This is a genomic window from Dysgonomonas sp. ZJ279 (assembly GCF_011039205.1).
In the GTDB taxonomy this organism is placed as follows: domain Bacteria; phylum Bacteroidota; class Bacteroidia; order Bacteroidales; family Dysgonomonadaceae; genus Dysgonomonas.
Genome location: NZ_JAAKEL010000022.1, coordinates 1 through 55324, shown reverse-complemented (window position 1 = coordinate 55324; position 55324 = coordinate 1). Strand labels below are relative to the sequence as shown.

Annotated in this window: 51 protein-coding genes and 1 tRNA gene; 22 read left to right on the top strand and 30 right to left on the bottom strand. The window is 37.1% G+C overall.

The genetic code is table 11. The features are described from left to right. Window positions 1-137: 137 nt before the first annotated feature. The gene (locus tag G7Y57_RS15560; RefSeq protein ID WP_165026182.1) at window positions 138-401 is read right to left on the bottom strand and encodes a helix-turn-helix domain-containing protein; all 264 of its coding nucleotides are present in this window, start codon (window positions 399-401) and stop codon (window positions 138-140) included. Between the two features lie 670 nt (window positions 402-1071). On the opposite strand from G7Y57_RS15560, the gene G7Y57_RS15555 reads away from it, so the two are divergent. The 7 genes from G7Y57_RS15555 (at window position 1072) to G7Y57_RS15525 (ending at window position 9179) form a co-directional block, all read left to right on the top strand. After that, window positions 1072-1578, top strand: a complete 507-nt coding sequence (locus G7Y57_RS15555) for a DUF3408 domain-containing protein (protein ID WP_165026180.1) — start codon at window positions 1072-1074, stop codon at window positions 1576-1578. Between the two features lie 225 nt (window positions 1579-1803). Further along, window positions 1804-2193: a plasmid mobilization protein gene (locus G7Y57_RS15550; protein WP_165026177.1), complete on the top strand. Its 390-nt coding sequence runs from the start codon at window positions 1804-1806 to the stop codon at window positions 2191-2193. Then, the gene (locus tag G7Y57_RS15545; RefSeq protein WP_165026175.1) at window positions 2159-3091 is read left to right on the top strand and encodes a relaxase/mobilization nuclease domain-containing protein; all 933 of its coding nucleotides are present in this window, start codon (window positions 2159-2161) and stop codon (window positions 3089-3091) included. Before G7Y57_RS15550 ends, G7Y57_RS15545 begins: the two co-directional genes overlap by 35 nt. A 35-nt stretch (window positions 3092-3126) precedes the next feature. Continuing rightward, window positions 3127-3684 carry a hypothetical protein gene (locus G7Y57_RS15540; RefSeq protein ID WP_165026172.1) on the top strand — a complete coding sequence of 186 codons (558 nt, stop codon included), beginning with the start codon at window positions 3127-3129 and terminating at the stop codon, window positions 3682-3684. Between the two features lie 174 nt (window positions 3685-3858). After that, complete coding sequence (locus G7Y57_RS15535) at window positions 3859-6717, top strand: NERD domain-containing protein/DEAD/DEAH box helicase (RefSeq protein WP_165026168.1); 2859 nt, start codon at window positions 3859-3861, stop codon at window positions 6715-6717. Window position 6718: 1 nt separating this feature from the next. Continuing rightward, complete coding sequence (locus tag G7Y57_RS15530; protein ID WP_165026165.1) at window positions 6719-8155, top strand: tetratricopeptide repeat protein; 1437 nt, start codon at window positions 6719-6721, stop codon at window positions 8153-8155. Next, entirely contained in the window at window positions 8148-9179 is a 1032-nt protein-coding gene (locus tag G7Y57_RS15525; RefSeq protein ID WP_165026162.1) for a virulence RhuM family protein, read from the top strand. The genes G7Y57_RS15530 and G7Y57_RS15525 overlap by 8 nt, the downstream gene beginning before the upstream one ends. 707 nt (window positions 9180-9886) lie before the next feature. On the opposite strand, the gene G7Y57_RS15515 is transcribed toward G7Y57_RS15525, so the two are convergent. Next, complete coding sequence (locus G7Y57_RS15515) at window positions 9887-11947, bottom strand: HelD family protein (protein WP_165026159.1); 2061 nt, start codon at window positions 11945-11947, stop codon at window positions 9887-9889. Between the two features lie 137 nt (window positions 11948-12084). On the opposite strand from G7Y57_RS15515, the gene G7Y57_RS15510 reads away from it, so the two are divergent. Beyond that, window positions 12085-12672, top strand: coding sequence for a phosphoglycerate mutase family protein (locus G7Y57_RS15510; RefSeq protein WP_165026156.1), 588 nt, complete (start codon window positions 12085-12087; stop codon window positions 12670-12672). Here G7Y57_RS15510 and G7Y57_RS15505 read toward each other — a convergent pair. Continuing rightward, window positions 12666-13430, bottom strand: coding sequence for a LuxR C-terminal-related transcriptional regulator (locus G7Y57_RS15505; RefSeq protein ID WP_165026153.1), 765 nt, complete (start codon window positions 13428-13430; stop codon window positions 12666-12668). The two genes, G7Y57_RS15510 and G7Y57_RS15505, sit on opposite strands and share 7 nt — an antisense overlap. A 133-nt stretch (window positions 13431-13563) precedes the next feature. Here G7Y57_RS15505 and G7Y57_RS15500 point away from each other — a divergent pair, with 133 nt between their 5' ends. The 9 genes from G7Y57_RS15500 (at window position 13564) to G7Y57_RS15460 (ending at window position 18716) form a co-directional block, all read left to right on the top strand. Further along, entirely contained in the window at window positions 13564-13809 is a 246-nt protein-coding gene (locus tag G7Y57_RS15500) for a hypothetical protein (RefSeq protein ID WP_255491479.1), read from the top strand. Then, complete coding sequence (locus tag G7Y57_RS15495) at window positions 13790-14191, top strand: hypothetical protein (RefSeq protein ID WP_165026147.1); 402 nt, start codon at window positions 13790-13792, stop codon at window positions 14189-14191. Before G7Y57_RS15500 ends, G7Y57_RS15495 begins: the two co-directional genes overlap by 20 nt. Window positions 14192-14337: 146 nt before the next feature. After that, window positions 14338-14685, top strand: coding sequence for a helix-turn-helix domain-containing protein (locus tag G7Y57_RS15490; RefSeq protein WP_165026144.1), 348 nt, complete (start codon window positions 14338-14340; stop codon window positions 14683-14685). Window positions 14686-14933: 248 nt separating this feature from the next. After that, entirely contained in the window at window positions 14934-15521 is a 588-nt protein-coding gene (locus G7Y57_RS15485; RefSeq protein ID WP_165026141.1) for a BfmA/BtgA family mobilization protein, read from the top strand. Window positions 15522-15524: 3 nt separating this feature from the next. After that, window positions 15525-16463 (top strand): DUF5712 family protein, encoded by a 939-nt coding sequence (locus G7Y57_RS15480; protein ID WP_165026139.1) that lies wholly within the window; start codon window positions 15525-15527, stop codon window positions 16461-16463. Between the two features lie 243 nt (window positions 16464-16706). Next, a complete protein-coding gene (locus G7Y57_RS15475) occupies window positions 16707-16982 on the top strand; it encodes a helix-turn-helix domain-containing protein (protein ID WP_165026136.1) in 276 nt (91 codons plus the stop codon). A 4-nt stretch (window positions 16983-16986) separates the two neighbouring features. After that, complete coding sequence (locus tag G7Y57_RS15470) at window positions 16987-17268, top strand: DUF3876 domain-containing protein (protein ID WP_165026133.1); 282 nt, start codon at window positions 16987-16989, stop codon at window positions 17266-17268. A gap of 2 nt (window positions 17269-17270) precedes the next feature. Continuing rightward, window positions 17271-17558, top strand: coding sequence for a helix-turn-helix domain-containing protein (locus G7Y57_RS15465; protein ID WP_165026130.1), 288 nt, complete (start codon window positions 17271-17273; stop codon window positions 17556-17558). 69 nt (window positions 17559-17627) lie between these two features. Continuing rightward, window positions 17628-18716: a hypothetical protein gene (locus G7Y57_RS15460; protein ID WP_165026127.1), complete on the top strand. Its 1089-nt coding sequence runs from the start codon at window positions 17628-17630 to the stop codon at window positions 18714-18716. 22 nt (window positions 18717-18738) lie between these two features. Here the strand turns inward: G7Y57_RS15460 and G7Y57_RS15455 are convergent, their stop codons facing one another. From G7Y57_RS15455 to G7Y57_RS15435, 5 genes are all read right to left on the bottom strand, one after another. Next, complete coding sequence (locus tag G7Y57_RS15455; RefSeq protein WP_165026124.1) at window positions 18739-20076, bottom strand: hypothetical protein; 1338 nt, start codon at window positions 20074-20076, stop codon at window positions 18739-18741. A 65-nt stretch (window positions 20077-20141) separates the two neighbouring features. Then, window positions 20142-21455: a site-specific integrase gene (locus tag G7Y57_RS15450; protein WP_165026122.1), complete on the bottom strand. Its 1314-nt coding sequence runs from the start codon at window positions 21453-21455 to the stop codon at window positions 20142-20144. Between the two features lie 10 nt (window positions 21456-21465). Continuing rightward, window positions 21466-22725 (bottom strand): site-specific integrase, encoded by a 1260-nt coding sequence (locus tag G7Y57_RS15445; RefSeq protein ID WP_165026119.1) that lies wholly within the window; start codon window positions 22723-22725, stop codon window positions 21466-21468. Window positions 22726-22915: 190 nt separating this feature from the next. Further along, window positions 22916-23776 carry a phage integrase SAM-like domain and Arm DNA-binding domain-containing protein gene (locus tag G7Y57_RS15440; RefSeq protein ID WP_165026116.1) on the bottom strand — a complete coding sequence of 287 codons (861 nt, stop codon included), beginning with the start codon at window positions 23774-23776 and terminating at the stop codon, window positions 22916-22918. A 251-nt stretch (window positions 23777-24027) separates the two neighbouring features. Further along, window positions 24028-24115: transfer RNA gene (locus G7Y57_RS15435), tRNA-Ser, on the bottom strand. Window positions 24116-24374: 259 nt separating this feature from the next. On the opposite strand from G7Y57_RS15435, the gene lepA reads away from it, so the two are divergent. From lepA to G7Y57_RS15415, 4 genes are read left to right on the top strand one after another with little or no spacing between them, the layout of a single operon-like run. Next, window positions 24375-26162, top strand: coding sequence for a translation elongation factor 4 (gene lepA, locus G7Y57_RS15430; protein ID WP_165026113.1), 1788 nt, complete (start codon window positions 24375-24377; stop codon window positions 26160-26162). A 5-nt stretch (window positions 26163-26167) separates the two neighbouring features. Beyond that, window positions 26168-26674, top strand: a complete 507-nt coding sequence (locus G7Y57_RS15425; RefSeq protein ID WP_165026111.1) for a flavin reductase — start codon at window positions 26168-26170, stop codon at window positions 26672-26674. Window positions 26675-26711: 37 nt separating this feature from the next. Next, window positions 26712-28604, top strand: coding sequence for a biosynthetic arginine decarboxylase (gene speA, locus G7Y57_RS15420; RefSeq protein ID WP_165026108.1), 1893 nt, complete (start codon window positions 26712-26714; stop codon window positions 28602-28604). Window positions 28605-28607: 3 nt separating this feature from the next. Then, window positions 28608-29339 (top strand): hypothetical protein, encoded by a 732-nt coding sequence (locus G7Y57_RS15415; RefSeq protein WP_165026106.1) that lies wholly within the window; start codon window positions 28608-28610, stop codon window positions 29337-29339. A 52-nt stretch (window positions 29340-29391) separates the two neighbouring features. On the opposite strand, the gene G7Y57_RS15410 is transcribed toward G7Y57_RS15415, so the two are convergent. From G7Y57_RS15410 to G7Y57_RS15375, 8 genes are all read right to left on the bottom strand, one after another. Beyond that, window positions 29392-30042: a hypothetical protein gene (locus G7Y57_RS15410; protein ID WP_165026104.1), complete on the bottom strand. Its 651-nt coding sequence runs from the start codon at window positions 30040-30042 to the stop codon at window positions 29392-29394. Then, window positions 30017-30820, bottom strand: coding sequence for a metallophosphoesterase family protein (locus G7Y57_RS15405; protein WP_165026102.1), 804 nt, complete (start codon window positions 30818-30820; stop codon window positions 30017-30019). The genes G7Y57_RS15410 and G7Y57_RS15405 overlap by 26 nt, the downstream gene beginning before the upstream one ends. A gap of 151 nt (window positions 30821-30971) precedes the next feature. Continuing rightward, window positions 30972-32258 (bottom strand): bifunctional folylpolyglutamate synthase/dihydrofolate synthase, encoded by a 1287-nt coding sequence (locus G7Y57_RS15400; RefSeq protein WP_165026100.1) that lies wholly within the window; start codon window positions 32256-32258, stop codon window positions 30972-30974. Between the two features lie 16 nt (window positions 32259-32274). Further along, window positions 32275-33450: a PstS family phosphate ABC transporter substrate-binding protein gene (locus G7Y57_RS15395; protein ID WP_165026098.1), complete on the bottom strand. Its 1176-nt coding sequence runs from the start codon at window positions 33448-33450 to the stop codon at window positions 32275-32277. Window positions 33451-33467: 17 nt separating this feature from the next. Beyond that, complete coding sequence (locus tag G7Y57_RS15390; protein WP_165026096.1) at window positions 33468-34100, bottom strand: chloramphenicol acetyltransferase; 633 nt, start codon at window positions 34098-34100, stop codon at window positions 33468-33470. Between the two features lie 14 nt (window positions 34101-34114). Beyond that, window positions 34115-35491, bottom strand: coding sequence for a DNA repair protein RadA (gene radA / locus G7Y57_RS15385; protein ID WP_165026094.1), 1377 nt, complete (start codon window positions 35489-35491; stop codon window positions 34115-34117). Between the two features lie 7 nt (window positions 35492-35498). After that, a complete protein-coding gene (locus tag G7Y57_RS15380) occupies window positions 35499-37142 on the bottom strand; it encodes a trypsin-like peptidase domain-containing protein (RefSeq protein ID WP_165026092.1) in 1644 nt (547 codons plus the stop codon). Next, window positions 37139-37660: a shikimate kinase gene (locus G7Y57_RS15375; RefSeq protein WP_165026090.1), complete on the bottom strand. Its 522-nt coding sequence runs from the start codon at window positions 37658-37660 to the stop codon at window positions 37139-37141. Before G7Y57_RS15375 ends, G7Y57_RS15380 begins: the two co-directional genes overlap by 4 nt. 954 nt (window positions 37661-38614) lie before the next feature. Between G7Y57_RS15375 and G7Y57_RS15370 the strand changes: the two genes are divergently transcribed. Further along, on the top strand, window positions 38615-39970 hold the full coding sequence (locus G7Y57_RS15370) for an FISUMP domain-containing protein (protein WP_165026087.1): 1356 nt from the start codon (window positions 38615-38617) through the stop codon (window positions 39968-39970). A gap of 154 nt (window positions 39971-40124) precedes the next feature. Here G7Y57_RS15370 and G7Y57_RS15365 read toward each other — a convergent pair whose 3' ends face one another. The 14 genes from G7Y57_RS15365 to G7Y57_RS15300 form a co-directional block, all read right to left on the bottom strand. Next, window positions 40125-41585: an MFS transporter gene (locus G7Y57_RS15365; RefSeq protein ID WP_165026085.1), complete on the bottom strand. Its 1461-nt coding sequence runs from the start codon at window positions 41583-41585 to the stop codon at window positions 40125-40127. A 90-nt stretch (window positions 41586-41675) separates the two neighbouring features. Next, entirely contained in the window at window positions 41676-43082 is a 1407-nt protein-coding gene (gene uxaC, locus G7Y57_RS15360; protein WP_165026083.1) for a glucuronate isomerase, read from the bottom strand. 13 nt (window positions 43083-43095) lie between these two features. After that, the gene (gene uxuA / locus G7Y57_RS15355; protein WP_165026078.1) at window positions 43096-44268 is read right to left on the bottom strand and encodes a mannonate dehydratase; all 1173 of its coding nucleotides are present in this window, start codon (window positions 44266-44268) and stop codon (window positions 43096-43098) included. A 17-nt stretch (window positions 44269-44285) separates the two neighbouring features. Then, window positions 44286-45101: an SDR family oxidoreductase gene (locus tag G7Y57_RS15350; protein ID WP_165026075.1), complete on the bottom strand. Its 816-nt coding sequence runs from the start codon at window positions 45099-45101 to the stop codon at window positions 44286-44288. 405 nt (window positions 45102-45506) lie between these two features. Continuing rightward, window positions 45507-47207 (bottom strand): tetratricopeptide repeat protein, encoded by a 1701-nt coding sequence (locus G7Y57_RS15345; RefSeq protein WP_165026072.1) that lies wholly within the window; start codon window positions 47205-47207, stop codon window positions 45507-45509. Window positions 47208-47340: 133 nt separating this feature from the next. Then, window positions 47341-47550, bottom strand: coding sequence for a hypothetical protein (locus G7Y57_RS15340; RefSeq protein ID WP_165026070.1), 210 nt, complete (start codon window positions 47548-47550; stop codon window positions 47341-47343). Window positions 47551-48041: 491 nt separating this feature from the next. Further along, window positions 48042-48296: a hypothetical protein gene (locus tag G7Y57_RS15335; RefSeq protein WP_165026069.1), complete on the bottom strand. Its 255-nt coding sequence runs from the start codon at window positions 48294-48296 to the stop codon at window positions 48042-48044. 335 nt (window positions 48297-48631) lie between these two features. Beyond that, entirely contained in the window at window positions 48632-49243 is a 612-nt protein-coding gene (locus G7Y57_RS15330; protein WP_165026067.1) for a DUF4468 domain-containing protein, read from the bottom strand. A 127-nt stretch (window positions 49244-49370) separates the two neighbouring features. Then, the gene (locus G7Y57_RS15325) at window positions 49371-49895 is read right to left on the bottom strand and encodes an NUDIX hydrolase (RefSeq protein ID WP_165026066.1); all 525 of its coding nucleotides are present in this window, start codon (window positions 49893-49895) and stop codon (window positions 49371-49373) included. Between the two features lie 2 nt (window positions 49896-49897). Further along, complete coding sequence (locus G7Y57_RS15320; protein ID WP_165026064.1) at window positions 49898-50929, bottom strand: rhodanese-related sulfurtransferase; 1032 nt, start codon at window positions 50927-50929, stop codon at window positions 49898-49900. A 108-nt stretch (window positions 50930-51037) separates the two neighbouring features. After that, a complete protein-coding gene (locus tag G7Y57_RS15315) occupies window positions 51038-53113 on the bottom strand; it encodes a DNA topoisomerase 3 (RefSeq protein ID WP_165026062.1) in 2076 nt (691 codons plus the stop codon). Window positions 53114-53129: 16 nt separating this feature from the next. Continuing rightward, window positions 53130-53948 carry a 3-methyl-2-oxobutanoate hydroxymethyltransferase gene (panB, locus tag G7Y57_RS15310; RefSeq protein ID WP_165026061.1) on the bottom strand — a complete coding sequence of 273 codons (819 nt, stop codon included), beginning with the start codon at window positions 53946-53948 and terminating at the stop codon, window positions 53130-53132. Between the two features lie 222 nt (window positions 53949-54170). Then, entirely contained in the window at window positions 54171-54350 is a 180-nt protein-coding gene (locus tag G7Y57_RS15305; RefSeq protein ID WP_410492654.1) for a helix-turn-helix domain-containing protein, read from the bottom strand. Between the two features lie 40 nt (window positions 54351-54390). Beyond that, on the bottom strand, window positions 54391-54870 hold the full coding sequence (locus G7Y57_RS15300) for a DUF2975 domain-containing protein (protein WP_165026057.1): 480 nt from the start codon (window positions 54868-54870) through the stop codon (window positions 54391-54393). Window positions 54871-55324 lie beyond the last annotated feature (454 nt).

Below are 55324 nucleotides of genomic sequence, written 5' to 3'. Positions count from 1 at the left end.
ATTTTACCCTCTGTGTTAGTGTTTCATACACAAAGGAATTTATAATGTTAATATTTGTTAGTAAAATGCAGGGCTTTATTAGAAGCTCTAGCGGATTTTACTTAACCGGTGGTATACTTTTCAATTATTTTAGTGGACTACTTTTCAATTATATTATACACATCTTCGGGTTTGTAATAGGTCTTGTGGTTGATTTGAGAATACGCCAGCGTACCGTTATCCCGAAGCGTTTGCAAGGTTCGAGGCGAGATATTCAACAGCATACATACATCCTGATTATCCAACCATTCACTTTCCCTGCCGCCATACAAATGGCAAAGGTGTTCCATTCGGATAGCGAAACTCTCAAATTTTGAAAGCATCGCTTCAAATGTTTTTGCTTCAATATTTACGATCTCCATTGCACTATATTTTTAAATTATTATTCATATTTGCTCCAAAAGTAAGCCTTTCAATTACCACATTCCAAAGGATAGATTCCTTTGCATTCGCATGTTGTATTTTGCTTATCAATAAGCTATTTCAATCGTTTCAACTTCCTCATTTTGCTGCGAAATAAAAAAGAAAAATTCAGCCGTCAACGAGTTTTTAGACAGGTGGCAGCATATGGCGTCGATTTGGAAGTAAGTGGCGTCAATGCCCTGCTGTCTTGTCCTTAAATTTTCTCTCTTTTGATACGAAGTAAAGCAGAAAAGTTCAACCTTCAATGGCTTGAAAGACGTGTGGATGCTTGTGGCAGGGCTTGTCTAGGGCATGAGCCACACTTTTTCGGTTTGATGATCAATTTTCAGTTAAAAAAGCATTTTTCAGCCCATTGAGATGCTGCACTGGATACCAACAGAGAAAACATCATTTTTACATATCGTATTCAACTTACTCAGTTTAATCAGATATGCAAAACACAGCAGTCTGCACTGCCCATACACTTGATACAGAAGAAAGATATTGCAGAATACTCCATACAAACCAAGTCTGTTAACACTGCTGATTAATAGTTGTTTATTTGCTGTCGATAATCGGCTGTCCAAACAAAAGGAAGCCATAATAATAATTTTCTAAACACAGTATGCTATGAATAGTAAGCAAACAGAAAGCAGAAAAGGCAAAGTTCAAATTCCCGACGATTTTCTACTGACTTCGGGATTTGTCAAAACAAGGGAAACGAATTCCGCCAGCGATGACGCGGAAGCAGAATTTCAAAAGGCGGTTGAAAGAGAAATTGCTGGAAATAGTACCGGTGCTGATGAAACTATCCAACCGAACGAAACGGACGATACTATGGATAGTCTACAAACCGAAGCGGGAGTATCAACCGAAGTAGAACAACCACCTGTCCCAACAGTAGTTTCCAAACAACGGAAAGAATCGCTTGATGAGTATCGTGGAACATTTCTTACTGTTCCCAAGCTCGAAGACCGCAAGCCGGTATTTGTCAGCCGTGAGGTACGGGACAGGATAGACGAGATTGTCCACCGCTTGGGAGGAAGAGGGCGGAGTGTATCGGGTTTCATTGAGAACCTTGCCCGGCATCATCTGGATATATACAACGATGATGTGGAAATGTGGAAGAAGCTGTAATGGTTAGCTTCTGCCAATTTAAGGGTAAGCCTGTGTATAATTTACGGCTTACTTTTCTAAAGGAACATTTCATGTTCGGTTTAGCGGAGCGAGGTTATGTTTTCATTGCATGAAAACCCTCGCTTTGGCTTATCAGCCAAAGGGGAAAACCGCTCCCGATGGTCGCAGTTTTTGGGTCGCAGACCCTTTTATTATTGCTTTTATAAGTTGACAATAAATTAAGAATTGAATCAGGACAATCAAGATAAGCGAAAAGGAGGACGCCCGAAGAAGAGCTCCGTTACTCGGAAAGACAAGACGATTGCAGTCTGCTTTTCCGAGCCGGAACTCTATGCCATCAGGCATCGGGCTGCCAAAGCAAACCTTTCGCTTAGTGTTTACTGCCATGATGCGATTTTGGATGGGGTTATCAAGGAGCCACTGAAAAAAGAAGAACTGGATACTCTTCGAAGTCTCTCGAATATGGGCAATAATCTGAACCAGTTCACAAAAACCGCTAAATTTTTAGGTGTAAAACGGCTCGAACAGGAAGCCGAAAATCTATTCAATCAGATTCAAACTATCATAAATAAGCTCTCCGATGATTGGAAAAATAGTAAAAGGACGAAGTTTTAAAGGATGTATCTCATACGTTTTGGGCAATAAGGATGCAACTGTTTTGGCTAGTGATGGTGTATTGGAAACGGATACCAAATCGATTATCAACAGCTTTTATATGCAAAGTTTGCTCAACCCGAACCTCTCGAAATGTGTCGGTCATATCCCGTTAGCGTTCTCTCCTGATGATAAAGAACGGATGACAGACCAATTTATGGAACGTTTGGCAAAGGAGTATATGAAATTGATGGGAATAGAGAATACGCAATACATTATCGTTCGCCATAGCAACACCAGTCATCCGCATTGTCATATTGTGTTCAACCGAGTAGACAATGACGGCAAGACGATTTCCGATAAGAATGACCGCTATCGGAATGAAAAGGTTTGCAAGCAGCTCAAGGATAAATATAACCTGACTTATGGTAAAGGCAAGGAGAATGTTAACGTTCAGAAACTAAAGGGAGCAGAACAGACTAAATATGAAATCTACCATGCGATTAAAGGCTCTCTTTCTAAAGCAAAGAGTTGGCAGCAGTTTGAAGAAACCCTCAAACAAAAAGGCATATCCATAGAGTACAAGCTAAAAAGGCAAACGGATGAAGTACAGGGTATTTCATTTAAGAAGGGAGACCACTCTTTTAAAGGTTCGGAGGTTGACCGACAATTTAGCTATTTCAAGCTGGATATGATGTTGAATGATAATAACCACAGTCAGGAACAGCAGCAGATAAACATTCCGAAAGAAACAGGAAGTCCCATATTGGAAAATATTGCATTGGGAGTAGCCGATATTGCATCGGGCATAGGCGGTTTATTCGATATTCAACCATCGGACTATGACCCGAACGAATCGGAAACATTAAAGAAAAAAAAGAAAAAGAAGCCCGAAAAACGCAAGGGTATAAGTAGATAAAAAGAAGTAATTAACAACTTAAAAAAAAGAAAAATATGGCACAGTCAGTATCAAACGATGCGTTATGGGAGAAATTATGCGAGTTAGATAAGAAACTGGAAAAGTTTGCGATAACACAAAAGTCACTGACTCCTCAAAAGGATCAGTCAGAAATTAAGATTGATTTTGGAGAAACAAAAGACGAGATAATTGCTAAAATTAAGGGTGATATTCGCATTCTTGGTTTATCGAGCGACTCTCATTTTGAGGCAAATAGTAAGAATATTCAGCAGTTGACCGAGGATGTCAAAAAGACTTTAGGCACAGTTGCTCATATCCGAAAACAGCAAAAGGAGACTGCCGAATCACAAAAAACGGATGACACTCATTTCAATTTTAGGTTCTTTAAAGTCCGAAAGTCTTCTTTAGTGATCGGAATTCTTGGCTTGCTGGTGTTTACTCTGACACTCTTTTGTATGAAGCAGCAGAATGATTATTCGTTGCTAATGAATGAATATTACAGACAGAGTGTTGTTGTTAGAGAAATGCAGACGGAAATGGATAGTCTCAAGAATAACGCAAGACCTGATACAGGAATAAGGAAAAAGCAATGAACTCCACTGTAAGTCAAAGTTTTAAAATATAATAGAGGCTGTTTCTCAAATATTTGCTAAATTTGGAGCGATATAAAAGATTTTTAGTTCATCTTGAACAGTCTGCGTGACAATATATGAGTTGTGCGTCTACTGATTAGCCGACTTCCAAATATTTAAAAAGGAGTAAAAAGTATGCTTGAAATAAGAAAAGGAACAGCTTCAAAGAATTATGAAAATACGTTTTTTAGGGAATTTGCAGAAAACCTTAAAAACGTATTTGACAAGTATTCACTTGATGGCTTACTTATTGCCAATTCTGAATGTGAAGTTGAAAGTCGACTTCAAATAGATGCTTTGCTGGTAACTCAGAAGACTGTTTGTATTATCGACTTCAAGAATTTTGGAGGAAAAATAACTTTACCAAAAAATGCAAAATCAGAATTTGACTTTGGACGATGGACAAATGAAAAAGGAGAAATTATCAAAGGTGGAAGTTCTATAAATCCATTTGTGCAATTAAAAAATCAAAAAGACAGATTTACAAAGGTTGTTGAAAGTCAAATTTTGGATAAATTACCACAAATAGATTGCTTCAATCCTTATCACACAGTAAGAATTGTGTGCTTTCAAAAGCAAATTGAATTAATTGGAAGCATCCCGCCAAAAGAAGAATTGAATTTTTTCATTATTGAGAAAAACAATTACCTCGAAAAGATAAAAGATATTATCGACATTTCAGATAAAGAAGTAAATCTATCAAAAGAGTCCTTCAATGTTTTCAAAGAAATTTTCAGAGCCGATCAGTTTGATATTTTTGAAGATTATGATAATAAGAACTTTACGACTTACGAAACAAATTTAGACTTTGAACATCTTTATCCAGACCAAAAATCGGCTCTTTCAGAGGTACAAAGTTTTATCAAATCGGATAATGAAAAATTTTTCGTTCTTCAAGGAACTTCTTTAAGTGGGAAAACACATTTGATTCCATTTATAAAAGATGTTGCCTTTAATAATCAAATATCGGAAGTTAAACTTTTTGCTTCATCAGGAAGAGTAGCCAATAATCTGCTGAAAAATACAAATCTACCATTTGACAGTATTTATTCTTACATATATGGAGGAAACATAAACACAGAAACAGAGGATTCCAAAGAAGATGAAACTGCCGATGACGTTCTCAACTTAGAAATTGTTCCTCTCAAAAAATCAGATGATACGGAAGAGTCAATATTTATCGTGGATGAGTCACATTTAATATCTGACAATTACCACCAGTCAATAGATTTAAGGTTTGGTTCGGGAAAATTACTTAAAGATTTTATTGAATTCGCAGACTTGAAAAACTCAAAAAGAAAAATAATTTTTATCGGGGATAGCTATCAACTTTCAATCGGAAAGAAAGAAGAATCGGCTTTAAATCCAGAATATTTAGCGAATGAATATGAATTCAGCACAAAAGCATTTCAACTTATAGACAAAGAAGATAAATCCCTGATTGTTAGGGAAGCTCTTAAATCTGTTGATTGTATTCGCCAACAGTCATTCAATAACCTCAGTTTTAACTTTTCAGATTCAACATGTTCAATTACAAAGGAAAATCTAAAATCAGAGATAGAAAATTCTTTAAAATCAAATAAGAATTCTCATATCCTCTGCTTTTCAAATTCTGACGCTCAAAAAGTTAATTTTTGGATAAAAAATTCTATAATTAAAAATGGAAATGATTTAAATAAAGGAGATTTGATAGTTTTTGGCAACAACATTCGTGTTGAAGATGAAAACGACCCATTTGCTGAACCTAAAAAGATATATAATGGTCAATTTGGATCTATAATTGATTTTTCAGACCCAATAATAAAGAGAGAAAAACTACTTACTCCGCTAACTTTTAGAAAAACGACGATTCAATTACAAGAATCAAATCATATACTTACTTTTTTAAGTCTTGAAAATTTTCGTTTGAATGAGAAAGGAGAACTTTCGAAAGAAGAAATAATCTCCTTTAAAATTCTCTTAAATCAACTTGCTGAAGAAGAAATAGAGAATTTCAAAAGTGGTAAATATCACATAGATGAAGAATTAAAAAATTTATTGGATAAATATGATAGTAAAACTCGAAAAGGAATATCTAAGTTAAGAAAATGCATTCAAAAACATTTGCAAACTAGACCTTCTTCTAATTATTACAAATACAAAAATGTAGCACAAATGCGATTTGGATGGGCTTTGACCGTCCACAAAGCAATGTCATATAAATGGAAAGAAATATTTCTTAATGTTGAAACAGGTACAGGAAAAACAAATGAAACATATTTTAAATGGATTTATACAGGATTAATCAGAGCAACTCAAAAGGTTAATCTAATTAATTACGAGCCAATTACCCCTTTTTCTAAGAGTGAAATAAATCCTACTATTCCTAAAGTTGAAAAAGGGAAAGAGTTTTTTTATATCTCAGATATTCAGGCAGACCTTTCTGTTCTGAATAAAGAAATAGCTGAAAAATACAAATTTCAAGAATCAGAGAGCAAGTCTTCGTTGTTGCAATTTTTCCAGTTTATTGAAAGTAAATTGTCAAAAAAACATTTGATTATAAATTCAATTAATCATTCTAACTATCAAGAACTATATGAAATTAAGGGTGCACATGGTGAAATTGCAACAATTTCTACGTATTACAATAAAAAAGGGCAATTTAACATGCCATCTTTGATGAAGTCACAGCCCAAAGAATTTGGGATTGAAGTATTAAATTTATTACAAACAGAAAACAAAATATCAGACTTTGAATTCATTCATCAAATTTGGCGAAAAAAGGCTTATTACAATTTGAATGAAAAATTTGAATTGAAAAACTTATCTATTGGCTATATAATTCAAACCCCATTCAAAGATACAATACAAATCAACAAATCTAATGACACATTGCTTGTTGATATGTATTATGATGGAGATGGATTCTTTTCTGCAATTATTGCTTCTTCTTGTACTGAAATGGAATTATGGTCAGCATTCCAAGATATTATTAATGAACTAAAAACAAATTAAGATGCTTACATTATTTGATTTTAGCAGACAAATTGCATCCTTAAGGAAGGAAAAAAAATATCTTGAAATACTTACTTATTTTAAAGAAAATAAAGTAGATTTTTCGAAAGAACAGATTGCAAATCATGAATATATCGTTTCTGATATAATGTCAGCGTTAAGATATACAAACCAGTTTGATGCAGGGTTCCAATTTCTGAGAATCTACGATATCTGTATAGCTGCTGAACAAAAGGAGCGAGTTTTATCCGCTTATGGTTGGCTACTTTGGGCTAAATACAAATTTGAAAATCAAAGTGAAAGCGATATCGAGGATGAAAGTGTATTTTTTGAAGAAGACGAAGCAGAAATCCAAACGAAAAACTTTAGTTATAACAGAACTGAATTGATTGAAAGAATTGAAAATCTAATTTCCATTCTTTTTCAGTTTGATAGTGAATTTACTAAGACTTTAAATTCAAACCTATTTCTAATTGTATTAAAATCAGAAAAGAAAAAAACTGCCCCTAATTGGAAACTGATAAATGACTTTTGTAGCCAAATAGACCGAGAGTCTCTTTCTCAGAAATGTTCCATTATTCAAGTTGAACGTAAAGGGCAAACAAAAGAAATGGAATTAGCTTCTGATTTTGAAAATTGGTACGCATATAAAACGAAAGCCCTAATGAAGTTGGGAGAATGGCAGGAATGCTTTGACACTTCAAAAGAAGCCCTTGAGAAGATTGAGAGTTTTCACTATTCAAACGATGTTTGGTTTTCAAGACGCATAGCCTTATCTAAGAAAAATCTTGGTAATACGGAAGATGCAATCAAAGAACTTGAAACTATCCTAAAAAAGAAACGAGAATGGTTTATCCAAAAAGAATTAGCAGAACTTTACTTTGAAAAAAATGATTTAGAATCAGCTTTCAAAATGGCAATAAGTGCTATTAATAATTTTGGACTATTAGAGTTTAAAGTTGATTTATTCTTTCTTCTTGGAAAAATTCTAAAGGAACAAGGAATTTTAGATTTAGCTTTTAAACATTTTTCTCTTTCAAAATTGATTCGTCAGGAAGAAGAATGGAAAATTTCACAAAAAATAGTTGAAGAATTGACTCAATTTTCAGAGGTGGAGATTCCGTTGTCAAAGATTGCCGAATTAAAAAATGAACTAAAAAAATATTGGAATGATTTTAATTCAAATCAAGTTGTAAAAAGCAAGAGTCCCAAGTCAAATGAGCGTAATTCAGTTGGAGAAGTTGTAAGGATATTACACGATAATGAACGAGGTAAGGTCGGATTTATAAAGAGCAACGAAAATGAACATTATTTTGCCGTTTCTTCAAACTTTCATTTAACACCTAAAATAATCGTAGGAAGCAAAATCGTTTTTCAAATTCTACCTGCGGTTGAAGGGGAAAAAGAACAAGTGAAAATTTTAAAACTAAATGAATAAAAACGATAAAACCCAACCAACCAATAGCCAATTCGTCCTTTATCAGGATGATAATGGAATAACGAATGTCAATGTCCGTTTTGACGGAGAAGATATCTGGCTTTCGCAACAGCAAATCGCTCTGTTGTTCGATACTACTCAGCAAAATATCAGCCTACACATTAACAGCATATTAGACGAAAGCGAATTATCGAAAGAAGCAACTCACAAGTATTTCTTGTTAGTTCGTCAGGAAGGCAACCGGTCGGTAAAAAGACAAATTGAACATTATAATCTGGACATGATTATTGCTATCGGCTATCGTGTGAAATCGCAAGTGGCAACACGATTCAGACAATGGGCGACGCAACGACTGCACGAATATATCCAAAAAGGGTTTACGATTGACGATGAACGCCTCAAAGGAAACGGGAATCGCTATTTTCGTGAGTTGCTGCAACGAATCAGGGATATTCGTTCGAGCGAACGTAATTTGTACCAACAAGTGACTGATATTTATGCCACAGCAATAGATTACGATTCACGAACCGATCTGACCCGGCAGTTCTTTGCTACGGTACAAAACAAAATGCACTATGCCGCCCATCAACACACGGCAGCGGAAGTAATCTACGAGAGAGTCGATTCCGATAAACCAATGGTGGGTATGACCAACTTTAAAGGCGATTATATTACCCGTGATGATGTCAAAATTGCAAAGAACTATTTGTCGGAAAAAGAATTACAGGTTTTAAATTTATTGGTGTCTCAATATCTTGATTTTGCCGAACTGCAAGCTATCGAAGAACATTCAATGACCATGCAGCAATGGATAGAAAAATTGAATGATATACTTTCTGTAGGGAATCGTCCATTACTTACCAATGCGGGAACAGTTTCACATAAACAAGCCATCGAAAAGGCAACCAAAGAGTTTGAAGAGTATCGTCGTAAAGAAATGCTGCAATACGAAAGCGATTTCGATAGAGCTATAAAAGAGTTGAAATCTCAAAGAGACGATAATACAGACAATATATCGAAGTAGTTTATGTGGATTTAAAATATTGTTTTATCTTTGTCCCAAGCTAATCAACCTGCTCAAAAGCGGAGCAAACTAGAGAAGTTAACTCGTTACTTATCCGTTACCTATTCTGAATTCACGACGCTTCAAACCACTGATTCAGAAAGAAATATCCACAAAACATCGGTTTGTTTCTAAATCGTTACCTGTTGATGAAAAACATTTTGTAAGTTACTTGTTGTTAGAGGGAAAGAATGAATTCTGTGCCTTCCACAATGAGTGGTTAATTGCTTCCTAATTCCGCACAAATCTCCAATTTCCTTCAAGTAAGCGTTCATCTTTTGGTTACAGGGTATGGGTAGTAATACTCCTTTTTTGATGCAGTCTGCATGATGCTTATAACGTTTTAGTATTTGCATCGGCACATCCAACAGTGGAATGTTACACATATTGTTTGTTTTTACACGTTGTTTGCGAATCCAGGTTACGCCTTCGTTATCTAATGCCAGATGTTCTTGTTTTAAGCTTTTAACATCAGAGAATGCAAGACCGGTGAAGCAGTAGAAGATTTGAAAATTATCCGCTGAATAACAGATATTTATCGGAAAGGAAAAGAGCAATGGGTAACAATTTAGAAACGAGCGAAATGCTTTGGTCTGCTTTGGGTTTCCATTGTTTCAAATAACTCTACTGCAAAAATAAGCATTTATTTTATTGGAATACATAAGAAGTTATGGAATAAAATCACTTTTCGTTCCAACATAGGTCAATGTCAGTCGGTGCATTGCCCTTGTTATTGCAACATAGAGCATACCCCTATCAATTTCCGAATTGTAATTCTTATCGGTCACTTGCGGAATGATTACCTCGTCGAACTCCAACCCTTTTGCCATATGGGCAGACGTGATAATAATTCCTTGAACAAAAGCAGAACTTAGGCTTGAAAGGAAGTAAACATTGTCTGTATATGCTTTTAGCTTGTCCGCTATCTCTTTCGCTTGTGATTCCGTTTTACAGACGATTCCAAGTGATGTGTAGCCTGATTTTTTGAATGCCGAAATCAAATCGGCAATTGCAAAAATTTCATCGTCCTCCTTTTTGAGTCTCATAATTTGCGGTTTCTCTCCATGCCGGGCGACTGGTTCCAGTTCTTCGTTTTTCCGAATCTTTTGTGCAAACTCGGTTATCTCGTATGTGGAGCGATAACTTTTGCACAGCTTCATCACCTCTCCGGTTATCAATACTTTCTGAATCATATCGGCAGTCGATGAGCCGTAAGGGTTTACCGACTGGCTAGCATCGCCCAAAACGGTTTTCCGGCAAGGGTAAAGTTTCTGTAAAACTTTATATTGGATAGGCGAATAGTCCTGCATCTCATCTATAAGAAGATGCTTAACCTTGCTTTGTGTGCTATTACCCTCCAATGCAATATGGATATATGCCAATGGCGCTAAATCCGCATATTCAAGTGTACGGTTCTTCTGCATCTTGAACATTTCGGACTTGCCTGCCCAGTCAAATAAATCTTTATAGACCTGAATATCGTTATTCCCGGCAAACATCTTCTTGATCTCTTTTTTGAGCAGATTTCGTTCGGCAGTGGTAACTGTAATCCGATATTGAACTTGTGCCATTTCCAAGATATAATCAGTCGTCGTTTCGAAGCGTTGGCGCATCGGATAGCGATTGAAACGCCTGAATTGCTCTTCGATAAATTCGGCAGGAATAGTAACATACTTTGTTAGTTTTACATCCACAGCTTTGAAGTAGTTGTTTTCGACATGCAGGATAAACCTGTCTAATTGGGAAATAAATTCAAAAGAGGCTTTATACTGTATGCGCTCTGTAAATTCCGGAGCAGATTTTGTGAGCAATTCGTTTACCTGTTCAAAGAAGGTCTGAAATTTATATTTGTTATCCAATATGCCGGAAAGTATCTGCTCCATACTCGTTTCGGGAACAGTTTCTTCGCCAAGTTCGGGAAGCACATTGGAAATATAATCGGCAAACACTTTATTCGGAGATATTATCAATATATCTTTTGAAGAAATACCCCCCTTGAACGCATAGAGTAGGTAAGCAATACGATGCAGAGCAATAGATGTTTTACCCGATCCGGCAACCCCTTGTATGATTATCGTTTGAGCCTCTTCGTTACGGATAATCTGGTTTTGTTCCCGTTGGATAGTCGCCACGATATTCTTCATTTTATCATCTGCATTGGAACTCAACTCTTTTTGCAGGATATCGTCATGAACGGTCAGCGAACTTTCAATCATGTATTCCATTCTGCCTTTTCGGATTCGGTATTGTCTTTTGAGTGTAATATCTCCTGCTACTTTGCCTGCCGGAGATTGATAAGAAGCCTCTCCCAATTCATAGTCGTAAAACATACTTGAAATCGGTGCTCGCCAATCATAAATAAAACTCATCTTACTCTGCGAATCGTAGAACGAATGGACTCCGATATAGACAGGCAAAACCTTACCGCTTTTTTCTCTTTCCTTAAAGTCAATCCGACTGAAATAAGGAATATCCAATATCTTGATTAATCGTTTACGTTTGTCAATCACATTCTCGCCCAATGCAAAGTGGTTCAGAATACTTTCCCTCATCGAACGTATTTCGTGTGGGTCAATGTCTTTATTCGACCACAAGTAATCTTTATACTCTGCCAATGTATCGACATGTTCTTTTACCGACACATCTGTACTATTGATGGTTTTATTCAGCAAATTGATAACCTGCTGTAAATACTCACGTTCCTGTTTCTCTGTTTGATTAAATACCATAAAATACTCCTTATTATTACATTAAAAAAGACACAAAAAGGTGTGTAAAATTACTGCGTTTCAATGGTGTACGAAATGGCTATTTATAGCTATATATCAAGTTGATTTTGTATCTTTGCGCTCTCAATAAAAGAAATATGGATATCCTTAAACTCGCAGAACAGAATCAACAAACCGCATGGAAGATACTGGAAGATACACGTATCATTTCTGCATGGGAGCATATTGGGGCAACTGTTAATCTGGTTGGTTCACTCAAATCCGGTTTGTTGATGAAAAGCAGGGATATAGATATGCATATTTATACGGATAGGCTTGATGTTGCTGAAAGTTTCTCCGTTATGCAGGAACTGGCAGAAAGGCTATCTCTGAAAGAAGTTCAGTATATCAATGGAATAGATACGGAAGAAGAGTGCATCGAATGGCATACCTTGTATGAAGATAAAGACCGGAATACATGGAAGTTCGATATGATTCATATTCGCCGGGGCTCAAAATATGATGGCAAAGTAGAGCATGCAACCGATGCTATAATCCGGCAGCTAACGCCTGAAATCCGCGAAACCATTCTTCAAATCAAATACGATGTACCGGATGGCGTAATGATTCCCGGCATAGAGATATACTACGCTGTTTTTACTGGTGGGGTGAAAAGTTATGAGGAATTGGAACAATGGCGAAGAACCAATCCGATGACAAACAGTTTAGATTGGCTGCCTCAATAGATGATCCCGAAGTCGCGGGCAGTATTAATTGCTTCAATCACGTTATCGACATTCAATTTAGTCAATATACTTTTTCGGTGATTATTAACCGTATAAATACTGATACTTAGTTTATCTGCAATTTCTTTACTCAGCAAGCCCTGACGAATTAATAGCAGTATTTCTTTTTCACGATTAGTAAGTTGCTTCTCTGCCGGAATTAATGCAGGTGAAAGAATCTCGCCTGTTTTCCAATTTATAATCGTTCTTTTGATTTTTTCTGTGAATGTCTGGTCAGGAGATACATCCACAATTCCCATAATAATCCAAGCCTTGTCGTTCCTGTCTTTTTCAAGAACCTGCTGACGGCTGGTTACATTTACATAGTGCCCTTTTGCATTCAGTATCCGGTATTGAAATATCTGCTGGTAGTCATTTCTTTCTTCCTGCGGAAGAGAATAGATAAACCGTCCATGCTCAATCTGGTATTCCAATAGTTGAGAGCGATCATCCGGATGTATTCTATCTTCCAATAAGTCGCCCTGCTTCCTTATCGTTTTTATCCATGTGGGATTATATCCTAAAATTGTAGAGAAGTTGTCGGAAGCAAAATCATATCTTTCCTTAAACACATCAACAGTAAAAATACAGCTTTGGCTCATTTGGGAGAAATTCTGTATGGACACCCTTTTCTTATTCCACAAATCATAGTCAACATCAAGACTGCTGATTTGCTGTCTTGACCATAGTTCTTCGGGGGTTATTTTACTGGAAGTCATAGCGCAAAGATAGCTATAAATAGCCATTTATCAGGTGAAGAACATTCAATATCTTTGACGTGCCACTAAAAAATTCACAAAGCAAGGATTCTTAAACAATGAACTCCTATATTAATCTTTAAAATATATGCTTATGTGGATTATTAATGATTCGAGGTTATTCAGCCTATTGTCTGAACCCTCACAAGTAACAAACGAAGAAATGCAAAATGCCTATGGCTGCTTCAAGGAACAGGTAAAAACCACTGTCAGCCAGTCTGAAAGTAATCATTCGGAAGTCTTTCGGATACTGAATAACACTCGTATTGAGTTAGTATTCATAGAATCGCTTAATCAGTACGAGCAGGGGGAAAAATGCCTTGAAATTTGCTTATCTTAGAAAATCTATCCTATTCCTTGAATCTGAAATTGATTTGCTTAAACTCACTTTTTTACAAGCAAATCAATCCCTAAAGAATACACAATCCAACAATTCCAAAGTCTATTTTATCCCCCAGTCGCAAGGCTTGGGGATTGACAGCATGGGAGAATTTGCCGTTTCATTTGAATTATCCCGCCAATTTTTGGACGAGACAGGCAAGCCTGCCCCGTTCATCCATATTGCACAGGCTTTGGAAGCCGCTTTTAATTTTAGTTTCGGGAACGCTTATAAATCAAAAGCACGAATATTAAGCCGTAAGCCTTACAACCTGACCAAAGCATTAGATTCTCTGAAAAATCTAATCGTTAAGACACGCCGAAAACAAGATGAAAAAAGATAATTTTACAAATATTTGATATATAGTATTTTACAATTCAATTTTAGGGGAGTCCATAGGGATTCCCCTATTTTTATTGCGTTCATCTGCCGAGCTTTGCTTCATCAATCGATTGAGAAAATCAGTATTAATCTCAAAAACGAAGCAAAATGTATATCAATAATGAAGATTTTGATAAATGGATGGAGAAGCTATCCAAAAAATTGAGCGAGATAGGCAAAGACCTCAAATCGCTCATAAACACCAACGATGTTTTCGACAAGGACGAGAAATTGTTGGATAACCAAGATTTGGCATTTCTGTTGAAAGTATCCTACCGAACCCTGCAACGATACCGAAGCAATGGCGTTCTACCGTTCTTCAAAATCGGACATAAGACCTACTACCGAGCCGAAGATATTCGCTCGTTTGTCAGGGAGCATTGCGATTTTCGCACGTTCCAACAGTTCGACAAGGCAACAAGCAATCCGATGAAAACCACCGAAGGCGGGGTTTAGCCAACCGCCTTATGTAATGGCTCCGCATTTCTCAAAAACAACTTCACCTTACGGCTCTGTGTGTTTTGCGAAATTAAGCAAGAGGGAACTGGACTAACGTCCTGTTCTCCTCTTGCCCTGCGGGGCAAAGCCTTCGGCTTTAGTGCTTTATGCGAAAGCACTGTAATTACACTTTTAATAAGTGTAATTGATTAAGCTCTTATTGTCAACAGTTTAACAACATGATTTTCCATTAAAAAGTAATTACTATGCAAAATCAAGATAGAAAAATCGTATATACCACAGTTTCCATAGACAAGGAAACAGGGCGTTTAATAGATAAAATATGTAAACGTTATTCGCTGAAAAAGAGTGAAGTTGTAAAGTTGGCATTCCAGTATATTGACAAGGCTTCTATTAACCCTGCCGATGCTCCTGAATCTGTCAAATCGGAGTTATCCAAAATCAACAAACGGCAGGATGATATTATTCGTTTTATTCGCCACTATGAAGAGGAACAGCTTAATCCTATGATACGCACAAGCAACTCTATTGCTACCCGATTTGATGGAACAGCAAAGGAGCTATCCCAACGGTTAGACTTAGAGATAAAGAGCTCGAAAGATACTCTTGTTAGTGTGTTGAAAAAACTGGACGAACAGTTCGGAAAAATAGCGGATGTTGTAACAAACCATTCCAAAGTTATCAATAGCCAATCCCAAATACAACAGAGGGATAATGAGAGACTGTTAATGCTGATTTCTCTTTATTCGGAACTGTCAGCCTGTGGAGTGATGGATGGAAAGCGGAAAGAGAATCTGAAAACAGATATTATGAATCTCATTAATAAAAAATAGGGCATGAATATAGACTTCCCGCCACCATCGAAAGGTACATACAATAATGCAGACAGTAGCCGAAGGCTATGTAACTATTTGGAGCATGAGGATATGGAACGCATGGAGCAAGGAATATATACTGAAGGTTTTTTCAATCTGACCGAAGATAATCTTTATAAATCGCAAGTAGTTAAGGATATTGACAATAACAAAGCTCAACTATTAAAAACAGATGCTAAGTTCTATGCCATCCATATTAGCCCATCGGAGAAGGAACTCAAAGCAATGGGTAATACCGAACAAGAACAAGCCGAAGCAATGAAACGATATATTAGGGAAGTATTTATTTCAACTTATGCCGCTAACTTTAACAAAGACTTGAAAGCGGAAGATATTAAATTCTATGGGAAGATACACTTTAGTCGTGACAGGTCAACTAATGAGCTAAATATGCACTGCCATCTGATAGTAAGCCGTAAAGACCAATCGAACAAAGTCAAAATAAGTCCTCTAACCAACCACAAGAACACCACCAAAGGAACAGTTAAAGGCGGTTTTGATAGGAGTGCATTATTTCAGAATGTGGAAAAGGGTTTTGACAAGCTATTTATGTACAATCGTCCTCTAACCGAAAGTTTTGAATATTATAATACAATGAAAAATGGTTCTATCACAGGTCAAATCAAGATGCAAGAAAGACAAATTGCTGATGAAAGAAAAAACAAACAAGAGAATCTTCAAAATCCCAATATTGGAAACAAGTTTGCAAATTCTCAAGATTCCAAATTAGAAGATTATCAAACAGTAAATCAAGAAAATAAGCAAGATTTCAATCTGCCTGATTTGGGCTTATCCTCTGCATTGGGTTTGTTTACGCCTGATATTTCTAACCAAGAGGAAGAACAAACTCCCGTGAAAAAGAAAAAGAAGATACCGAAGCGAGGATTCAGGCAGTCGTGAGGTTGAACCGAAGTTATTTCCCGTGCAACTTCGGTTATTTCCGCTCATGGCTTCCCTGCCGTTTGAAGGGGCGGAAGCCCGCAGAATAACCGATTGCCCGAGAATAACTTCTGCCGTAAGTGCCATTTACAGCCAATGCGATCCATTGCTACACACTTTTGAAAACTGCTTGATATTCTGCTTTCCTTTGCCTCAAATCATTGCAATGAGATTTTTAAGTATCAATTTAAAACAAGAATCAGTATGGATATTATAGCAATTGAAGGTAGAACCTTCGAGCAGATAAAACAACGTTTTGAGTATTTTACCAAGCAAATAAAATCTCTTTGCGAGGATAGTCGGAACAATGAGAAATGGTTGGATAACAAAACCGTTTGTGAACTACTGCATATTTCGCCCCGAACCTTACAATCGTATAGGGATAATGGAACATTATCTTACTCTCAAATCGGGCGTAAGTGCTACTACAAAGCATCGGACATTGAAACCCTAATCAGTCAATCACAATCAAAAAAGTAATACCATGAAAGAAGAAATAGTATTTGATTTGAGTATGTTGGTTGGCACATGGGAAAGCGTAAACCTGAATCCAACGATCATAATTTACAGAAATGGCGACAGCTATCTGCTAAGTATCATTCACATTAACGAAACGAGTAAACAGGCTAGCCCTGCTACTTATGATATTCAGGAGGATGGAGACGGATATTTTATCAGCTATAACATGAAACGAACCGCTATCAGCTACGATGCAAAAATAGATTTATTAACCCTCTCTGCTTTGGGAGATTATATGCGTAACTAAATATGGAACTATTGGATCGAAAATCGGCTGAAATATCCCAATTCTTTACGGCTTTGGATGAGGTATTAGATTCCGTCAACCAAGCTCTTAAAAACCGCACTCCGCACCTAAATGGCGAAAAGTTCCTGACAAACAAAGATGTTTGTAAAATGCTTTGCGTCAGCCTTCGGACTTTACAAGATTGGCGGGATAACAAAATTATTCCGTTTATTCAGATTAAAGGGAAGATTTTGTATTGTGAGTCGGTGATAATAAAACGCATAGAAAGCAACTTTGATAAAATTGAATAAGTTGTTTGAAATAAATATTTAAGAAAGACCTAGAATATTGCTTTTAGGTCTTTTTTTATGAGTATTTTTATGGAAGTTATACTAACTAAAAAAGTTATGAGAAAATACTATAGAAGAATTGTTTTTTCAAAAACACCGCTAAAAACACAATTCAGGTACAGAGATGTTTTTCAGCTATTACCCATTGGGTCTAAATCTGCTCCATCAAATCCCTTAGCAAGACATTTTCCACTGTTTCTTGAATATTATATAGATTTTGAAGGAAATGAAAGAGAAATTGATATATTTGAAGATCTAGCAGCTCAACAGAAAAAAGAATTTGAACTCATAAACTTATTATCTGTTTTGACAAATCATCGGTTCTTTAAATATTTATCAGATAGGAATGAATGGGCAATTATGACTCCCAATATAGGATTTGATAATTTGAGCGAAGAACAAAAAACATTATATAATAACCAAAATAGTTCTTGGGTTTTTGGGGGATATATGTATCCGAATTTAAAGAAAGAGCTTGAAATAGAGCGATTCTCTGAACAGAAGCATCCAGAAATGCCATTAATATCTCCCTATTATCAATATTTCACGAATAATCCTGTTGAAAATCATGAAGGTAAAATACGATTCCCAGAAACTATCGTAAGTTGTCTGGATAATTATTTTTCTCTATCACAAAAAGTATTGCAGAAAGTGAAATCATGTGTTTACTTAACATGTGACGGTATTGATATTCAAGATAATAAACGAAGTTTAGCTTTTCTATCATTCGTTTCAGCTATAGAAGGATTGGTAAGCTTAGAGGTTGCTGATGATGAAATAACATTTGAATGCCATAACTGTAAGACGATTAAGGATTCTCCACATCATTGTCCAAAATGTGGAAGACCAATTTGGGGTATCAAAACAAAATTCGTTGAATTTTTAAGAAAATTTGTAGCTGGAAGTGAAAAATCAGCTCAGATATATAGAGAAGTTTATAACTTGCGGTGCAAGATAACTCATCAAAATCAATTGTTTTCAGGTGACTATGATTTGTCATTAGATGAAAATAAAATGAATTTAGAACACCAAGATTGGATAATGAGATTGAAAACATTACAACTTGTAAGGTTAAGTCTTTCAAACTGGTTAATGTATCCAGAAAAAAAACGAAAATAAAAAACCATTGTCTAAGTATTATTTATTTGGTTATGACAGTCAATTTGTATTGTTCAATTCTTTCAAATTTTTCATAGTTCATGGACACTTCATGGGTATTATATTCATAATGCTGCTCCTTTCCGTCTGCTATTGAACAAATTAAATTATCAGGCAGCATTATACCTATACAATTGAATATCTGTTGTAAAACTTCTGTAAATTTCTTTATTGCTTGATACTTATTCTGCTCCCAACCAATATCCAGTACTACTTCTAATTGTTTGATATGGGTTTCCTCTCCAGTCAAATAGAGAGCAAGCGTATTAGGTATTTTTGTTATATCATCTATTCCAAATTTGTGATAATTAGTCATCGACAAATAACAATCATCACCTGCATATGATTTATGCCATTCATCTAATTTTCCAATGCCAATCTCAGAAAGTGAATTGACAATTGTTTGTACATCATTAAACTTAAGCAATTTTGCTTTATCGGATATAACATATTTAGGTTTCTTCGCAACCCTTCTTATATACTCGTCAGGAGTTTCTTTTGAGGAATCAAAATGTACCTGATATTTCCAAATACGCTTTAATGTATTCAAATTAAAATTTGCATATTTTAAAGTCGCTATAATCAGCCCTTTACTGGATTTAGATTCTTTATATCTATGAATATGTTTTACTACGGTAATATAGCTTTCATAATTCAGATATAAAGCTAAAGCATAAAAGTATGGCAATGTTAATATAACCAACAGGATAGGCAATAGAAAAGATTTTATATTGGAAACAGAGAATAGAAGTTCATATTCTGTAATTGTTTTATATACAACATATACAATCATACCAAGCCCTATTAGTCCTAATATATTCTTACATAAAATAACGACTTTTTTATGACTTTCTTCCTTTTTTGAAGAATGCTCTGCAAAAACTTCCATAATAGAAAACAGGGATACAATAGGAATAAGTAAAAGTTCTCCAATTAAGCTAAGTGTATAAAGATTGAACAAAAATTCCCAAATAGCAATAATCTTGATATTGTCTTTTATGAGTTTTGAGAAATAATTTACATTTTCAACTTTGTTTATATTCATAAATAAGACAATCCCTGAGAATAAAAGCCACAGAAAAGTATCTTTTAGTAATGATATATCCCATAATCCTATACTTGATAAAATACATATGACAATTAGCATATACAGCAATAGTGTGCTAAAAGCCAGAATAAGTTTTTTTACGAAAAATGCTTTGACAACTCCAGCTATAGAACGTCTGACATCCTTTGTTCTAGAAATGAAAATTAGAAAAATAAGAAGCCATATAGCTAAAGCGATTTCTCTCGTTGAAAATATATCAAATATATTACTCATTCTTATTGTGATTATCTATAAAATTTGAATGTAAATATACACATAAACACCTGAAATAAATGCAATTATGAATCAATATTTTTGTCGCTTTCCCTTTCAGGAAACCTTCTATTTCTTCTCCCCATTTTATATATTTTCCCATCATTTTTAGGCAGCTCATATTTCCCCTGAATCCTTTCCGCAAGGTTCGTCATATCCTCGTTGATTTTAGTTCGGGTAACCTCCGCATAGATTTGTGTTGTTTTAATGGAGAGATGCCCCATAATTTGGCTAAGTGATTCAATCGGAACACCCTGAGTCAGGCAGATAGTCGTTGCGAACGTAAAACGGCTCATGTGGAATGTCAGTCGTTTATCAATCTTGGCAGCCTTAGCAAGCCGTTTCAGTTGCCAATTCATATTGACATGAGTTTGAAGAGTAAAAACTCTACCATCAGTTCCCGCAAATTCAGAATCCCTATACCGTTCAAGAATCTTTAGTGGAATATCCAATAATGGTATATATGAAGCCGTTCCCGTCTTTTGCCTGTTCAGTACAATCCATAGGTTGCCGTCTTCCTGTCGTTGGATATTAGAGTGTTGCAGATTCCTTAAATCAATAGCCGTAATGCCCGTAAACACGCAAAAGATAAACATATCCCGTGTAAAGTTCCATGTAGCATGTTTGGTATGTACTCCCATCAAACACTCTATCTCATCCATTGTGAGCCACGGGCGTTTAGGAATTATCTTTTCAGAAACATAATCAAAAAATGGATCTTGGCGTATCAGTCCCTTATGTTTAGCTTTTGTAATACAAGTTCGTAAAGGAATCAAGTTACATTTTACCGTTCTTGGAGTCATACGCAAGTCCAGCTTTAGATAGAGCGAATAGGCTTCAATAAATGCAATATCTACTTTCCCGAATGGAATATCCGTTACATTGTATTTTGTCGCTAAAAAATCTTTCAAATGCCTGTAAGCATTCGGGTATACAGGATAGGTGGATTCCTTAATTTTGATTCCAATACTTTTCCGTTTTTCTTCCACCAACTCTGCAAATTCCTGCATCAAAGTATTTCGGTTTGTACCGATACCACGCAAAGCATTTTTCAAAGATTCCGCAGTGATATAACCTTTGTCCTGTACCATTACTTTGTAGTGGGTGTTCAGTTCAGATTTATAGTTTTCGATTTGCTTGTTTATCGAAGCATTTGATTTTCCAATAGCTAATCCCCCTTGTGCATTCCATTCATCGGGAAGAATGTCCATCCCTGTACTGAATGCAGTGTTTTTACCATCTACACTGATACGACCCATTATTGGGCATTTACCAGACTTCTTTTTCTTACTTGTATTCAGATAGAATAATATGCTGAATGTACTTCTGTTGTATTCCATGTTTCTGTTTTTATTGATTATTAGCTGTATAGGTGAATTTATTGGCGAGTCGATTCGAAAGTTGTTTCATATCGTTGCCAATTTTTTCATTATTGACACGAGCGTAGCGTTGCGTGGTCTGAATATTTCGGTGTCCCATCATTCGGCTAACGCTTTCAATGGGAACACCTTGCGAGAGGCAAATTTGGCTTGCAAAGCAGTGCCGAGCAACGTGGAAGCTGACGTTAGTGGTAATATTACAGTGTTTAGCAATGGCTTTCAGAGCATCACTGATTCTTCGATGGGATAAGACTTTGAAAACTGTATCGTCTTTCCCTGTACCACTTATCCCTTTATACTTCTCAATAATGCGAATAGGAATATTCAACAATTTTACATTGAACGGAATATCAGTTTTCTGTCTCGACATGGAAATCCACAAACTGCCGTCCTCCTCAGTGATGATATGCTTCCATGTCAATTGCTTCAAATCGATGAATGAGAGCCCTGTAAAAGCTGCGAAAACAAACAAATCACGAATAAAACTTTGACTTGGAGAATTTAGCGGAGTTGATATCAGTCGTTCTAGTTCTTCGGCTGATAATGTACGTTGCACAAATTCGGGCTTACCCAATTTGTAACCCAAGAATGGTGGATAGGTTATCATATTTCGGTGCAAAGCTATCCGAACCGCTTTCAATAACAACGCAACAATGGTAACAATCGATTCTGCTTTGAGTTTGCGTTCTACCCGAAGATGATAGTCGTAGGCTTCAATGAATGGTAAATCCAATTGAGTCAAAGGAATATCTTCAACATGATATTTTTCTTTGAGAAAATGTTTGAGATTCTTGTAAGCAACATTGTATTTGGGGTAAGTGTTAGCCGAACGGTCGAGACCTATCCGTTTGCGAAACTCTTCCGCCATATCCTTGAAGTGGACAAGCAAAGTTTTCTGTGTGGTGGCGATTCCCTGAAAGGCGTTCTTAACCTCGATGGCTGTAACCTTTCCTGTTCGCTGTAAGATTTCTTTGTAGTGGGAATGTATTAAGAGATTGATTTTGTTAATCTCTCGATTGAGTTCGACAGCAATACGGCTTTTGCCGATTGCTCGACCCGATTTGACATTCCAAAGATGTTCGGGGACAGATAATTTTGACCCAAATTGGGCGATGCTGTTTCCGATGATAATTTTGCCAATTATCGGATAAGCAATGTTCTCTTTATTTCTGTTTTTTTCAAGTCTGCTCTCTCTTTTTATATAAAAAGAGACTTTCAATTCGTTGTTCATAATGCTCACATTTTCAAGTTGATAAATTTACTTCTTATGTGAGTTATTCGAGCAATGTAAACCGCAGACAAACAACGTTATAAACAGACAATAAAGGTCATCAAATTGCTGTGTTTTGCTCCTTCTAAAATGGGTAACGGTATAGAAATGGAACTCTTGCTTATATCTGCCGAAATTGGTATTTTAGCGATTAGGCACTCAATGCCATTAAAGGACATTCGTTTCTGATTATTAGTTCGTTACCCTGATTTGCTTTCCTTTTCTTTTTATCTTCTAGGTTAGTGAAACAGCAGAAGACAAAGGCATCACGTATTACAGCCAGACGTTCTATCTGGAATTTCTTATCCATGATTTTCTGTAATCCATGGTCTTCGAGAAAATCCCGTTCTACTTCATCCAGTGTAAATCGGATATTGGCAAACGGGTCTTTTTTTATCCATTCGTTAGCTAAAGCAATACGAATGATCTTTTTGAAGTTCTTCAGGTATTTGGTTGCTGAGTTATGATTACAGTTACGTTCTGTTTTTAAAAAGAATTCATAATCTTTGATGAATTGGTGATTGACTTCATCCAAGAATACATCGTCCTTCTTATAGTTTAATTGGATGAACTCGGCTGTATGCCTGTAAGATGTTTCGTAACGCATAACGGTTGCGGGGGACATATCTTTTCCGATCAGTTTTTTACAGCGTTCATTGTGATCCAGAAATATGAATAATAGTGTTTTTCGTGATTCGTCTTCTCGTCCTTGATAACGATTTAATATTATTCGTGGGTTGATTTCTACTCCGTCGAATTCGAGCTCCCGGTAGATCTCCATAATGCGTAAGCGAATTGTATCGAGCCGGCTATTGATCTCCTGGGATTTGCGGTCTTTACCGATTACTTTTTCTGCCAGATTGTTCCATTTATCGGGTTCTACGGATAAGGTAACAACCGTTTCGATACGCTGACCATTGACTGTGATCCTCATGAATACAGGGCTTTCTCCGTTCTTTGCTACTCTAGATCTCTTCACAAAGAATAAAACATGAAATGTGTTTCTTTTCATACTTTGAATTTGTTTTAATTTTTATTCTCAAGGTATGAAGTTCAGTTCATTCAGGCAGGTTCTAGATTCACCCAAACAGCTTAAAAAGAATGGCTTAAAAGCAATTCGGGGACAGTTTTTGTGATTTTGGAATGTCCCCGATTTCGTCCGTGGACTATACCGGAAACCACCCTTTTTTATCACTTTTCAGAAAACAAAAAACCCTGAAACTCATTGAATTTCAGGGTTTTACTTCATTTTTCTTTTTGTCTTGGCGGAGAGAGAGGGATTCGAACCCCCGGTACCTCACAGTACAACGGTTTTCAAGACCGCCGCAATCGACCACTCTGCCATCTCTCCAGTGCTTATTAGCACAGTGCTTTCCTTCAAAAGCGATGCAAAGATATGTACTTTTTTTAAACTTCAAAATAAAAACGAAGCTTTTTTATATTTTTCTTCAACAAACCATATCTTCCACCCTACTCCATACTCACAAATAAGTAATATATAACATCTAACACACATGCTATTTTGATATCTTTATGTATATTTGCGCTTCGTAATTTAGGGTTATTAGTATAAGTATAAAAAGACATCAAAATAGAACTCATTATATCGGATGAATAGAATACGAAATTTTTGCATCATTGCTCATATCGACCACGGAAAAAGTACACTTGCCGACAGACTACTAGAATATACAAGAACTGTCGAAGGAAAAGAAATGCAAGCCCAAGTGCTTGACAACATGGATTTGGAGCGCGAACGTGGTATCACGATAAAAAGCCATGCCATACAAATGAAATATATCTATAAAGACGAAGAATATATCTTGAATCTTATAGATACTCCCGGGCACGTCGATTTCTCGTACGAAGTGTCACGCTCTATCGCAGCCTGCGAAGGTGCGTTACTTATTGTTGATGCTGCACAAGGAATACAAGCTCAAACAATATCCAATCTATACATGGCGATAGAAAATGATCTTGAGATTATTCCCATACTAAATAAAATAGACCTTCCGAGCGCTATGCCCGATGAAGTAGAAGACCAAATCATCGAACTTCTAGGTTGCAAGCGCGACGAAATAATTAGAGCCAGCGGTAAAACTGGAGAGGGTGTATATACTATACTCGATGCGATTATAGAACGCATACATGCCCCCAAAGGCGACCCTGAAGCTCCCCTGCAAGCTTTGATTTTCGACTCGGTATTTAACTCATTCCGTGGAATCATCGCATACTTCAAAGTAGTCAATGGTAGTATCAAAAAAGGCGATCTTGTAAAATTCTTTGCTACCGGAAAAGAATATAATGCTGACGAAGTAGGTGTTCTTAAACTTACCATGTCACCTCAAAAGGAAGTTACCTGTGGAGATGTAGGTTACATTATATCCGGGATCAAAACATCGAAAGAAGTTAAAGTTGGTGATACGATAACCCATGTGAAAAATCCATGTAAAACTGCAATTGATGGATTCGAGGAAGTAAAACCAATGGTATTTGCCGGAGTATATCCCATCGAAAGTGAAGATTTCGAAGATTTGCGTGCTTCGTTAGAAAAACTTCAACTGAATGATGCTTCCCTTACCTTCCAACCCGAATCATCCGTAGCTCTGGGCTTTGGATTCCGTTGTGGATTCTTAGGTCTATTGCATATGGAGATAATACAGGAGCGATTGGATAGAGAATTCAATATGGATGTGATAACCACTGTACCAAACGTATCGTACCTTGTCCATGACAAAAAAGGAAATGTAAAGGAAGTTCACAACCCATCAGGTCTTCCCGAACCTACCTTGGTTGACTTTATCGAAGAACCATATATACGCGCGTCGGTAATTACCAATACAGCATATATCGGATCGATAATGAGCTTGTGTCTGGGTAAACGAGGAATTTTACTGAAACAAGAATATATATCGGGCGACCGTATCGAAATAACTTACGACATGCCTCTGGGCGAGATTGTAATTGACTTTTACGACAAATTGAAAAGTATATCGAAAGGTTATGCTTCATTCGATTATCATATGAATGACTACCGTGAAGCAAAACTTGTAAAAATGGATATCCTCCTAAATGGCGAGCCTGTAGATGCACTCTCTACGTTGACACACGTAGACAATGCCGTAAACTTTGGTCGTCGTATGTGCGAGAAACTGAAAGAGCTAATCCCACGCCAACAATTTGATATAGCAATACAAGCGGCCATAGGAGCAAAAATAATAGCTCGTGAAACAATTAAGGCTGTACGTAAAGATGTTACGGCAAAATGTTACGGGGGTGATATTTCCCGTAAACGTAAACTATTAGAAAAACAAAAAGAAGGTAAGAAACGAATGAAGCAAGTAGGTAATGTAGAAGTTCCTCAAAAAGCATTCTTGGCAGTATTGAAGTTAGACTAAACAGTATGAGCAATTTCATAGAAAAAGATATAAAGGACTTTACCCTCAATCCATTTGAGATCAAAAATAAATGGATGCTTATCTCGGCACAGAAAGATGGTATAACCAACACCATGACTGCCAGTTGGGGAGGTTTCGGGGTGATGTGGAACAAAGAAGTAGTCTTTGTTGTTATACGTCCACAACGATACACGAAGGAATTTGTAGATAATGCCGATTCGTTTTCGCTTACATTCTTTGATAAAAAACACCTGAAAACACTAAGTTATTTAGGTAAGACATCAGGCCGAGACGAAAATAAAATAGCAAAAGCAGGATTCACTGTTGCTTTAGACAATAATATTCCTTATTTTGAAGAAGCCGAAACAGCTATCTTTGCTAAAAAATTATACGCACAACCTATGGGTGGCGAATTCTTTCTGGATAAAGCAATCATAGATCGCTGGTTTCCCGAAAAAGACTTCCATATATTGTATATAGGTGAAATAACCAAAGTTTTGGAAAATAAATAAGATTATCCACTATTAAAACAGCTTTTTATAGAAAGAAATGAGAAAATGGCGCATTGAGGACTCGATAGAGTTATACAACATCTCGGGATGGGGTATAAATTACTTTTCAATCAACGAGAAAGGTAATGTAATAGTAACACCTAGAAAAGACGGAGTTGCTGTTGATTTGAAAGAGCTTATAGACGAATTACAACTTCGTGATATATCAGCTCCTGTTTTGGTTCGTTTTCCGGATATTCTGGATAACAGAATCGAAAAGATATCGACGTGCTTTAAACAAGCCGCTAAAGAATATAACTACGAAGGACAGAATCACCTTATTTACCCTATTAAAGTAAATCAGATGCGTCCGGTAGTAGAGGAACTTGTAAGTCATGGTAAGAAATTCAATATCGGACTAGAAGCCGGCTCTAAACCCGAACTTCATGCTGTAATAGCAATAAACACCGATCCCAATTCGCTAATTATATGCAACGGATATAAAGATGAAAGCTATATCGAACTTGCCCTTCTTGCACAAAAAATGGGTAAGCGAGTGTTCATTGTGGTTGAAAAACTAAATGAGCTTTCTCTTATAACAAAAATAGCGAAGAGACTTAAAATAGTTCCTAATATAGGTATTCGTATCAAACTAGCCAGCTCTGGTAGTGGTAAATGGGAAGAATCGGGTGGCGATGGTAGCAAGTTCGGATTAAATTCGAGTGAACTATTAGAAGCTCTTGCATTCCTTGAAAAGAATAATATGAAAGAATCACTTCGTCTTATTCATTTCCATATCGGTAGTCAGGTAACTAAAATACGCCGTATAAAGACAGCTCTACGCGAAGCAGCACAATTTTATGTTCAATTACACGAAATTGGGTATAAAGTAGAGTTTGTCGATATTGGCGGAGGTCTTGGCGTAGACTATGACGGTACGCGTTCATCATACAGCGAAAGCAGCGTTAACTATTCGATACAAGAATATGTGAACGACTCTATCGCGACGATGGTAGAAGCTGCAAACAAGAACGAAATCCCACATCCTCATATTATTACAGAATCGGGACGTTCTCTTACAGCCCACCACTCTATTCTTGTTTTTGAGGCGCTTGAAACAACAACGCTTCCTGAATGGAAAGAGGATGAAGAGATCGCTGAAGATGATCACGAACTGGTAAAAGAGTTGTATCAGATATGGGATGATCTAAGCCAATCTCGTATGCTCGAAGCATGGCATGATGCCCAACAAATAAGGGAAGAATCTCTCGATTTGTTCAGTCTTGGTATGCTTACGCTTAAAACAAGAGCGCAAGTAGAACGTTTATACTTCTCTATTGCACGTGAAATATTCCAAATAGCAGGCCGTTCAAAACATTCTCCGGAAGAGTTGAAACAATTGTCGAAACTTCTTCCAGACAAATATTTCTGTAATTTTTCGCTATTTCAATCCTTACCCGATTCGTGGGCAATAGATCAGGTATTCCCAATTATACCGATACATCGTCACGACGAACGTCCCGACAGGACAGCTACTCTTCAAGACATTACGTGCGACTCGGATGGTAAGATCGACAACTTCATATCGAATGGTAATCAATCATCTTATCTTCCTGTTCACAACAAGAAGAAAAATGAAAGCTACTACTTGGGTGCATTTCTTGTAGGTGCATATCAAGAGATATTAGGCGATCTACACAATCTATTTGGCGACACCAATGCTGTACACGTTTCGGTAGACGAAAACGGATATAAGATAGAGCAAATGATCGATGGAGAGACTGTAGCCGAAGTACTTGAGTATGCTCAATACAATGCGAAGAAACTTGTACGTACAGTAGAAACTTGGGTTACTACCTGTGTGAAGCAAGGTTCGATCACGGTAGAAGAAGGAAAAGAATTTTTGTCTAATTATCGTTCAGGGCTATACGGATATACTTATTTAGAATAATAGATGAAAACGATACTATATACGCTATTTTTTACCTCCACCTTATTATTAACCAGCTGTTCCATCTATGAAGATGTTTACTTCAAACAGGATGGTCAGGTAAGGTATGAGATAAAATTCGATGCCGGCGAAATACTTGCTATGATCCCCGACGCTGCCGATAAAGCAGGAGACTTACCGTCTGGTAGTATCATCTCGGTAGTCGATCTCTTGAAGCAAAAAGGAGGTTCTTCGAAGCTACTGATAGAAAACAAGGAAGATATCGAAAATATTACTCCTCTTTTTCTTGAGATGCGAAACGATAAGGCTAATCAAATTCTTACAATTACTATGTTTGGCGACTTTACGAATGTAGAAGCTCTTAACAAAGCTCTGATTTCGATTAATAAGTTGCAAGAGAAAGGTAAGAAAGAAGGTATGAAAAATAGTAATATCGGTATTGACAGGATTACTAATACATCTTCTTTTACATGGGACGGCAAAACAATGAAGAGAAAATTAGATCTTTCTCAGATTGTAAATGAAGCTGCCGGTAACAAGAATGATATGATATCAAAGATGTTTTCGCAAGGTAAGATGACCATTAATTATCACTTCCCCGAAAAAGTCGATAAAGCAAATAATTCAGATGCTTTAATATCGCAAGATGGAAAGACTGTTATAGTTGAATATTCTGCATCTAAATTCTTAAAGTCAGACAATAGTCTCGACATTGAGATTACTACTAAAAAGTAAAAATCAAACAGTTGATAAAGAAAGGCGTAAATTAATTTACGCCTTTCTTATTTTATAATATCTGCATCTTTATTCCAAAAGATAGTCTCAGATAATTCTTCGGTCCCCAATAACTATCTGTAAAAGCGTTAACAAGATAAAGATCATTCGAACTAATCTCATAATAGAAGGTAAATGATTTGGCTATACTGCGTTTGTCATGAGGAATATTATAGGTTATTCGTTGACCTGCATAAATATTAAAACGCATTTTTGTAGAAAAACCATAATAACCCTTCGGGTAACGATCCGGTTCGTGAACCCAAAAATCATCTCCCAGAATAGTATTTACATACAAACCTGTTGCTAAAGGCTCGAATGAAAATTTATCATTTAATTTTGTATTCCAAGGCATAAAATTCTGCCTCAACGTAAACGTAATTTTCGAGTTGTCAGTCGAAAATTTTGGCAGATACCCCATAAATACATCAGTCTCCCATTGCTTATTCTTACCATAATCCCAACCTGTTCCTAAAGATAAGAAACCCATTCCTCCAGCATATTGCATTTTCATATATCTGGGAATAAGCTTTTGCCACGTAGAATTATATTTTTCTACACGTACATCATAACCGTTCTGAGCAGTAGACACGATGAAAGGAGAAATCGACAATACAAAAACGATGCATATTTTGCGATTAAAATTCAACCACTTCAAAATCATAACTGTTATCAGAGTTTAATGTAAAAAGAAAGTATTTGCGTTTGGCCATACTCGGCGAACCATAATAGATGATTCCATCACCAAACAAGTCGTCTATGTTTATATTATGGTCATGCGCATTCATACAGAATTGTAAAGCAGGAAATTTCTTTATATAGTCCTGAAATATTTCGGCAACATTGTTATTAAATTGTTCTGAAGAAGGTCTTACATGCATTGCAAAAACTGTCTTCTCGTGAGCATCGCATTGTTCCTCCAATTGCTCTTTCATAAATGCAAAATCAGGTACAGGACGGGAATAATCGTATTCTAAAGCATTCGTATTAAGGCATACAAACTTGGTATTGCCTGCCATAAATGAAAAGTTCGGATTACCGAATATTTGAGTGAATACCTCCTCTCCATTAGCCAAACAGTCGTGATTGCCAATTAATACGACATAAGGAACGACTAATTTGTTCATTATATCTCGTGTCCATATAAATTCTTTGGTAAGTCCGAAGTCAGCTACATCACCGCCATGTATCACAAAATCGATATCCGTGCGATTATTAATTGTTTTCACGAAATCTTCGGTGTCGGCTAAAGCCCGTTGGGTGTCACCCATGAAAGCATATCGGATAGTCGTTTTTCCGGCACAAGCATTTTCTATACGTACTATGTTTTTGTTGTTGATGTCTGTTTCTCCGGTTATTCGTCCGTCATAAGGATGATATTCAATCATATCACATCCATAACTCAAAAAAAGGAGTAATGGAATAAGTAAAATTTTGTTCATTGCATGTCTATTAAAATACACACAATGTTACGAATTATTAGGCAGGGAAAGGGTTTGAGCCGTATTCAAAAGAGAATATCGAGGGTATTTTCTCTTTTATTTTAACATAATAATAATGTATAATTGATCTAAATAGGGCAGGTTTAATAAATTAACTCAGGGCTTCTAATGCATCGGCTACAATAAAATTACTACCCCCGATAAATATAAAATCGTTCGGTGCAGCCCATTCTTTTGCAGCAATAATAGCGTCAGCAACAGTAGGATATGAATACCCTGTCAGCCCTAATTTTCGTCCCATAGTTTCTAATTCACGTTCGTTGATAGCCCGTGGAATAGATGCTTTAGTGAAGTAATATATCGCTTTCTTAGGTAGCAAAGATAATACAGACGAAATATCCTTATCGTTCACCATACCCAGCACAATATGCAGCGTGCTGTATTTTTCGTTAACCAACTGTTCAACTATATATTTTATTCCGGCTACATTATGTCCTGTATCACAAACAATCTTAGGGTGCAGCTCTTGAATGATCTGCCAGCGTCCCATCAACCCTGTCAATTCTGTTACGTAAGCAAAACCGCTATAAACAGCCTTCGATGGTATTTTATATCCTATTTTTTGCAGTTCTTTAATGGCACATAATACAGTTGCTGCATTTTTTAGTTGCGCATAACCCGACAGTTCGCCTTTGAGATGCGAATAATGCTTTGTGTCGAACAACCAGCCACTCGCGGTCTTCAGACTGGATAAAATTAGTTTTTCATCTTCGGCAAAAAAGATAGGAGCTCCTACCCTTTCGGCTGTGTTTTCAAAAACTTCTCTTACACTGTCTTTTGCCTCGCCGATAATTACAGGAATATTTTGCTTCATTATACCAGCCTTCTCAGTCGCAATCTTTTCGATAGTATCTCCCAGAAATTGAACATGATCGAGACTAATATTAGTTATCACACTCAAATCAGGTGTAATTATATTAGTACTATCCAATCGTCCGCCTAAACCGACTTCGATGATAGCTACATCTACTTCCATTTCAGCGAAATAGAGAAAGGACATCATCATAGTCAACTCAAAAAAAGAAGGTTGAATCGGTTCGAATGCTTCACGATGTTCCTCTACGAAATCGACAATATATTGTTCCGATATTTTCTCACCATTAACACGTATGCGTTCTCTGAAATCGACTAAATGAGGTGAAGTATATAATCCGACCTTATAACCCGATTCCTGCAAAACAGCAGCCAGTAAATGCGACGTAGAGCCTTTACCGTTGGTACCTGCCACATGTATAGTTTTGTACTTACGATGGGGATGAGAGAAATAAGCATCTAATTTCAGGCTATTGTCAAGTCCTTCTTTATATGCGAGACCTCCTACCTTTTGATATACGGGTAGTTGGTTATATAGATATTCAATTGTTTCTTTATATGTCACGACTTTAATTATTAGTTTAAGGAATCTTGTCCATAGACAATGATGCATATCCTGTTTTCTCTACCAGAGATTGTCCCTGATCGGAAGTTACCCAATCTATAAGCTTAGTCACATTTTCGTTTTGGGTATCTAAAGTTATAGCATAGAAATCACCTATAAAAGGATATTCGTTATTCTTTATAGATGCTTTATCCGGATAAACACCATTTACTTTCAGCAGCTTTACTTGATTATTACCAATCATCTCTGTTGCAAAGAACAGAAAAGTATAACCGATAGCACTATTGAAGTTTTTATATTCCGCCGTTTGATGAATTATACCACCCATCCCTGTTGCTACATCTTTTAGAGGTGGCGATATGAGTGGTGCACCTTCCATTATTTTTTCGAGCATTGTCTGGCTTCCGCTATTCTTTGGTCGCTGAAATGCCTTAATATCCTGATTATCGCCCCCTAGTTGACGCCAATTCGTTATTTTTCCGGAATATATGTCCTGTATCTGCTCAACAGAGAGTTCATCCACAGGATTATTAATATTTACGAAAAATACAAAGGCTTCGCGACCAATGGGACGGAGGATAAAAGTTTTACCTTCACTCTCTGCCTCTTCTATTTGTGCTTTCGATGGCGCAGCACAGAATATAACATCTACTTCTCCATCTAAAAGCCGTCGATAGGCTTCAGGAGTAGTATTACTCATTACAATACTCCCGTATGGATTATATTCACCCTCAGGATATGTTGCCTGAACAAATGCCGAATATAAAGGATATAACGCTGTCGCTCCATCTATGCGTGGCAAGTTATCTTCAAAATTCAGTGTCGATTCGCCATCAAGCAGTGCAACTTTACTGTCTTTATCAAAAGGCTGATAATCATTTAGATTTACGCCCTGATCGTCTATTGTAGGAATACTATTTATATAGCTCTTCCGAACTTCATATATTGTCACAGCAATGGAGGCAGATAAGAGAATAGCAATAAACGAACCCACTGCTATCTTAGTTTTCAATAATTTCAGTGCCCAAACAATAAGCCATATACTTAACAATGAAAACAATGTAAGTATGAAAGGACTATAAAATGCAGATTGTCCGCTAAAAGCAAAACCAATGAGCGCACAAAAGCCGACAAATGCTAATAGCAATATCAGTACAATCGATACAATAACCCTCAGTGCTTTTTTTTGCATTTTACTTAATTAATAAATTAATTCGCGATAATACAATCATTGAGTATATCCAGAAATTGAGCAACATGCAGCCCATCCATCAACGCATGATTTACAGTTATCGAAACAGGCAATTTCAAGCATTGCCCATCTTGGTACAATTGTCCTGTCGATATCTTTGGCGGAGAACCTACTCTACCAAAAGAAGTTGCATGCTTCATATCTGTAAAACGAAACCACGGAACAGGAGAAAAATGTATCACATCCAGTCTGTTCATCTCTTCAGAAAGCATAAGACCCGACGAGCTTTTAACCTTTTCAATAGCTTGACGGGCATTCTCGATAAAGATATCCTTATTTATATCATATTCAAACAACGAAAAGCCAAATGTACCATCCTCACGCCCTATGGTCGACGAGATATGAATTTCATCGTAACAAACGATTTTATCATCTTCGATACGATAACGAAATGGCTCTGATCTATTTACTGCATACATTATGGTGTATAGCGAGTCGATAAAGAATGAACCTTTCTCCCTCTTCGTTTTATTATATACATTCGTAAAATCAACATCGACAGTCAATCCGAAAAATGGATCATCGAAGCCTTTGAAGAAATGAAAATGCTCTTTTCTATTCCACGAATCTATATCTAAATATTTTTTCATTTTAATTTAATCTCCTATCCAAATAATTGTCTGAAAGCTTCTTCGACTTTCCTCACCTGAATAATTTCGATATTAACTTTCGACGTAAATCCTTTCAAATTATTTTGCGGCACTAATATTTTAGAGAAGCCTAATTTTTCAGCTTCCAGAATACGTTGTTCTATACGGTTTACAGGTCGTATTTCGCCCGACAAGCCAACTTCGCCTGTCATACAAACATGTTTTTCTATAGAAATATCGAGACTGGACGATAGAACTGCACTAATAACCGATAAGTCCATTGCAGGATCGTTAACCTTCAATCCTCCTGCTATATTAAGAAATACATCTTTCTGAATAAGCTTAAAACCTGCACGTTTCTCCAATACGGCCAAAAGCATGTTCATGCGGCGAAGATCGAATCCCGTAGCCGAACGCTGTGGCGTACCATAAGCCGCTGTACTAACCAATGCTTGTGTCTCTATCAGAAACGGACGAATACCTTCTATAGCAGCAGCGATAGACACGCCGCTAAGCCCTTCGTGATTCTGGGTCAATAGCAATTCAGATGGATTGCTGACTTCACGCAATCCACTTTGGCGCATTTCGTAAATACCAAGCTCGGCTGTGCTACCGAAACGGTTTTTGATACTGCGAAGAATACGGTACATATAGTGTTGATCACCTTCGAATTGCAATACTGTATCTACAATATGTTCGAGTACTTTAGGCCCTGCTATACTACCTTCTTTATTGATATGACCGATAAGAACCACAGGTGTACTGGTTTCTTTCGCAAATTTGAGTATCGCTGCCGAACACTCACGTACTTGTGATACGCTACCCGGCGAAGATTCTACAGTATCGGTAAAGATTGTCTGTATAGAATCTATAATAACAAAGTCGGGTTTAGTGTTCTGCAAATGGACAAATATTTGTTCCAGATTTGTTTCACAGACAATAAAGCAGTTTTCGCTGTTGGAATTGATACGATCAGCACGTAGTTTTAACTGGCGTGCGCTCTCTTCTCCCGATATATAAAGAGTCTTTACATCTTTCAGTCCTAATACGGTCTGTAGAACTAATGTCGATTTACCAATACCCGGTTCACCGCCAATCAATACCAACGACCCCGGTACAAGGCCGCCACCTAATACCCGATTGAATTCGCCATCCTGTAAATCGATACGGGGTTCATCAGCAGTTTCTACATCTTTCAATAGAAGAGGTTTGGCTTTTGATGTCGCAAATATATTGAGTCCACCCTTTGCAAGGCTATCTTTTCCGGTACTTATAATTTCTTCGACATAGCTGTTCCATTCTCCACAGACAGGGCATTTGCCGAGCCATTTAGGAGAATCGTTACCACAACTGGTGCATACAAATGCCGTTTTCGTTTTAGTCTTTGCCATTCGAGTATTACTTTACCACTTTTTTTGTTTTCGAGATACCACTTTGTGCATCCACTGATACAATATAAACACCTCTATTCCACGCACTGGTAGGAATGCGGTGTGTCGACGAGCTAAACTCCCTCTGAGAATAAACTTCGTATCCCGACAGATTATAAACTCTAACTGTTTTTAATATATCTTTTGCTGTTACATAAAGATCTTCACCATCCCAAAAGACTACAACATTTGGTCTGTCAATAGGCTGCGGATCGGGATCTGTCGCACCCGACGAGTCCATTCCCGACAGCTTCGTTATGCCTGTATTATTAGGGTCTAAGTATTTCTTCATCCAAAGGTCAGGATCACTCGATTTATTCCAATGATAAGCGAATTTACCATAAGAATCTGTGGCAGATGTATTAGTACAACTAGAAGAACCACCTGTCAGCGTACCTACTACAAGCCCATTCTGATTGAAAATAGGAGAACCCGACGAACCACCCTGAGTAACACCTCTAGAATATCTTACCAACCAATGAGCATTCGGCGTAGACGAACCTTCCGATTCAGCCCAGCTGGTTGTAACTAACGGTGTCGTAAATAAAGCTATTTTTTTTACATCACCTAAAGGATGTTGAATAACAGCACCACTTAGATTTACATAATCCTGATTTTCGGTATCCCATCCATTGTAATGTACCTTCCACGCAGGATCGATCTCTTGTGTCAGTTTTATCAATGCACCATCCGAACCTCCTACTATGGGATTCATCACTAAAGACTCTGCCCCGATCAGTTTCTTCGATTCAGGTCTTGTTGTTTGATTTTCACATGTTACAAACTCATCGTCAAAATATATTTCCGTGCGTTCCATTGTAGCTGTTCTGCCATTAACATTGAAACAATGATATGCAGAAAGCAAATAAGGCGTTTTATCTTTATTAGCATTATTTACTAATGTACCTGAACAGAAATAAGTAGAGCTTCCTATTGTTGTTAACAAACGGACAACACCTTTTTTCTGATTCTGCCATTCATCTCCTTCAGGGCAATTGATATTAGGGATACACACATTACGTGAGTCGTTAAACGATCTCAATTTACTATCAGGTGTAACGAAAACATCGCTTAGATCCCTGTACTTATACCCTATGCTACTTATTTGAAACCGTGGCATTTCAGTCTGATCAGAAGAATTTACATATTCCAATGTTATTTTATCCCCCGACAGTGTTTCAGTAGAATAAAAACCTCCATTGGGATTACTTTTGTGGGTATAAACTTTCGTATCATAAGATGAATCTTCGTTATAAACGTACAATGTACCGCCCTGTGGAATATAAAAATCATCGTAACGCACAGTCACACCATGAGATTTAGGTGCCTCTATCGTCAGTTTCCATGTTTTTTTCGAATTGGATAAAACGTCCCATTTACCGATACTGATAGCATCTAAGAATAAAGGATAAAGAATAGCTATACGCATAGGAGTTCCGATTTGCTTCGCCATTTCATCTTCTTTATCCAATCTGGCTTTGTCTACATCGATCTGGAGTGTAACAACTGATTTATCACTATTAAATGTATGTGCAGTTTGCTGGGCTGATATATTCAGACTAAACAGTAGGAATAAACCTAAAAGCAGTTTATTCACAGAATTATTTCTCATAATTTGGCTATTAATTGTTGAATATATTTGTCCACATCCTCTCTATTGACAAGCTCTTCGGTTTCGAATATTATACCGGCTTTCGAATAGAACGGCTCCCTCTTTTGCAAACTTTCTACCACGAAAGCATACAACTCTTCTTCGTTTTTATCTCTTATGAGGGGTCTTTTTTCTTTACATGTATTGAGCCGCGAGGATAAAGCTTCGGGCGATGCCTTCAAATAAATTGTTGTCCCTACCCGATTCATATAGTCTATGTTGTCAAAAAAACAAGGCGTACCACCACCCGTAGATATAACAACATCTTCAAATTCTCCAACCTCTTTCAGTATATTACTTTCTATCTTTCGGAATTCGGCTTCGCCTACATCTTCAAATAACTGACTGACTGACTTTAAATAGCGAGCTTGAATGAAATGGTCTATATCGACAAACTCCACTCCCAAAGCTTTTGCTAATTCGCGTCCGGCGGTGGTCTTACCGGTTCCCATATATCCGATTAAAAAAATTCTTTTCATTTCATATAAGTAAAAGAATGCATTTAATGTCGCATTTTGAAGCTATAACTACCAATCTTTTTTATACTTGGATAGCAATAATTTAGGTCTGCGACCTTAATATAGTCTAAGCTATTACACAAAAATAGGAAATAATATCTATCAGATATAACGATGAGTAAATATTATGTTATTTTAAAGGGAGAAAAAATAACATAATCACATTTTGGATAATTAACGTGAGTTCAGTATAGGGAAAAGAACAATAAAATCTCGATTCGAATCTATCATCACGATTTGAAAGAAGCCATCTATTCATTCTATACCTAAGGAATAGCAGGAGATCTTAGCTGTGTATCGTAATGACAAAAAAAGCTGAAAAAGAAAACTGGGTATCAACTCATAGATACTTTATTTAATGTTTATCTATTTGATAAATTTAAAATATATAATTATATTTACAACCGTTAAGGATATATAAATAAGACAAATAAAATGAACAATTTATCTCGAAATAAAATAGCTATTTCCTCCATCTTTTCCGCTGAAAATTTGGAGGTTAGCTATATTTTATTAGAGAGAGAGAGAGAGAGAGAGAGAGAGAGAGAGAGAGAGAGAGAGAGAGAGAGAGAGAGAGAGAATGATCTACTAATCTACCTGTTTTTATTTTTTCTAATTTGTAATAACAATTCTCCTTTTGTTATTCGTTACCATCTCTTTTCGCATATTGCGTATATATTACACAATAAAAATTATAAAACAAACTTTCTATATATATTTATTTCTACTAAAAGGGTATGCTGCATTGAGTGTGCCCTTATTTTTTATGCTGCCAACCAAAAGTATGTAGTTGACAGACTTTACATGCCTATATTCAAAATCGTGGATTACTTAACAATCTTAACATCTAAGCAGCCCTGTCTGCTTTATGCGAACTATAATTTGCTCAAATTAAAAACTTTATTCAAAAACTTTATGAGGAAGACAAAACTATTTTATGTGCTAATTACTGCCTTTTTATTGTCGTGGAAGGTGAATGCCCAGGTAACAATCGGTAGTGGCGAAGCTCCTTCAGCAGGCGCTCTGCTCGATCTGAAGGAAAACAAGGAAGGTATGTCCACTAAGGGGCTAGGTATGCCTCGTGTACCACTTAGTGATTTAACCAATCTTTACCCTATGCTCACAGGTAGTGAAACTGATTATGAGACACTAAAAGCCTCTCATGTCGGTCTGATGGTTTACAATACTACTACACAAGAAACAGCCAATCGTATCTGTCCCGGGCTTCACCTATGGACTGGGGAAAAATGGGAGTCGCTTATCCCCTATCCTATACAACCTGTCGGCAGCAAGATTCTTAAATCGGATAAATTAAATGGTTTTACGTTCCTTGATCCGAATTCGCCTACAAATTGGCCTGCCGATAAAGACCGCAGCCAATACCCTTTAGGCTATATCGGCACATTTACCGACAGCCGTGGGGGCGATACGCCACAGACCTACAATTATACCCGCTTTTATGTCGGTCTGGCTAATCGTACCAAGACTTATGAGGTACAGGAAAATTATTCATGCAGCAATACTCTTGTCTCCGGCAACGCTGTCACTACAATTGAAACAGGCGACTATTTTGAAGATGGTGTATGGATGAATGATAATCTTCGTGCCGAGGTTATCGACCCTGTGCGTGATAACGGCGATATTATTTTGATTCTGACCGAAAATTATACTTACAGTCATTCTGAAACCTATTTTGGTTACCCCAATAAAGTATCTGCCAATAAAAACACGTTAGGTGTACTTTATAATTGGGCGGCAGCCACTAATGGCAAGGGTGGAGCGACGGGTCAGGAAGGTACAGTTAGTGAAGGTGAACTTGCCGAAGGAACTCAAAGACAGGGTATCTGCCCTTCGGGATGGCATTTACCGAGCGACAGGGAGTGGACTAATCTGGAGAATGCGATTATCATTAACACATCTCTTTTCAGTACTACGCCTAATATCGGTAGTGCTAATATATTAGACTACGCTCTTTACAGTTGGCGTGGCACAACCCATGGTACTGCTATGAAATCCACTACATCTGCCGACGGAACCACCGCCACTGGCGGCACATCCAATCCTGTAACGCAAGGCGGCTTCAACGGCCTTCTTTCCGGTAACAGTGATAGCTCGAACAAATTCGGCACGCAAGGCTATTGGTGGTCTAGTAGCAATTCTAGCGCAACTTTGGCTTGGCGTCGGAGTCTCCAGAATACCGAGGCTAAGGGATACCGCTGGAACAACTCTGCGCGGAACGCCATGCACTCGGTTAGGTGTAAGAGAAACTAACTCTTTAATCGGAAGAATCCACTTTTTCGCAAAAAGAGATAATTTTTGTTTAGTATTTTATATATAGGAAGGCGTTTGTTATTGACAGTGGTAAAATAACAAGCGCCTTCCTTATTCATTCAATAATATAGTGATTTTCGAATAACACTAAATATTACAGATCAGTTATCGGCTTAAACTTAGGTGCAAGTGTTTTCATTACCACCCATCCTAAAAGATAGGCTACGGCACAATATCCGAATACGATAGAATATCCCAATGATATATCTCCCCAAACATCTCTTGCATGGTCGAATAGTTGACCACTGATAATCATCAGGAGAAATGAACTTACTCCTCCTGCCAAGCCTGTAGCCGATGTAATAGAAGCAACCGCTTTCTTGGGAAACATATCACTACCTGCCGTATAGATATTTGCCGACCATGCCTGATGTCCTGCACAACCGATCCCTATCAATATCACAGGAATCCAATATCCATAATCTCCTAAAAATTCGAGATGTGCCAACGGCTGAGCAAATAATACAACTAGCGGAATCATGGCTATGAATAACATTGCCCGCATACGTCCTTCATACGGTTTCATGCCCTTGTTGATGAAATAAGTAGGAAATTTACCGCCTAATACAGAACCAAATACTGTGATGGTATATAGTACTCCGAGAGGCAATGCTATTTGTGTACCTTTTAATCCAAATTCAGCGTCTAAGTACGCAGGAGTCCAGAAAAGAAAGAACCACCACACACCGTCTGTTATAAATTTGCCTAAGAAAACTGACCAAGTTTGTCTGTAACTCATACATTTTAAGAACGAAACCGACTCTTCTTTCTTTTCAGGGTCGGGCGCTTCTATCTCTCCTTTTTCAATCAACTCTTGTTCCAAAATTGTATCCTGATTGATGTAGTTGCGTTCTGCATCATTCATATGAGGATTTTTATCCGGTTCTTTATATAGGAACCACCAAAAACCCAACCAAACGAATCCGATAGCACCAACTATAAGAAATGCAATCTCCCATCCCCATTCTTTTGCAATAAACGGTACAGATAGCGGAGCTATAATAGCACCGACATTAGCTCCCGAATTGAAAATACCTGTGGCAAACGAACGGTCTCGTTTAGGGAAATACTCTGCCGTAGCTTTTACAGCCGAAGGGAAGTTTCCCGCTTCGCCCACAGCTAAGACTACACGAGCAAAAAGGAAAGCACCCAAACTGACAGTAGCGATAACAGGAACTATACTACCGGTAGCATTTATTAACCCCTCTGCATTTTCAATACCTGTATACCATTCTGTAAATAGTCCGCAAGCTGCATGCAAACATGCCCCGAAAGACCAAAGGCTTATAGCATAAGCATACCCTTTTTTTGTACCTACTTTATCTACAAAACTGCCGACAAAAATCATACTGATGGCATAGACTATCGAGAATACACCCGTAATCCAACCAAAATCGGATTCAGACCAATGGAATTCGGCACTCAAATCGCTTTTGAGCAAGCCTATAATCTGACGATCCATGTAGTTGATAGTCGTGGCGAAGAATAGTAAAGCACAGACTTTCCACCTGTATTTGGTCATGGTATCGTTGGCAGCATGTAGTATTTTATTCATAATTATTAGATTTAGGTTTCCTTTTTATTTCACTTTTTAAAAGATAACAAACGTGCTTCTGTATGCTATTTTCCTCATGCTAATTGTTAATCAGAATTTAAAGAAATTCTTTGCATTATAGTATGATATATTCTCGACCATCTTACCTAGAAATTCGATCTCGGAAGCGGGTAAAAATCCTTTTTCAACATCTCTGCCGATAAGATTGCAAAGAATACGACGAAAATATTCGTGGCGGGGGTATGACAAGAAACTACGTGAATCGGTGAGCATACCCACAAAACGGCTCAACAACCCTTGATTAGATAACGAGTTTATCTGTGCTTCCATACCATCTTTCTGATCGAGAAACCACCAACCCGAACCGAACTGAATTTTGCCTGCAACAGTGCCATCCTGAAAGTTACCGACCATAGTAGCTACCAGATCGTTATCACGGGGATTGAGATTATAAAGTATTGTTTTAGCGAGTTTATCTTTTGAATCGAGCCTATCCAGAAATTTAGCCATATTGAGGGCTTGCGAAAAATCGGCGATTGAATCTCCGCCAACATCTGCTCCAAGTTTATTAAATAAGCGACTACTATTGTTTCGAACTACTCCAAAATGAAATTGCTGCGTCCAGCCTTTTTCCCAATCCATAACAGCACCTTCGTAGAGCAGAGCCGATTTAAATTTCAAGCATTCTTCGATTGTAAGTTCATTCCCTCCATATACTTTATTGAATATCCTGTCAATTTCTGCATTTGTATAATCTTCTGCAAAAAAATGAGCTATTCCATGATCTGACAGTTTACAGCCAACCTCTGCAAAAAAGTCGTGGCGTTTGCGAAGTGCAGTCAGCAGATCGGTAAAATTAGAAATAGATACACCCGATGCTTGAGACAGTTTTTCCATGTAGGCTCTGAATTGAGTAGGATTTTCGACAGCCATAGCCCTATCGGGTCGCCAAGTAGGAAGTACTTTTATCTCAAAACCTTCTTTCTTCAAAGCGAGATGATGCTCCAAAGAATCAGCCGGATCATCAGTTGTACAAACTACCTCAACTTTGTAATGCTTCATCAAGCCACGAGCCGAAAATTCTTTAGTGCGAAGTTTCTCTGTGCACTCATCATATATTTCTTTTGCGGTTTCGGGTTTAAGAAGTTTAGTGATTCCGAAAGCTGTTTTTAATTCCAAGTGCGTCCAATGATAAAGTGGATTGCGCATGGTATAAGGTACAGTTTCTGCCCATTTTTCAAATTTCTCCCAATCGGTAGTCTCTTTTCCTGTTATATATCGCTCGTCTACCCCATTGGCTCTCAATGCACGCCATTTATAATGATCGCCCCCCAGCCAGATTTCGCCCAGATTGTCGAACTGATAATCTTTGGCAATCATTTTAGGATCGAGGTGACAATGGTAATCTATGATGGGCTGATGCTTGGCATGTTGATGATAGAGCAATTCAGCCACACTATTCTCTAATACAAAGTTATCGTCTAAAAAATCTTTCATGGTATTCTCTCCTTTATTTATAAAGTGTTTTCGCTATTCCCATTTCTAGTCCGCGCAGTTCAGCTAGACCACGTAAACGACCTATCGCTGAATAACCAGGATTGGTTTTCTTGTTCAAGTCGTCTAACATTTGGTGACCGTGATCGGGACGGAATGGAATAGAAATTCCATGTTTGTTTTGTATTTCGAGAAAGCCTTTCATTACTCCATACATATCTACATCACCTTCTAAGTGATTGGCCTCGTAAAAATTGCCCTGATCGTCACGTTTGGTAGAACGAAGATGTACAAAATTGATTCTGTCCCCCAGTTCCACAATCATTTCAGGCAGATCGTTGTCAGCACGTACACCGAATGAGCCTGTGCAAAAACACAGACCATTAGACTCGTTAGGCACAGCTTCTACTAATGCCTGAAAATCCGATTTCGTACTAAGTATACGGGGCAATCCAAGAATAGCATAAGGAGGATCGTCGGGATGAATAGCCAATTTAGCCCCTACCTCATCGGCAACAGGTGCTATCTCTTTGAGGAAGTCGATAAGATTTTGTCTCAATCGGTCTTCGCTCACATTATTGTATCTATCCAACTGTTTTTGAAATTCTTCTAAAGTAAAACTCTCTTCTGCTCCCGGTAAGCCTGCAATCATATTATTGACAATCAGATCTCTGTCAGCCTGCGACATGCTTTCGAAACGTTTCTTTGCTCTTGCCTGTTCTTCTTCTATATAACTTTTTTCGGCATCAGGGCGCTTTAAGATATACAAGTCAAATGCCATAAAAGCATCCTTTTCGAAACGTAATGCTTTAGAGCCGTCGGGCATTGTGAAGGCGAGGTCGGTACGAGTCCAGTCTAATACAGGCATAAAATTGTAGGTGATAATCTTCACGCCACATTTAGCCAGATTACGGATGCTTTCTTTATAGTTTTCTATATACTTTTTGTAATCTCCTTCCTGCGTCTTTATATGCTCGTGTACAGGGATACTTTCGACTACAGACCAAGTAAGCCCTGCATCTTCTATCGTCTGTTTGCGTTTTTCAATTTCTTCCACAGTCCACACTTCTCCATTTTTGATATGGTGAAGCGCCGTTACAATTCCTGTCGCTCCGGCTTGCCTGATATCAGGTAACGATACAGGATCGTTGGGACCATACCATCTCCATGTTTGCTCACTTAGTATCATGTTTTTTTTGTTTTATCTTAAATAGAAAATGCGTTGAATCCTCCATCTACAACAAGTACAGTCCCTGTTACAAATTTAGAAGCATCGCTTACCAGAAAGTGAATCGCTCCATGCAGTTCTTCGGCTTCGCCAAATCTACGAAATGGAGTATGCGCTATAATCGTTTTACCTCTGTCGGTAAACGATCCGTCGGGATTTGTCAAAAGAGCTCTGTTTTGTTCTGTCAGGAAAAAACCGGGGGCAAGTGCGTTCACTCTGAATTTTTCGCCAAACTTAGTCGCCAATTCGCCAGCCATATATTGCGTATAGTTAGACACTGCCGCTTTGGCTGCACCATAACCGGCAACACGTGTCAATGGACGGAGTGCCGACATAGACGAGAAGTTGACAATATTACCTTCGCCACCATCGACCATAGCTTTGGCAAAAACAGACGTAGGTAATGCCGTACCAAAAAGATTGAGGTCTACTACTGTTTTGAAATCATCTAATTTGAGGTCAAAAATATTTTTGTCGGGGCCAATGGTCGCACCCGGCATATTACCTCCTGCCGCATTGATAAGTACATCGATTTTACCATACTTCTTCAGAATATCTTCTCTGTTCCGAATGAGGACTTCTTCGGCCATCACGTCAGATTCTAAGAAAAGGGCTTCGCCTCCGCCAGCTTTTATCTCTTTCGCAAGAGCATCACCCTTTATTTTGTTTCGTCCAAGTACTACAACTTTGGCTCCTTGTGCTGCCAGATATTTGGAAATGCTTGTTCCCAAAACTCCATAGCCTCCTGTGATAAGAATTACTTTATCTTGGATATTAAACAAATCTGTCTTCATGTGCTTCATGTTGTTTTTATCTTCAATTCAGGTTAAATGCGCATACACATATCAAAGCTATAAGATAAATACTTATACCCTATAATTGCGGTCACATACAAATATACTAATTATTGTGTAAGCATTCGATCTGTCTAATCTCTTATTTACACCTATTTTTAACAGCTAATAAAATATTTATTTTCAATAAGTTATCCTTTACACATGCTTTTAGAAACAGACAGATCTTTTAAATTTGCACTATTTTTGTGTTTGTGTAAAACAAAAAAAGCCCGAAATGGATTCCTCCAATTCGGGTAAAATACCTCTGTTGCTTATACTACAACTATAGTGATTTTATAGAATGTCTCGAAATAAGGATTTGCTGACAGGCACTCTACTTTTGCTTTTTTTCGAAAACGCTGACTAACTATCCATTTCTTTTGAGGGTGATTCTTGTTTCATTTCGTCTATCGATACCCCGAATCTTTTAAGTTTCGCTTTCAGGACTTTTAGTTGAACGGCAAAGTCATCATCATCGATAGCAACATCCGAACCCATTATTATCGACATATCATTCCTGTTATACCCACAACAAGTGAGGATAAATATCAGCAGTTGTTTGTCGTTTAAATTCTTAATTGTTTGTTCTTTAACACCGGCTTCACGTAAATGGATTCTCGCATTTTCGATTAACTGTTGGTTAGATTTGTTTCTGAGTTCGTCAATAATTTGCTGAATTTTATCCAGCAAAATTGGACGTTCTTCTGCTCCGAATTCGTTAGCTAGTTCTTTTATTTCTTCTTCTACTTTAGCCCAATCATAAATTATATTCTGATGAATACTTTGCAGGAATAAAAGGCTTTCTTCGCTGTGTCTCAACAATCTGTCTTTGGACTCTGACAATTTATTTGTTTCTAATTCTTTCTCGAATTTCAGACGCTTATTCCTTAATAACAAAACGGCTATGAAAACAAGGAAAAGAGCCACTCCGAACACCACACCAAGTATTGTTATCAATTTTTGGCGAGCTTCAGCAGATTCTTTGTCTACAATATATCGCTGATGCCTTTCTTCTGCAATGACTAATTTATCTAACCCTTTTTCTTCACTGATTTGTTGATTAATCTTCCCTATTAGCTTTTCGTAATATATAGCTTCTTTATAATCTGCATTTAATGTATAGAAATCGACCAAAGAGGTATATACGCTTCGCAATCCGATATTGCCATTAATTTTAGATAATCCGTTTTTTATCTCGTCAATGTGAAATTGTGCTGCATCTTGTTTACCAATTTTTATATATAACCTTGCTAAATTAAGGCGTATTTTTAAAGCTTCTTCGTCATTTTTAGTTTCTTCGAGAGCCTTATATAAGTATTCTTCTGATTGCTTATAGTCTTCTTTTTCCCATAAGACCATACCCTTTAAAAAAATGAAAGTGGTTTCATAGTCGGAGTCATTAAGCTGCATTGCCAACACCGATCCCTTTTCGAAATAGACCAAAGCACTATCTAAATTGTGCATATCTTCATATGTTCGCCCAATCTGCTGATAAAGTAAGAGCCTATTCTTTTCTGCACCTTTTGTTTTTATATAATAACTATTCGCCTCTTTATAACGAACTATTGCAGAATCCATACTTTGTTTAATAAAATATAAATTACCTATGCTATGCAGGCTTCTGGCAATCAACAGGTCATCATTTGTTTTACGTGCATAATACTCAGCCTTCAAATATGATTCAAGTGCCCTGTCATCAATTTTTCTTTCAAAATATACATAACCCGCAACATAGTTAGCTAAACCAGCTTTTTGCGGATTATTTTTGAAGTAGTTTTGGGCTTTAAATATTAAGGAATCATTTGTTATATCATGACCTGCTTTATATTTCGCCTGTGTATAAGTCACAATGTACTGCATATAGTCGTCCTTGTCCAAGTCACTCTCAGGAGTTTGTATAGAATCTAAGTACAATAGTGCGTTTTCAGGATATTGCTCAACTATAATTTGAGCTTTACTCAATAATTCGCTCGAAAGTGAGCGCTTACTTTCTATACAAGAGAATAAAACAATAGTTAACAAGATTAGAAGATATTTTGTCCGATCGGGTTTTAAAATTTTCATAAATCGATAGTTATGTCTAAAGCATGCTATTTTGAAACTCTTTAACAGAAATTATTATTTGTTTTTCATCTATTAAGTTTAATAATCCTTAGTTTGATGTGACTGAATTATAAAACTATTGATAGCACATTATTCATAAGTTATGGATTATTATGCTATCTCTTTCTATTTCCATAGATAACGTATCCGTAATCACTAAGTCATTTATACTCGGCGGTTTGGGTCTATCACCACCACTTCCACCTGAATCCGATTCATCGTCTCCTAGCTTATCGCAAGACGACAAGCAGAATAGTAATCCGCCAAGCAGTGTCATTATTAAAAATAGTCTTTTTATTTCCATAGTGTTAGAATTAGTATATTATGTAAGAGTGGGTGTAAAAGTATTCCAATATAACAGCCCAAGCAATACCCTCCCATCAATGTGAGAGGTAATAAATATATAATATTTTATATATAAGCAATTTAAGGTGTAACAAGATGTAATTTATGATAAGAATGTTATGGCTGATTCAAGCTATTTCCTCATGTTTTTAACCAAAAATACAGATCCTTCCTTTCAATTTGGTATAACGAGTTCTTCGGAATTTTATTAGTTACTCTTTCTTTTCTTATATCAAACTCACACATACTATGATAAAAAAGAGAGTGTGTCACAAGTAATTTTTTTACAAAATTCTATCATTCCTAACGGAGAAAAAGATCTCTTATCGAGAGTTAGGATTCTTCACTTCGTTCAGAATGACAAAAGAGTTTAACACTTTGGCAGTGCACTTTTACTTATGACACACCCTTATGTATATTTCTTTATTCTGGGCTTATCAGAAGGAGCGATCAATTCATCGAACTGGCTATTGTAGCCGCAAATGCGCCCCAGAAAACAACTGTTAACACAATACCGATGACCATAAAGATCAAGCTGGCCTTTGCCCAGTTGGATTTACTCTCGGCAGTGCCACCACCAAAAGCCCATACAAAAAGCATTATTATATTAACTACAGGGATAAGCATCAGAATCATAGTGATGATCCAATCGCCAATACTTACAACAGACGTATTCCTTTGAGGAAATTGCTCTAAATTTTCCATACTATCTATACATTATTAAATTAATATCTTCACTTCACAAATATATAGATATTTTTATATTGAAGTCGTCTTGACTTTTCAAAATATTTTCTTTTTATTTGTTTTGTACTCTCTTTGTCATGCTAAACGATGGGGAAGCATCTCCTAACCGAGATCCTTCGTTCATCAGGATGACAAAATAATACGAAAAACAAAAAGTCAAGACGACTTCATTAATAAACGAATAGATAAAACAATAAACTTTCAGTTAATAAACAGCCCTCCAAAGCTATGTTATAGCTTTGGAGGGCTGTTTAGATTGAAACTAATATATCAGACGATTTTCAAACGATGGTTTACCATTCGTCAGTTTCTTGTTTTAATGCACCATCTTTAATGGATTTTTCTAACGAATCTATTGTCGCATTCATACTACCCACTAAATTAATAAAAGCCTCTGTTTGCTTACCTTTATCAACAAACCTTTTATTGGTAAATGGCGCATAATCTATAATGTAACCTTCATCAGACGACCTAGCTCCTTTTCCAGTAACCTTATATAAAAACCATTCGTCTGCACTACAAATAACCCTAATTCGTCCATCTTTAATATCTACTCTAAGTATGTGATAAGCACTTAGGAGGCTCTTTGTTCCAAATAGATCGGTCCATTCTTTCAATTCCGGAAAACTTCCTTTGCCTATTATTACACCTGATTCTTTGTCATCAGTTTGTAGTACAGAGTTAGCGTCTTTGTAATTTCGAGCGAAAAAGTTCTTTGTTTTAATGTAAATTTCGTCTTTTGTACCGGGTACGTTATCTATAACTTTTGATACAACTATGTTCTTTCCATCAATTGTGTACATTGATTTATCGCTTTCAAATTTTTCCATCAACTCTTTTGACTGAGAGTTGCAGAATCCAATAAATCCGAATGAAAATAAAATAATAAACAGTAATTTTTTCATAGTAATGTTAGGTGTTTAGTTTATAAAGGAAGACAAAAATAGAATTAATTCTTAAACATTATTTCTTTAATATATTAATTCTTTCGAACTAATAGTTAAATATCTAACATTTAACAAATTAACGCTATTAAATATATTGAGAAATGAGTGATTCTACACCCTGATTCAGAAAGCCATTGAAATCCAATTCAAAGTTTGTAGTGAAGATATTTTTACCCAGTTGCGACCTTATCTCATCAATAGTCCAAAAACGACCATCCGATACCTCATCGTTATCAATATTGAAATCCCCATCGTAAATAATGTAGAAACAGTAACTCAATTCGCGTTCTATATCCGTTTCGATAATATATTTGGTAATAAAATGAGGATCTATATCTTTCAAGCCCAATTCTTCCCATGCTTCGCGAACAGCAGCGATCTCGGCTGTCTCGTTCAAATCGATATGTCCTGCTACGGATGAATCCCACCTGTTGGGCTGTACATCTTTCTTAGCAGAACGCTTTTGAAGAAACAGCTTACCTTCGGAATTGAAGATATGCAAGTGAATAACAGGATGTAACACTTTAGAACCATTGTGACAAACACTCCGTGGTGCTTGCCCGATAACATTGCCCGTCTCATCGACAAGGGGGAAGATTTCTTCGTGCATAATTATACTTTAAACAAAAGACTTTTCGATTTACCTTTCTTGAAAATCATAGCATCGTTGTGCTTACCTTTTCGTAAATCTTTTCGTTGTTCTTCGGGCAAAGATACAATTTCCTTGCATGTATCGGAACAACAGCCTTTCATTTTATCAGCACATTCGTCGCACTGTATAAAGAGTAAGTGACAACCATCGTTCAAACAGTTGGTATGTGTATCGCAAGGTTTACCACACTGATGACAATGGGCAATTACATCTTCTGTAATACGTTCGCCCAAACGATTGTCGAATACGAAATTTTTACCTATAAACTTAGAGTCTAATCCTTCGGCTTTTACTTGTCGGGTATATTCTATTATTCCGCCTTCGAGTTGATAGACATTCTTGAAACCCTTATGTTTGAAGTAAGCACTCGCTTTCTCGCAACGAATGCCACCGGTACAATACATCAGTAGATTCTTATTATCCTTATAATCTTTTAGTTGATCGTCGATGATAGGCAGCGATTCGCGGAATGTATCGACATCGGGAGTAATAGCTCCTGTGAAATGACCTATCTCGCTTTCGTAATGATTACGCATATCGATCACAATCGTATCGGGATCTTCCATCATTCGGTTAAAGTCTTTGGCTTTGAGGTGTATGCCAATATCAGTTGGGTCGAATGTATCATCATTCAAACCATCTGCTACTATCTTGTCTCTGACTTTCACTTTTAGCTTAAGGAACGATTTATTATCATGCTCCACAGCAACATTCAATCTGATGTCCTTCATGAACGAATAAGTATCAAGAAATTCCTTGAATGCCGCAAAATTGGGTGCAGGCAATGAGAGTTGAGCATTGATACCTTCGTGGGCTACATAGATACGACCAAGTACATCTAACTGGCTCCAGCGAATAAATAGTTCGTCTCTGAATTGTTGGGGGTCTGCTATCTGTGCATAGGTATAAAAAGACAATGTCAGCCGTTGAAGTCCGGCTTCGTCGATGAGTTTGGCTCTATCATCAGCACTTAATGTATTATATAATTGCATTTTATATAAATTAGAATGATTATAAATAAAATGCAAAGATAGTATGTGTATTCTCTATATCGGGAGATTGCCTATTGATTGTATTTATAGGTTATAGATAGAATATGATTACAGTTGCTTATTCAATACACCTCTCAGTTCTTCATCGGATAAATTCTCAACTGTACCATCGAAATTCAATCTGAAAGTACAACCGCTTTTCCATTCGGAGCAGCCATAAGCCGACTTACCTTTCAGAATAGTTCCTTTTTTGCAAAGCGGACAAATTAATGGTGCCGCTTCAACTTTTTCTATTTTTGCTTCAACCGTTTTCTTTTCAGCCTTTGGTTTCTTTTCTTTAGGAGGGGATTTCTTCTTAGGCTTAGCCTCTTTCACCTCTTCCTTTACAGCTTCTTCTATTGTGATTCTACTTCCCCAATCGCTTTTCACATTGGCAACTATCTGGGTAAGCATATCTTTGAGTTCGTCTATAAACTGACGGGGATCGTATTCGCTCCTCTCTATCTGGCGCAGTTTCTTTTCCCAAAGACCTGTCAGTTCAGCCGATTTAAGAAGCTCTTCTTTAATCGTACCAATCAATTCCACTCCTGTTTGTGTAGCAAGAAGATTCTTTCGCTCTTTACGTATATAGTTACGTTTGAAAAGTGTTTCGATTACAGCCGCACGAGTAGATGGGCGACCTATACCATTCTCTTTCAAAGCATCACGAAGCTCATCGTTATCGACAAGCTTACCTGCTGTTTCCATTGCCCGCAACAAAGTCGCCTCAGTATAGAATTTAGGCGGTTGCGTCCATTTCTCATTCAATGCCGGTTCATGAGGCCCTGTTTCGCCTTTTTCGAAAGCAGGAAGAATATTATCGTCTTCTTTATCTGCTTCGTCATCATCCTGATTATTCGATTTGTCGAATACTACACGCCATCCCGGATCGAGTATTTGTTTGCCCGTTACTTTAAATTCAACCTTATTTACTTCGCCCAACACCGTTGTTGTAGATATTTTACAATTAGGGTAAAAGACGGCTATAAAACGGCGTGTGATAAGATCGTAAACCTTACGTTCGTTATCAGAAACATTGTTAGCTCGTACGCCTGTGGGGATAATAGCGTGGTGATCCGTCACTTTACTGTTGTCGAATACCTTCTTCGATTTCTTTATCTTGTCTGTAAGTAATGGTTTTACCAGTTCTTCATACCCTGCCAATCCTCGCAAAATAGCGGGAACTTTAGGATACATATCATCACTCAGATAGGTAGTATCCACACGTGGGTAAGTGGTCAGTTTCTTTTCGTAGAGCGTCTGGATGGTCTTTAACGTATCCTCTGCCGAGAAAGCAAATTTCTTATTACACTCTACCTGCAAGGCTGTTAAGTCGAACAAACGAGGGGGTAGCTCCTCCCCTTTTTTTGTAGTAACATCTGTTACCTCAAAGTCAGCTTGTTTTATTTCTTCGAGAAACTTCTCACCCTCTTCTTGTGTCGAAAAACGCCCTTTGGTAGCCGAAAAAGTAGTTTCACGATATATGGTTTTCAATTCCCAGTATGGTTCGGGAACAAAGTTTTCAATCTCTAACTGACGGTTAACGATCAATGCTAATGTAGGCGTTTGCACACGCCCAATAGATAACACTGATCTGTTTTGTCCGTACTTCACTGTATAAAGGCGGGTTGCGTTCATACCGAGCAACCAGTCGCCAATGGCACGGGATAATCCTGCTTCGTATAGTTTGTCGAACTCCGATTGTTCTCTTAATTTCTGAAAGCCTTCGCGAATAGACTCTTCCGTCAGTGAGGAAATCCACAGACGTTTAACAGGACATTTGCAATTAGCCTTCTGCATCACCCACCGCTGAATGAGTTCTCCTTCTTGTCCCGCATCACCGCAGTTAATCACCTCATCGGCTGCTGCCATCAATTGTTCTATTACGGCAAATTGTTTAACAACCCCATCGTTTTCGAGTAGCTTAATACCAAAACGTGGCGGTATCATAGGCAGGAGATCCAATGACCATCGCTTCCATTGGGGAGCGTATTCATGCGGTTCTTTAAGCGTACAAAAGTGTCCGAAAGTCCATGTTACCTGATAACCGTTACCTTCGAAATATCCGTCGCGTCGGGCATTTGCTCCTAAAACTGTGGCTATTTCGCGTGCAACACTTGGTTTTTCGGCTATACAAACTTTCATCTATACTGTTTATGGATTAATAACTTTCATTCGCATTCGGAAAATCCGAAGTCTTCACATCTTTGATATAATTCTCAACAGCATCTTTTATAACTGTATGCAGATCGGCATAACGACGAAGAAATTTAGGGGAGAAGTCTTTATTTATACCTAGCATATCGTGCATAACAAGCACCTGACCATCGGTATGAGATCCACCACCGATACCAATAGTGGGGATAAATAACTGTTCAGAAACTTCTTTTCCCAAGTCGGATGGAATTTTCTCGAGTACCATACCGAAGCAACCAACTTCTTGCAACAGCAAAGCATCTTTTATCAATTTATCAGCCTCACCTTTATCTTTTGCCCTCACATTGTAAGTACCATATTTGTTGATGGATTGAGGCATAAGACCCAAGTGTCCCATAACAGGGATACCGGCATCGATAATTTTCTTTATATCGGGAATAATTTCTTCACCACCTTCGATCTTTAAAGCATCTGCTCCGGTTTCTTTCATCATGCGGATTGCATATTCCAACGATTTAAGAGGATCGCCCGAACATGTGCCGAATGGCATATCGACAATCACCAATGCACGCTTTACACCATTTACAACTGAACGACCATGATAAATCATTTGCTCCATAGTCATCGGTATAGTGGTAACATTACCCACCATTACGTTCGATGCCGAATCGCCGACTAAGATAACGTCCATTCCGGCCTGATCGATAATAGATGCCATCGAATAATCGTAGGCTGTAAGCATCGATATTTTTTCGCCACGCTCTTTCATTTCGATAAGGCGGCGTGTTGTAACCTTACGGTTGTCTTCTGTGTATGTTGACATAACTTTGTTTTTTATATTAGCTATCTATAGATAAACTTGCGGCAAAGTTATGAAATTAAAAAACGAATGTGCCTGCAAATATTTTATAATTTAGTTCCTTTTTATCAAATTTCCTTTATTCGAGTATCATTCAGCGTATTCTATAAACAATACGATCTAATACATAATTATATACAGATTGCTATACGCAAGCCCATAGCATATATAAATATTATATAATAATTAGTCGACTCTATATTCTATGATATCTCCTGGCTGACATTCTAATGCCTTGCAAATTGCCTCCAAAGTTGATAGTCGGATTGCCTTTGCTTTTCCATTTTTCAATATTGAAATATTAGCCATAGTTATTCCAACTTTCTCGGTAAGCTCAGTAACACTCATCTTTCGCTTTGCGAGCATCACATCTATGTTGATTATAATTGCCAATTTCTTTTCCTCTTTAAATTGTTAAGTCATTTTCAGATTTCATATCTACGGCATTTTGTAAGATTTTTTCAAATACAGCCGCGGCAGCGCCAATTATGATACAAACAAAAGTAGTCATGATACAGATGGCAAGAAAACCCGCAGGATCATCCTCTTTATTATGGAATATTCTTATGTATAGCCCTGCCATTACAATTAAAATGCTTAGTATGATTGCACAATACTTTATACTCTTTAAAGCCATAACAGAGTTTGATGAGAAGACTTTATCTTGTCCAATGTATCCAAGTAATTTGAACGCCTTATACAGAGCAACAAAAAAAGCGATTGATGCCGCGTATCCATACAAGATGAACGGATCTAAGTAAATGCTAAACAAGTCTAAGTTTGTGGCTCTACCCTCAGTTAAAGGAAGCCAAATCAAAAGCACAAGTGCCACAATGCCAATGAGGACAACGACTACCTGAAGAAATATTGTTGAAATTTTTTTCATAATGATTATTAATTGGTCATTACAGTTTAATCAAAGATTTATCGATTACAAATATATAAATATTTATCGTTTATCAATATATTATTATTGTTTTTATACTGGGAGATGTGCTTATTTTAAATGTGGGTTTGTAGTAGTATTCTGAGTATCTTTTGGGATACTCAATACCTGACACAATATAAGACTAACTCTACTACTGTTTCTAATACACAATCCGATACCATATATATAAATATATATTTAGAGTATTAGTAATAATATATAACTATATTATTACTAATTATTAATATACATATATTTGAAATTATTATTTAAATAAAAGAACGTATTAGACATTATATTCAATAAAGTTATATATGACTAATAATCAGAGAAATTGAAATTCTAAAATTATGTAGACCGCAAGCGATAAGTATGACTAAATCGTCAAATCCAAATTTGCGACATCTAAAAC

Coding starts and splice junctions, on each gene's coding strand:
- G7Y57_RS15560 (WP_165026182.1), bottom strand. CDS start 401: ATGGAGATCGTAAATATTGAAGCAAAAACATTTGAAGCGATGCTTTCA.
- G7Y57_RS15555 (WP_165026180.1), top strand. CDS start 1,072: ATGAATAGTAAGCAAACAGAAAGCAGAAAAGGCAAAGTTCAAATTCCC.
- G7Y57_RS15545 (WP_165026175.1), top strand. CDS start 2,159: ATGATTGGAAAAATAGTAAAAGGACGAAGTTTTAAAGGATGTATCTCA.
- G7Y57_RS15540 (WP_165026172.1), top strand. CDS start 3,127: ATGGCACAGTCAGTATCAAACGATGCGTTATGGGAGAAATTATGCGAG.
- G7Y57_RS15535 (WP_165026168.1), top strand. CDS start 3,859: ATGCTTGAAATAAGAAAAGGAACAGCTTCAAAGAATTATGAAAATACG.
- G7Y57_RS15530 (WP_165026165.1), top strand. CDS start 6,719: ATGCTTACATTATTTGATTTTAGCAGACAAATTGCATCCTTAAGGAAG.
- G7Y57_RS15525 (WP_165026162.1), top strand. CDS start 8,148: ATGAATAAAAACGATAAAACCCAACCAACCAATAGCCAATTCGTCCTT.
- G7Y57_RS15515 (WP_165026159.1), bottom strand. CDS start 11,947: ATGGTATTTAATCAAACAGAGAAACAGGAACGTGAGTATTTACAGCAG.
- G7Y57_RS15510 (WP_165026156.1), top strand. CDS start 12,085: ATGGATATCCTTAAACTCGCAGAACAGAATCAACAAACCGCATGGAAG.
- G7Y57_RS15505 (WP_165026153.1), bottom strand. CDS start 13,430: ATGACTTCCAGTAAAATAACCCCCGAAGAACTATGGTCAAGACAGCAA.
- G7Y57_RS15500 (WP_255491479.1), top strand. CDS start 13,564: ATGTGGATTATTAATGATTCGAGGTTATTCAGCCTATTGTCTGAACCC.
- G7Y57_RS15490 (WP_165026144.1), top strand. CDS start 14,338: ATGTATATCAATAATGAAGATTTTGATAAATGGATGGAGAAGCTATCC.
- G7Y57_RS15485 (WP_165026141.1), top strand. CDS start 14,934: ATGCAAAATCAAGATAGAAAAATCGTATATACCACAGTTTCCATAGAC.
- G7Y57_RS15480 (WP_165026139.1), top strand. CDS start 15,525: ATGAATATAGACTTCCCGCCACCATCGAAAGGTACATACAATAATGCA.
- G7Y57_RS15475 (WP_165026136.1), top strand. CDS start 16,707: ATGGATATTATAGCAATTGAAGGTAGAACCTTCGAGCAGATAAAACAA.
- G7Y57_RS15470 (WP_165026133.1), top strand. CDS start 16,987: ATGAAAGAAGAAATAGTATTTGATTTGAGTATGTTGGTTGGCACATGG.
- G7Y57_RS15465 (WP_165026130.1), top strand. CDS start 17,271: ATGGAACTATTGGATCGAAAATCGGCTGAAATATCCCAATTCTTTACG.
- G7Y57_RS15460 (WP_165026127.1), top strand. CDS start 17,628: ATGGAAGTTATACTAACTAAAAAAGTTATGAGAAAATACTATAGAAGA.
- G7Y57_RS15455 (WP_165026124.1), bottom strand. CDS start 20,076: ATGAGTAATATATTTGATATATTTTCAACGAGAGAAATCGCTTTAGCT.
- G7Y57_RS15450 (WP_165026122.1), bottom strand. CDS start 21,455: ATGGAATACAACAGAAGTACATTCAGCATATTATTCTATCTGAATACA.
- G7Y57_RS15445 (WP_165026119.1), bottom strand. CDS start 22,725: ATGAACAACGAATTGAAAGTCTCTTTTTATATAAAAAGAGAGAGCAGA.
- G7Y57_RS15440 (WP_165026116.1), bottom strand. CDS start 23,776: ATGAAAAGAAACACATTTCATGTTTTATTCTTTGTGAAGAGATCTAGA.
- lepA (WP_165026113.1), top strand. CDS start 24,375: ATGAATAGAATACGAAATTTTTGCATCATTGCTCATATCGACCACGGA.
- G7Y57_RS15425 (WP_165026111.1), top strand. CDS start 26,168: ATGAGCAATTTCATAGAAAAAGATATAAAGGACTTTACCCTCAATCCA.
- speA (WP_165026108.1), top strand. CDS start 26,712: ATGAGAAAATGGCGCATTGAGGACTCGATAGAGTTATACAACATCTCG.
- G7Y57_RS15415 (WP_165026106.1), top strand. CDS start 28,608: ATGAAAACGATACTATATACGCTATTTTTTACCTCCACCTTATTATTA.
- G7Y57_RS15410 (WP_165026104.1), bottom strand. CDS start 30,042: ATGATTTTGAAGTGGTTGAATTTTAATCGCAAAATATGCATCGTTTTT.
- G7Y57_RS15405 (WP_165026102.1), bottom strand. CDS start 30,820: ATGAACAAAATTTTACTTATTCCATTACTCCTTTTTTTGAGTTATGGA.
- G7Y57_RS15395 (WP_165026098.1), bottom strand. CDS start 33,450: ATGCAAAAAAAAGCACTGAGGGTTATTGTATCGATTGTACTGATATTG.
- G7Y57_RS15390 (WP_165026096.1), bottom strand. CDS start 34,100: ATGAAAAAATATTTAGATATAGATTCGTGGAATAGAAAAGAGCATTTT.
- radA (WP_165026094.1), bottom strand. CDS start 35,491: ATGGCAAAGACTAAAACGAAAACGGCATTTGTATGCACCAGTTGTGGT.
- G7Y57_RS15380 (WP_165026092.1), bottom strand. CDS start 37,142: ATGAGAAATAATTCTGTGAATAAACTGCTTTTAGGTTTATTCCTACTG.
- G7Y57_RS15375 (WP_165026090.1), bottom strand. CDS start 37,660: ATGAAAAGAATTTTTTTAATCGGATATATGGGAACCGGTAAGACCACC.
- G7Y57_RS15370 (WP_165026087.1), top strand. CDS start 38,615: ATGAGGAAGACAAAACTATTTTATGTGCTAATTACTGCCTTTTTATTG.
- G7Y57_RS15365 (WP_165026085.1), bottom strand. CDS start 41,585: ATGAATAAAATACTACATGCTGCCAACGATACCATGACCAAATACAGG.
- uxaC (WP_165026083.1), bottom strand. CDS start 43,082: ATGAAAGATTTTTTAGACGATAACTTTGTATTAGAGAATAGTGTGGCT.
- uxuA (WP_165026078.1), bottom strand. CDS start 44,268: ATGATACTAAGTGAGCAAACATGGAGATGGTATGGTCCCAACGATCCT.
- G7Y57_RS15350 (WP_165026075.1), bottom strand. CDS start 45,101: ATGAAGACAGATTTGTTTAATATCCAAGATAAAGTAATTCTTATCACA.
- G7Y57_RS15345 (WP_165026072.1), bottom strand. CDS start 47,207: ATGAAAATTTTAAAACCCGATCGGACAAAATATCTTCTAATCTTGTTA.
- G7Y57_RS15340 (WP_165026070.1), bottom strand. CDS start 47,550: ATGGAAATAAAAAGACTATTTTTAATAATGACACTGCTTGGCGGATTA.
- G7Y57_RS15335 (WP_165026069.1), bottom strand. CDS start 48,296: ATGGAAAATTTAGAGCAATTTCCTCAAAGGAATACGTCTGTTGTAAGT.
- G7Y57_RS15330 (WP_165026067.1), bottom strand. CDS start 49,243: ATGAAAAAATTACTGTTTATTATTTTATTTTCATTCGGATTTATTGGA.
- G7Y57_RS15325 (WP_165026066.1), bottom strand. CDS start 49,895: ATGCACGAAGAAATCTTCCCCCTTGTCGATGAGACGGGCAATGTTATC.
- G7Y57_RS15320 (WP_165026064.1), bottom strand. CDS start 50,929: ATGCAATTATATAATACATTAAGTGCTGATGATAGAGCCAAACTCATC.
- G7Y57_RS15315 (WP_165026062.1), bottom strand. CDS start 53,113: ATGAAAGTTTGTATAGCCGAAAAACCAAGTGTTGCACGCGAAATAGCC.
- panB (WP_165026061.1), bottom strand. CDS start 53,948: ATGTCAACATACACAGAAGACAACCGTAAGGTTACAACACGCCGCCTT.
- G7Y57_RS15305 (WP_410492654.1), bottom strand. CDS start 54,350: ATGCTCGCAAAGCGAAAGATGAGTGTTACTGAGCTTACCGAGAAAGTT.
- G7Y57_RS15300 (WP_165026057.1), bottom strand. CDS start 54,870: ATGAAAAAAATTTCAACAATATTTCTTCAGGTAGTCGTTGTCCTCATT.